We start from the raw sequence: 56,344 nt of genomic DNA, 5'->3' as shown, positions 1-56,344 counted from the left end.
CACCCGTGGACCTTCGGCTGGCAGCCCGACTACATGATCGAGGGCAAGATCGTCGGTCAGTGGGTGAAGGAGAACATGCCCGACGCCCGCGTCGGCCTCTTCCTCCAGGACGACGACTTCGGCCGTGACGGCGCCGCCGGCGCGCACAAGTACCTCGACGACCAGATCGTGGAGACCGTCAAGTACACCCCCGGCAACACCGACGTCGCCCCGCAACTGGCCGCGCTGCAGGCCGCGAAGGTCGACATCGTCCTCGGGTTCAACGTGCCGTCCTACACGGCGCTGAGCCAACTGACGTCGATGAAGCTCAACTTCAAGCCGACCTGGTTCTACAGCAACGTCGGCTCCGACCCCGCCCTCGTCGGTTCCCTGCTGGCGCGGTTCTCCAAGGGAGCGGTGAAGGGCAGCGACAGCCTGCTCGACAACGTGCTGACCACCGAGTACATCCCCGGCACCGACGCCACCGACAGCGAGTGGGTGAAGCTGTGGCAGAAGGTGTGGGACGAGCACGGCGCCAAGGGTGAACTGACCAACTACCGGATCTACGGCATGTCGCAGGCGTACACCTTCGTCCAGGCGCTGCAGGCGGCCGGGAAGAACCCGACCCGCGAGGGCGTCGTCAAGGCGCTCGAGAAGGTCGGCGGCGAGCTGGAGGGTCCCGGCCTGGCGCCGTTCCGCTACTCCGCGGACAGCCACCTCGGCATCTCCGGTATGCAGGTCGTGAAGCTCAAGGGCGGCAAGGGCGAACCGCTGACCCCGGTGCTGGTCACCGACGTCGGCGACGCGCCGATCAAGGAGGACGACTCCGCGGCCAAGGACGCCCCGCCGGCCAGCGGCATCCCGGACGTCGAGCCGGCGTCCTGACCCGGTCACGCGGGGACGCGAGGCCGGCGGCGGGGCCGTCGGCCGCGTCGTCCCGGCCGCGCCTGACCTGACAGACACCGGCCGCCGCCGCCCAGGGGGACCGGCGGCGGCCGGCTTCGCGTCCGCCCGCGGCTCCGGCGGGCGCCGGCTCAGGGAATGTCGGCCCGGACGGCCTCGCGGACGACGGCACGCCCGTCCCGCGGTGTGAGGAACCGGGCGGCGACCAGCTCGCGGACGGAACGGACGACAGCCCGGACGTACGTGCCGTGAGTCGGGTACAGCCCGGCCAGACGCTGGTGACTGAAGGGCACCTCGTGGCCGGAGATGCGGCAGAACGACGCCCCGGTGGAGGTGCCGCTCCAGGTGCTGGTCGGGACGTCCAGATAGGGCGAGCGCAGGCCGCCCCGGACATTGCCGAACTCGTCCAGCACCGGCCGGCCGTCCACCACCTCGATCGGCTCGGCGCGCGGCGGCGCGACCCCGTCGCGCACCCATGCGTCGAGGTTGCGGAGCATGGCGTCGAAGAAGATGTGATTCGGGAAGCGGCTGCGCGGGCCCTGGTCGCACTCCATCGGCGGGACGGCGCGCCCCGCGCGCTCGATGTCCTCCGGCCGTGCCGAGTACAGCAGTTCCTCGGGCGTGGCGTGCCCGGCTCCGGCCATCTCGTAGTAGCGGAAGCGGTCGGCGTGGCGGTCGCTGTCCGCGCGTCGGGCGTCGATGCCGGTCAGGTAGTCCGACTGCGACATGACGTGCATGACCGGCACGCCCACGTCGTGGAACCGCTGGCGCTCGTCGCCCTGCGGGGGAGCCGGGGTGCACTGGTTGATCGGCATCGCGCCGACGAACCTCCCGCCGGAGACCGCGACGAGGTAACCGTCGTAGATCGGGCGGCCGTTGGCGCGGACGTCCAGCGGATGGATCGCGTTGACGTAGGTCTGCAGATAGCCGCCGGTCTGGGAGTAGCCGAAGCCGTAGAGCCGCTCGACCCCGCTGACCGGGCTGCTCGGCGCGCCGCTGCGCAGCAGCGCACCGACCTGGCTGTAGATGTCCCAGACCAGGCCGTTCTCGGTGGCGCGGGAGCTGTCGGCGGGGAAGAGGCTCTGCAGGTCCGTGCAGTTGCGCGGATCATCGAGCGGCAGCGGGTTGGCCATGGACAGCGGGCCGTAGCGCTCGGCGTCGAAGTTCTTGAGCGCCTCGACGGAGACGGGCTTGGCGGTGATGCCGACCCAGGCGTCACCGTTCTCGGTGATCCGGCGGCGCATCGCGCCCCAACCGATGTTGAGGTCGAAGAAGTTGGACGGGTTGAGCATCTCGACCACGACGTTGCCGCTGAAGTGGCGCGGGTTCTTCGGCTGCCGCACCAGGATGCGCGTGGTGTACGGGACGCCGGCCGTGCGCACCACGGCCGGGCCGGGCGCGGGCCAGTCGTAGACGTTGGCCTCGCCGGAGACGAAGTACTCACTCTCGGTGTATCCGGCGCGGTCCAGGTCCTCGGGCACCCGCTGGTGGCCCGCGCCGCCGAAGGCGTGCGACTCCTCGCTCTGCGCGATCGGGCCGGTGACCTCCGGGAGGGGTGTGCGCGGGCCCGTGCGGTCCGCCCCGGCGCCGGAGCGCGGGGACGCGGCGGCGGGCACGGCCGCGCTGCCGAGACACAGTGCGGCGACGAGGGACACCCGCACGGCGAGCCCCAGACGGCTGCGGCGCCGGACACGCACGGCTGGTGCCATGGTGACTCCTTCTCACGAGGGCCGGGGCAGCCGGAACGCTACTGTGCCGCTTCCCGGCCGGCAACGCCGCACAGTGCGATGCGGACAAGAGCCGGGACCACCGGGACACGAGCCACGGCCTACCGTCCGGGCGGGACGAGCGTGTACGTGTGCGTCCCCGCGGCGATCGGCAGCGTCACTCCGCGCGGCCCGGTCCGCGCGTCGACGGGCCTCCCGTCGCGGAACACCCGCGTGCCGTCGCGGAAGCGGCCCGCCAGCAGCACCTCACCGGCACGGTCGGCGTCGGCCCGTACGGTGAGCACCTTGCGCGGGTCCAGTCGGGCACGGGTCAGCGTGATGTCGGCGTGGGCGACATTGGTGAGCCGGAGATCGAGACGGTTCGCCACGGGGATCTCCGGGTACGGCCCCCAGCTCCGGTTGACCTCGGTGTAGGGCAGCGGATGGGTACCCGTGCCGGAACCGCGCGTACCGGTCGCGTCTCCCCGCCCGAAACCGTGGCTGAAGGCGTCCACGACGCCCTTGGCGGGTGCGGTGTCGCTTGCACCGGGGTCTGCCAGTGTCGTCCCCGAGACCCAGTACGCGTGGTCGTGGACCAGCCCGAGACGGCGGTCGTCACTGGCGGGAACGTAGGCGAACGACACATGGTGCGGGTCGCGGTCGACCCGGGCGTCGCCGAGGAAGTCCGTCGCCATCGGCATGTCGTAGCCCAGGGCGGCCAGCGTGGAGTGGGTCGCCGGCTGGTGGACGACATAGCGGAAGCGGTAGCCGAGCTGGTCGAAACCGCGGACCCCGGCTTCCGGCGCCCCCAGGTTCTGCGCGCTCGTCCCGGGCAGGGGCACCAGCTCGTCCTGCCCCGCGACGACGTTGAGATACGGCACGTTGCGGGCGTTCTCCAGCCACGCGTTCGTCAGCGTCCCGGCCCCGCCGGTCGGCGGCGCGGGCGGGACCCAGATGCCCTCACCGGGCGGGGCGACGACGGAGAACGCCTTCCCGAACAGGTCCGGATACAGCATGCCGAGCCGGTACGTGCCGTAGCCGCCCATCGAGTAGCCGCTGATCGCCACCCGGCCGGGATCCAGGGTGAAGTGGCGGGCGAGGTCGTTCCACATCTCGAAGACGTCGTACTCGGCCTCGCTCTGGTACCAGCCGTCCGGGCCGCGTCCGAGCGGCGTGGCGACCAGGTTGTCACGGGCCTCGCCGATCTGCTGGACGCCGACGGTCCCGTTGTACTGCCACTGCCGCTGCCCCAGTGAGTGCAGGGCCAGTGTCAGCCCGGCCGGCCGGCCGCGCTCGTATGCCGTCGGGACATAGAGGCTGTACGGCTGCAACTGACCCTTGTACTGCGGGAACCGGCCTTCGGGATCACGTCCCTCGCCCAGGCCGAGCCGGCTGGGGAAGATGCGCATCGTCGTCCCGTGGGCGGGCACCGAGGACCGCCGCACACCGTGCCGCAGGGCGTCGAAGTCGATCGCATGGGCGAAGCGTGTCGGCGCGTGGTCGGCCAGCGCCGCGGACTGGGCGGAGTCCGGCGGCACGTTCCTCCTCAGTACGGGCTCGTCGAACCGGAACGCCAGGTTGAAGATGCCCGAAGGGTCCGGGTCGAGAGGACCGGCGCCACCCGCGCTGTCCCGGTCCGCGGCGTTCCGCGGTCGCAGCCAGCCTCCGGTGGCGGTGTCGTACAGCCCCGTCGCGACGGTGGCCCGCCATGTCCCCCGCGGGTCGCTGACGGTGCGGGGGACCGTGACGGTCAGCTGGTTGGCCTGCAGATCCGTACGCACCCGCAGCGGTGTGGTCCGCGCCGTACCGTCCTCGGCGAACGACACGTGCTCGGCCCCCGTCCCCCACGTCGTGATCACCTCGTCGGTCCCGGGGAAGGGCGCCCCGGGGTCACGCGGCAGCGTGCTCGCGCCCGTCGCCTCGTCGCCGTCGGTGTCGAACGCGATCGCGGTGATGGTGGAGTCGCGCGCCAGCAGCGTGTTGAGCGTGATGCGGTAGGTCACCCGGGTGCGGTCGGCGGCGATGCGGAACTCCACCAGGTCGGCGGCGTTCCCTCCGTAGCGCCCGCCGTCGGCCGGATGGACGGCGTTCCCGGCGCACTCCGAACGCGAGTCGTGCCCCGCCCCGTCCGTGTCGGAGCCGCAGTCGTCGTGAAGGAAGTCCTGGTAGAGGTACTCGCCGTCGACGTACGCCTCATTGCCGGACACCAGCAGTGGCGCCGCGTCGAAACGCGGATCGCGGTTCTGCAGCTGCGGCGCCGCCGGCGCCGGGGCGTACAGCACGCCGGGCCCGGGACGAGCGCCCGCCGTGACGTACGGCAGCGACTGCGGCCGCTCACCGGCCACGGCCGGCGGAGCGACACCGGTCGACACCGGCACCGCGGCAATCAGGAAGACCATGGCGGCTCGCAGGCATCTCACGCGTGTGTGTCCCATTCCGGTCGGCACCCGAACAACCCCTGCAATGTGCCCTTCCAGGCCGGTCGAGCAGCAGTACCGCGCCGCACAGCGCGAGTTGGTTCCCACGCACAATCAACGGGGGGGCGGGGTGACGGGCCGCGGGCGGCAGCGCAACCAGTCGAGGCCGCCGCCGAGGGCGTCGCTCGAGACGAGTTCCAGCGCGTGGGGGGTGAGGCGCGTCGCTTCTCACTGAGCGCGCACGCGCGCCCTGTACGAATTCCACCAGCTCACCGGTAGCGCCGGCCGCTGCCTGGACGGCGCCGTACGGCTCTTGCGCAAGGCCGGGCTTCACACGCACGCAGATCGTGTGGAGCGCGAGACCCTGGGCCGCAACGTCGTTCCCGGACACTGGACTGTCCAGGTCCTCGAAGACGACAACGCACCCGTTCCGGGCGACGGGCCCCGCGCCCGCAGGGCCCGTCGCGACCGGCCGGGACGGGCGCGCCTCGCCCCGCGTGACCGGTGAGCGGTCAGTCGCGGTAGGACCGCAGCTGCCAGACCGTGACCTGGTCCACGCCGACAAAGCCGCCCTCCGCGAAGAGCTGGACGCCCTCGCTGTCCGGGTCGGGGAAGATCTGGTCCGTGATCACGGCCTGGCCGTCGCCGCCGAACACTTCCACCGACGACCAGTCGACCAGTATCCGGATCCTGACCTTGCCGTCCTCGGCCGCCAGCGGTGCCCGCTGGACGCCGGGGAAGTCATGGTGGAAGTCCACCGCGCCCGACTTCGTGCGGTCGACGTACAGCTCCTGGGTCTTCGCGTCGTACCCGACGACGGTCTCCTGCCCCTCGCCGGTGCGGACCTTGAGCCCGAACCGCTCGGCGTCGCCGAGGGCGAAGGTGGCCTGGAGGTCGAGGGCCTTCCCGTCGGCACGCCCCCCGGCCAGGGGCGTGGTGCCGTTCGTGACCGTGGTGTCGCGGACGCTGACGGCCCGGCCGGTGCGGAGCGACTGCACGGAGGCCACCGGCCGCTGGGTCAGGCGGATCCGGCCGTCCACGGTGCGCAGCGCCATCTCCCGCGGGATGCTCTGCGCGCTGCGCCAGGGGGAGGTGGGGATGCTGTTGCCGTACTGCCAGTTGTTCATCCAGCCGATCATGCGGCGCTTGCCGTCCGGAGCGTCCTCCCAGGAGACGGCGGCGTAGTAGTCCTTGCCGTGGTCGACCCAGTGGGCCCGCTGGACGTTGGAGGTCGCGGGCTGCTCCGCGGCGACGAAGTGGTCGGCCATGATGTGCCCCCAGCCGCCCTTGTTCATGTCGACGAGCTGGACGGCGGCCTGCTTGCCCCGGTGGGAGCGGAGGTCGAACGACGCCCAGTCGAGGCTGCCGCTGTCCGCGCCGGACACGCTCTGGACGACCTTGCCGTCGACGAGCAGGTTGACCGCGGTCTCGGTCGAACGGGGCCGGGCCGGTGTGTCGGAGAGCATGACCTGGTCCAGCAGGATGTGACCCCAGCCGCCGGTGTTCTCGTCGACGACCTCGATGTGCGCCTTGCGGCCGGCGAGGTCGCCGACGTCCCAGGAGGCCCAGTTGAGCGCCTCGGAGTCGGCGCCGGTGGCGCTGCGTACGATCCTGCCGTCGACGACGAGGCGGACGGCCGTGGGCGCTTCGGCACCGGAGGGGTGTCTGCCGCCGCCGACGAGGAAGTTGATGTGCTTCGCCGTGACGGTGAACTCGGGCGAGGTGAGGGTGCCCGTGGCCGAGTCGCCGCCTCGGAAGCTGTTCACCAGCCGGTCGCCGGTGTGCCCGGACACCTGCTGCTGGCCGGGAAGCGTCCCCGCGGCGGGGCCGTCGCCGAAGGCCGTGCCGGTGGCGGTCCAGGACCCGTAGCCGTCCTGTTCGAAGTCGGCGAGGACCGTGCCCTCCGGCGCCGGTGCGTCACCCAGGACCGAGCCCGGGACGTGCGGGTGACGGCCGCCGGCCACCTTGAAGTTGAGATAGGCGCTGTCCACGGTGAAGGGCGGCGAGGTGAGCGTGCCGGTCTCGGCGTCGTCGCCGTGGAAGCTGTCGACGAATCCCTGGCCCTCGACACCGCTCGTGCCGGACGTTCCGGGTGCGGGTGCGGGGACCGGTCCCGCGCCGAAGGCCGTGCCCGTCGTCGTCCAGTCGCCGTAGTCGCCGGCCTCGAAGTCCTGGACGACCAGCCCGGGCGGAGGCGTGTACGAGCCGTCGTCGTCGGGGGTGAAGCGGGTGCCGTCGAAGTCGCCGATGAAGTACTGCGCGGCCGAACCGCCGGCGATCCCGCCGGGATTGAGATTCACGACCAGTACCCACTTGGTGCGTCCGCTGTCCCCGTCGACGGGCAGTGGGAAGAGGTCGGGGCACTCCCACACGCCTCCGACCGCGCCGGCCGGGCCGAAGTCGCTCAGGTGCGTCCAGCTCTTGAGGTCCTTCGAGGAGTAGAAGCGGACCTTGTGCTCGGTGGACAGCGACACCGTCATCAGCCAGCTCTTCGTCGGCGCGTACCACTGCACCTTCGGGTCGCGGAACTCCCTCGAGCCGATGTCGAGGACCGGATTGCCCTCGTACTTGGTCCAGGTGCGGCCGCGGTCCGTGCTGTACGCCAGCGACTGGGCCTGCCTGCCGTCCCTTTTGTACGCGCTGGTGTAGACGGCCACCATGGCGGGGTCGTCCTTCGTCCCGAAGCCGCTGGTGTTCTCGTGGTCGACCACCGCGCTGCCGGAGAAGACCATCTCCTCGTCGTCGTGCGGGATGGCGAGCGGCAGCTCCTTCCAGTGCACCAGGTCCTTGCTCACGGCATGGCCCCAGGACATGTTGCCCCAGGTGTTGCCGCTGGGGTTGTACTGGTAGAAGAGGTGGTACTCGCCCTTGAAGTACACCAGCCCGTTGGGGTCGTTCATCCAGTTCTTCTCCGGGGAGAAGTGGAACTGGGGCCGGTAGGTCTCGGTGTGGGGCGCTGTGCCGGTCGCCGCCGCCTGGGGGACCGCGGCGGTGACGGCGAGGGCGCACGTCGCGGCTGCCGCGGCGACGAGGCGCAGCCGGGCACGTCGGTACACGGGGCCTGGGCTCCTTGTGTCTCCTGCACTGTGGGCGGCGGCGTCGTGTCCGCGTCCGCTGCGGTGGCACGACGCCGAGGGGATCGCGCAGTGCCGGGCGGGTGGGGTCGGCCGGCAGTGTGTGTCAGCGATGACATATGTCAGCGATGACATCGCTTGGGCAGTGATGATGAGCGTGCCCGAGCCGGTCCGTCAATGGTTGCGGCAGAGCCACCGGGACGGGAACCGGTGACGGTCTATGGTCGGACGGCCGTCGCCGGCTGTCTCAGCTCGCGCTCCCACGGCGGGTTCGGCCCGCTGACCGAGCAGGTGAGCGCGGCAACCCTGGCCGCGAACGCGCACGCCTCGGCGACGTCGTCGAGGCCCACATCCGCCAGCCGGCCACCGAGCAGTCCCCGGGCTCCGAGGTGGTGGAGAAGCCCGGCCGTGAAGGAGTCACCGGCCCCGATGGTGTCCACGACGGCGGTCGCCGGCGCCGGCACCGTGACCCGCTCGCCGTCCAGCGAGGCGGTCGCGCCGCGCCCCCCGAGAGTGACGACGACGAGCCGGGCGCCTGCGGCGTGCCAGACGTCGCAGGCCCGGTCGACCGGGCAGCCGGGCAGCAGCAGCTCCAGGTCGTCCTCGCTCAGGCGCAGCACGTCGGCGACGGCGCACCAGCGCGGCAGCCGTTCGCGGTAGACCTCGGGCGCCACGAGCAGTGGCCGGACGTTGGGGTCGAGGCAGATCGTGGCGGTGGCCGAGGTGCGGAGGAGGAACTCCTCCACGACCCGGCCGCCGGGTTCGCGGACGAGGGCCAGGGAGCCCGAGTGCAGGCAGGCGGTGGACGTGAGGTCCGTCGCGGACAGTTCGTCCGCGGTCCACTGCCAGTCGGCGGTGCCCTGGGCGTGGAACGAGTACGCCGCCTGGCCGGTCCCGTCGAGCTCGGCGACGGCCAGGGTGCTCGGCTCCCCGGCGCGGACGGCCTGGGAGAGATCGACGCCGGATGCCTCGAGGCGGCGACGGAAGAGGCGCCCGAACACGTCGTCCGACAGCCGGGCCAGCAGGCGGGCGGGCGTGCCCAGCCGGGCGAGTGCCACGGCCGTGTTCGCCGGGCCGCCGCCCGGCAGCACCCGCAGGGCGAGTTCGTCCGGCGCGGACACGGACTCGGGCGCGGACACGGACTCGGGCGCGGGGACGGTGAAGGCGTCGGCGACGCATTCGCCGAGGACGGTGACCTGAGGCAGGCGCATGGCTGTTTCTCTCCGGGTAGGGCGGCGCGGGGGCGGCGCGCCGCGGAGGGGGTGCCCGAGGGGCGGCGCCGCCGCAGTGCGGCCGCTGTCGCGGCGTTGCGGATTTGTGACGGCCTCAAGGCATTGACGTTGCGGGGAGACGGAGTCCATCATCCTCCGCAAGCGGTGTCAACGATGACATAGGTCAACGATGACACCGGCCCCGGCAACAACCTCCCCGCGCCGCAGTGCCCTTGGACAGCGCGGCCGCTCCGCCCGAGAACAGCAGGAGTCAGTCATGCCCCGTAACAACCGTGCCGTCACCACTCTGGTCAGAGTGGCCGCCTGCACCGCCGCCGCGACGCTCGCACTGACGGCCTGCGGCTCCGGCGCACAGGACTCGGACGACGGGTCGGTGAAGGTCGGCCTGATCACCAAGACGGACACCAACCCCTTCTTCGTGAAGATGAAGGAGGGCGCCGAGCAGGCCGCGAAGAACAGCGGTGTCGAGCTGGTCAGCGCGGCCGGCAAGTTCGACGGGGACAACGCGGGCCAGGTCACCGCCATCGAGAACATGGTGAACTCCGGTGTGAAGGGCATCCTCATCACGCCCAACGACTCGAAGGCGATCGTCCCCGCTCTCGAGAAGGCCCGCGCCAAGGGCGTCATGGTCATCGCCCTGGACAGCCCGACCGAGCCGCAGGATGCCACCGACGCCCTCTTCGCCACCGACAACGTCAAGGCGGGCGAACTCATCGGCGCGTACGCCAAGGCCGCCCTGGCCGGCAGGAAGGCGAAGATCGCGACGCTCGACCTGGCGCCCGGGGTCGCCGTGGGCACGCAGCGGCACGAGGGTTTCCTCAAGGGCTTCGGTGTCCCCGAGAGCGACCCGTCGATCGTGTGCCGCCAGGACACCGGCGGAGACCAGGCCAAGGGACAGACGGCCATGGAGAACTGCCTCCAGAAGGCCCCCGACATCAACGTCGTCTACACGATCAACGAACCGGCCGCGCTGGGCGCCTACACGGCGCTGAAGGCCAAGGGGCTGGAGAAGAAGGTGCTCGTCGTCTCCGTCGACGGCGGCTGCACCGGCACGAAGGCCGTCAAGGACGGCAAGATCGCCGCCACTTCGCAGCAGTACCCGCTCAAGATGGCGGCCCTGGGCGTCAAGGCCGTCGCGGACTTTGCCGAGAGCGGCAAGAAGGCCACCGGCTACACCGACACCGGCGTCACGCTGATCACAGACCGGGCACAGGCGGGGGTCGACGCCAAGGACACAGCGTACGGCCTGGAGAACTGCTGGGGCTGAGCCCCGGCGCCCGTCCGGCCGCTCCGCGGCCGGACGGTCCGACCCGGCCGTGACCTCGGGGCCCCGGCGGCCACCCCGCAGGTCCGGCGCACACCTGCCGCCGGCGACGACCTCCGGTACGCCGCCCGCACGAACGTCCCGTACCGCCACTGGCACGCACATGCAATCCATCACCGGCCAAGGACCACCATGACTGCGACGACCACGCCCTACGCCCAGCTGAAAGGACCGACCGCGGTCCGCCGGCTGATCGCCACACCCACCGCGGGCCCACTGGCGGCGCTCCTGCTCGCCTGCGTCTTCTTCTCGCTGACGACCGAACAGTTCCTGTCCGGCGGCAACTTCTCCCTGATCGTCCAGCAGGTCATGGTCGTGGGCACCCTCGCCATCGGCCAGACCCTGATCATCCTGACCGCCGGCATCGACCTCTCCTGCGGCGCGGTCATGGCGTTCGGCAGCATCGTCATCGCCAAGACGGCAGCTCAGGGAACGCTTCCCCCGCTCGCCGCGATCACCCTCGGGCTGGTGGTCTGCGGCGGCTTCGGCCTCCTCAACGGCCTGCTCGTGCGGATGATCCCGCTGCCGCCCTTCATCGTGACGCTGGGCATGCTCAACGTGGCGTTCGCGCTCACGCACATCTACTCCGCCGAGCAGACGGTGACCGATCTGCCCGCACCGCTCACCGCGCTCGGCGAGACCTTCCCGCTGGGCCGGACCGACATCACCTACGGCTCCCTCGTCACCATCGCCCTGTTCCTGGCCTTCGCCTACGCGCTCAGCAGCACCACATGGGGCCGCCACGTCTACGCGCTGGGCAACAGCCCGGAAAGCGCGCGGCTGAACGGCATCCGCACCTCCCGGCTGACCATCGGCATCTACACGCTCGCGGGGCTCGTGTACGGCGTCGCGGCGCTGCTGCTCATATCCCGTACCGGCGTGGGCGATCCGCAGGCCGGACAGACCGACAACCTCGACAGCATCACCGCCGTCGTCCTCGGCGGGACCAGCCTCTTCGGCGGCCGCGGCGCCGTACTCGGCACCTTCATCGGCGTACTCATCGTCGGCGTCTTCCGCAACGGGCTCCAGCTGATGGGCGTCGCGTCGATCTACCAGACGCTGATCACCGGCATCCTGGTGATCCTCGCCGTGACCGTCGACCAGATCTCACGGAAGAAGACGCGATGAGCACCGACACGGCCACCACACCCGTCCTCCAGGCCCGCGGCCTCGTCAAGAAATACGGCCAGGTGACCGCCATCGACGGGGCCGACTTCGACCTCATGCCCGGCGAGGTGCTCGCCGTCATCGGCGACAACGGAGCCGGCAAGACCAGCCTGATCAAGGCGCTGACCGGCGCGATCGTCCCCGACGAGGGGGAGATCCGACTGGGCGGGAAGCCCATCCGGTTCAGCGGCCCGCAGAGCGCACGCGAGCACGGCATCGAGACCGTCTACCAGGACCTCGCCGTCGCGGCCTCCATGGACATCGCCTCCAACATGTTCCTCGGCCGCGAACTGCGCCGCCCCGGCCTGCTCGGCAGCGCGTTCCGCATGCTCGACAAGAAGCGGATGCGGGAGGAAGCCGCCGCCCACATGGCCGATCTGAAGATCGGGCTGCGCTCCCTCACTCAGGCGGTGGAGACCCTTTCCGGCGGCCAGCGCCAGGCCGTGGCCGTCGCCCGCGCCGTGGCGTGGGCCAGGAGTGTCGTGGTGATGGACGAGCCCACCGCGGCGCTGGGCGTCAGGGAGTCGGGACAGGTGCTCGATCTCATCCGCCGGGTTCGGGACAGGGGCATGCCCGTCGTCCTGATCAGTCACAACATGCCCCATGTGTTCGAGATCGCCGACCGGATCCATGTGCACCGGCTCGGCCGGCGGGAGGCACTGATCAGGCCCTCCGACCACTCCATGGCCGAGGTGGTCGCCATCATGACCGGGGCGCTCACGGTCCAGAGCGACGGAGGTACCGTCGTCACGGACGCCGACGCCGCCAGGGCCGCAGGCGTGTCAGCCCACTGAGCAGGCTCGCAACCGAGCCGGCTCGGAGAAGACAGCGGGCCCGGTCCACACGGGCCGGGCCCCGAGGACGCACAGGAACGGTGGTACATGGCCGCGACCCGCCGCCCCACTCTGGCCGATGTCGCCCGAGAAGTGGGTGTCAGCGCCAAGACGGTCTCCCGGGTGCTCAACGAGGACGGTCCGAGCTCCCCGCAGACTCGGGAGCGCGTCCTCGCCGCGGTGGCGAAACTCGGGTTCCAGCCCAACCTGATGGCCCGGAACATCCGCGTCGGGGGCCCCGACACCACCGTGGGGCTCGTCGTGCCCGACCTGGGCAACCCGTTCTTCGGAACGGTCGCCGGCGGAATGGAGGACGCGATGCGCAGCCGCGGACTGACCCTGCTCATGGGCTCCTCCGCCGAAGACCCCGAGCGGGAGCGGGTGTTGACCCAGACCTTCCTGGCCCGCCGGGTCAGCGTCCTGATGGTGGTCCCCGCGTTCGGCGCCGACCACGGCTATCTCAAGGCGTCGCGCGCGGCCGGGCTGCCGGTGGTGTTCCTCGACCGCCCCGGAGTCGGACTGTCGGCCGACTGCGTCGTCAGTTCCAACCGGACCGGCGTCCACGAGGGCGTCTCGCATCTCATCGCGCAGGGCCACCGGCGCATCGGTTTCATCGGTGACCTCCCCGCGAAGCTCTGGACCCGCCGCGAGCGTCTCGCCGGCTACCGCTCGGCGCTCGAGGACGCGGGGCTGCCCTACGACCGCACCCTGGTGACCGGCGCCCACGGCCAGGAGACCGCCGCTGCCGCGACCACCGAACTGCTGGGCCTCGCCGACCCGCCCACCGCCCTGTTCGCGGGCAACAACATCGTGGCCATGGGGGTGGTCGCCCAACTGGCCCGCGCCGCGCGCAAGGACGTCGCGCTGGTCAGTTTCGACGACCTCCCGCTCGCCGACGTGCTCGAACCGGCTCTGACCGCCGTGGCGCAGGACCCGGCAGCCATCGGCGAGGCCGCGGCCAGGACCGCCCTCGCCCGCCTGGACGGCGACCGCTCCCGTGCCCGTACTGTCACCGTCCCCACGCGCCTGGTCGTCCGCGGCTCCAGCAGGCCGCCACGGCGTGTCCGGGCGTCGGCGGAAGCGGGCAGCTGACCAAGACCGTGGCGGCGGACGGGCAGCGCCCGGTGCGGCCACGCAGGCGGCGAGCCCCCTGCGTGGCCTGGCGCCACCGCGACTGCGCGCCGCCGGGGGAAGCGCCCGGTTGTGTGTACGAGGGCGGTCACGTCCCGCCGCGTACGAGGGCGGTCATGACGTCCGCTCCGGCGCCGGCCGCCGGTCGTGGATGTGGAGACCCCGGAGGTCCCATGCCTCGACCTCGTAGGGGACCGGCGCAGTACCGGACGTCGTTGCCCGCAGGCGCCACGGTGCGCCACCGACCGGATAGAGACGCAGCGTGAGAACCTGCCCCTCGGCCGTGAACACCTCGGCGGCGCAATGGTCGAGCAGGACACGGATGTCCGCCGGCCCGGACGATGGGCTGGTACCAGCGCCCGGCACGCAGGGCCGAGTAGAAGGCGACGAGTTCGCCGCCTGCCTCCACGGCGTTGCCCGTCCACACGCCGTCCGCGTCGTCGCCCTCGGGAGTGGGGGACAGGGCCATGGGCAGCAGTTCCCAGTCGAGCAGGTCCTTGCTGCGGAAGTGACCCCAGTGCATGTCGGCATGGCGGGCGCTGCCCGGGTTGTACTGGAAGTGCCCCGCACCTTGTCCGGTGCGGGGCCGGAGCGGGTCGCGGCGTGTCCGACCACGGACCAGGACCTGCCGACCTGTGCCGGACACCCTCGACGCCGACGGGCACGTCGGTTGACGCGCGGCACCGCATGACCGGCCCCAGCGGCCACGACGTCACAAGGGGCTCTGATCCTCGCCCCCCTGCGGCTTCTCCTCGGCGCTGCGCGGCTCGCCCGACTCGTCGGCCCGTTCCGCGGTGTCCCCGGCCTTCTCGTCGCCGGGCCTGCTCTTCCCCTTCTCGTTCCTCTCCTCATCGAGGCGCTTGCGGACCTCTTCCGGCTTGTCTCCGAGCTGGTTCACAACCCACTCCTTCGCCACTGGCGGCGTGATGTCGCCGACAGCCTCACACGGGCCCGAACCGCCCGCACCCGGGCAGGCGGTGCGGGACCGGCGGCAGGCATCTGGGTCAGTGCGGGATTGACCCCCCGTCAGGCGGGGTACCGGTCGGCCCTGCCTCTGTGTGCGGACGGGAAAGGAGCGACGATGGCTGAGCGACACGGCGATGCGGCCGGCCCCGGGGGACGGGACGCCGGGCCATGGCCGCGAACCGGGCACTGCCTGCGCGGTTCCTCCGGAACGCCGCCCCGCCCGACCGGATCGTGACATGGATGGATTCACCGCCGCGCTCGCGCTGCTCGCGTTCGTGCTGCTCGCCCTGGGCGCCGTCCACGGCGCGGCATGGCTCGTACGAGTGACGTCCGACCCCTTGACCGCCCAGCCGTTCGGCTCCGGTCTCGAGCCGGCCGAGCACGCGGTGAGCCGGTTCCATGTGCGCTGGTATCCGGTGACGATGCTCTTCCTGGCCTTCGACATGGAGATGGTCTTCATGTACCCGTGGACCCGGGTGGTCTCCGCCATGGGACCGAGCGCCGTGATCGAGATGTTCGTCTTCCTCGGGGTGCTGGTCGCCGGGGTGCTCTACGCCTGGCGGGAGGGCGCGCTGCGATGGACCTGACGGCCGTGCTGTCGCGTGCGGCGGCCGTACGCCCGCGCGTGCTGCTCGTGACGATGCCCGTGGCCGGCACGCAAGTACGGCTGGCCGCCGAGCGGGAGTTCGCCGTACGGGACCTTCCCGTCGCACTCACCCCTGCCGACGCCGACCTGCTGCTCGTCGCGGGGCCCCGCTGCCCGGCCCTGGACGAGGCCGTCGACCGGCTGTGGCGGGACATGCCCGCTCCACGGGCCCGGGTGCGTGCGGAGCGGGCCGGAGAAGTGGCCCCGGCTCTCGCGTCCGGCCGCGCGCGGCTCGCCGACGCCGCCGGTCAGCGTGCCGGCCTGCTCGCCGCTGCGAGCGGCGGGGACGACGGGTCCCCGTCCCACGACGCGGCGGACGGTGGTGACGCGCACCAGATGCCGGCCGGACTGCCGATGGCCGAGCAGGGGCCGGACCGTGACGGCCTGGCCCTCGACCGACTGCATGTTCCCCTCGGCCCGCTGCTCGCCGACTGGCCGTCCGGCCTGACGCTCCGTCTGACCCTGCAGGGAGACGTCGTACAGGAGGCTCGCATCGAGACGGCGGCGCCGTTCCCCACGGCAGCCGCCCCGTCGTTCTGGTCCGAGCCGTGGGCCCGGGCGATCGCCGGCGAACGGGTCGAGGCGGGGGAGGCGGCCCGACGCCGGGCCGCCTCCCACCTGGACAGTCTGGCCCGCCTCCTCGCCGTCGCCGGATGGCCCGCGACGGCCACGGCCGCCCGGCGGCTGCGGGACGACCTCCTCGCCGGTGCGGCGGCGGACGCCGTACGGCCAAGGGCGCGGCGGCTGGCCGCGCGGGTCGGCCGGTCGCGCACGCTGTACTGGCTGACCCGGGGCATCGGCCCGCTGACCGCCGGCGAGGCGGCGGCCGCCGGAGTGGGCGGGCCCGCCGCGCGGGCCGACGGGGACGTACCGGCCCGCTACCGGCTGTGGCTCGCCGCCGTACTCGACGACCTGGACCGGCTGGCGGACACCTCGGCGCTCGACCCGGGCCGCGACGAGGGACCGCGCGGCCCTCTGGACGGGCGTCGCAACCCGTCGGCCGCTCTGGCGGAGGTGCTGCCACGGCTGCTGGAGGGCGCGGAACTGGCGGCGGCCCGGCTGATCGTGGCGAGCCTCGACCCGGACCCGGAGGAACTGACGGGCCGTCCGGCGGAGGTGGCCCGTGGTTGAGGTCGCGCCGTGGTGGTCCCTGCTCGTCGCCCCCGCGCTGCTGCTGCTCCTGGCCCTGTGCGCGGTAGCCGGCGACGCCCTGCTGGCCGCCGCCGTGGCCGGACGTCCGGCCACGGCGTCCGCGGCCCTGCGCCCGCTGCTCGACGTGCCCCGGCTGCTGGTCGCCCAGCCCCGCCGGACGCCGGCCGCCGACGTCCTGCTGTGGCGGCTGGGCGTACTCGTCGTCCCGGCGGCGGCCGTACTGTCCGTCCTCGTCGTGCCGTTCGGTCACCGTGTCATCGCCGACCTGGAGGTCGGCGTCGTCTGGTTCAACGCCATGGAGGTGCTGACCTGGGGCGGCCTCTGGCTGGCGGGCTGGGGCCCGAACTCCGCCTTCGCCCTGGTCGGCGGCTACCGCTTCGTCGCCCAGGGTCTGGCCTACGAACTGCCGCTGATGTTCGCGCTCATCTCGGCCGCCACCGGAGCCGAGTCGCTGCGCCTGGGGGACATCGTCGCCGCGCAGCGGGGCCTGTGGTTCGCGGTGTGGATGCCGGTCGCGTTCGTCGTCTATCTGGCGAGCGTGCTGGCGTTCAGCTTCCTGGGGCCGTTCGACCACCCGGCCGGCCGGGACATCGCGGGCGGCGTACTCGGCGAGACCTCGGGAGTCGACCGGCTGCTGCTGCGGGCGGGCCGGTGGCTGCTGCTGGCCGCGGGGTCCGCCATGGCGGTGCCGCTGTTCCTGGGCGGCGGCGCCGGGCCGCTGCTGCCCGCATGGGCCTGGTCCCTGGTGAAGACCCTCGCCGTGCTCGGACTGCTGGTGTGGGCGCGGCGGCGGGTGCCGACCGTGCGGGCCGACCGGTACGTGGAGTTCGCCTGGGTCGTCCTCGTTCCGCTGACCATCCTGCAGACGCTGGTCCCGGCGCTCGTCGTGCTGGGCCGATAGGAGGTGACGGTGTCCGCTGTCCTGTTCGCGGTACTGGCCGTGCTCGCCCTGGTCAGTGCCTTTCTGGTGTTCCGCCTCGATTCCATGGCCCGGGTGACCTTCGCGCTGCTGGCCTCGCTGTGCTTCGCCGGGGGCGAGGTGATCCTGCTCGGGCTGCCGTATCTGGGGGTGGTCGTCGTGCTGATGATGGTCATGGAGATGGTCATCATGGCCGTGTTCATGATCGCGTACATGATGAACCCGGCGGGGCTGATGCCCATGTCGATGGTCCACAACAAGCGCGGCTCCCTGGCCATCAGCATCGTGACGTTCCTGGGCCTGGCCGCCGGCATCCTCCTCGTACCGTGGCCGCGCCGGCGGGGCACGGCCCCGGCGGACACCACCTTCCAGGTGGGGGAGTCGCTGATGGGCCCTCACATGCTGACGATGATCACGCTCGGGTTCGCCCTGCTCGCCACCATCGTGGCGGCGACCGTCCTGGCGACCGACCGGGGCCGCTACGACCGCTTCGGCGACGACCTCGACCGACGCCCGGCCATCGACCCGGCGGGCGGAGGAGTGGGCCGGTGATCCTCGAACTCTTCCTGCTCCTCGCCGCCGGGCTGTTCTCGATCGGTCTGTACGGCGCGCTGTCCCAGCAGTCCATCGTCATGATCATGATGGGCATCGAGCTGATGATCGGCGCCGTCATCCTGGCCGCCGCCGCGTTCTGGTACTTCCTGGCCCCCGACGCGGCGAGCGGACAGGTGATCGTCGTGGCCGCGGTGGTCGCGATGGCCGTGGAGATGGCCATGGGCTTCGCGGTCACCACGGCCATTTTCCGGTCCCGCGAGGTCGACATGGCCGACATGGCGGAGGACCTCAAGGGATGACCGCACTGCTGTGGGCGCTGGTGGCCCTCCCGCTGTTCACCGGCGGCGCGCTGGCCGTGGCCGGCCGGGCGGCCGACCGGTTCGCTCCCGCCGTCGGCGTGGCCGTCGCGCTGGCGGCGCTCGGCCTGGCGGTCGCGACGGGCGTCGGCAGGCCCGCCGTCCGGGCGCCGCTGTTCGCGGGCATGGAGGCCGGGCTGCGGGTGGACGGCCTGTCCGCGGTGATGGTGATCACCGTGGCCGCGGTCACCACCGTCGTACTCGTCTTCGCCGCCGGACAGCCGGACCGATCGGCCGGGTCGCCGGACCGCCCCGCCGGGCAGCCGGACCGCCCCACCGGGTCGGAGCGATCGGCCGGACACTCGGACCGCGCCGCCGGGCAGCCGGGCCGCACCGCGGGCCGCGCCCGGTTCTTCGGGCTGATGCTGCTGTTCGCCGGGGCCATGCTGGTCACCGTCACCGCGACCACGCTGCCCCTGCTGCTCATGGCCTGGGAGATCATGGGCGCCGCCAGCTGGGCGCTCATCGGCTTCCGGTGGCACGAGCAGCACCGCGTCCACGCGGCGGACACCGCCTTCCTCACCACCCGCGCCGCCGACCTGGGCCTGTATCTGGCCGCCGGCGCGGCCGTCGCGGGCGGCGTCGGCTCACTGGAGCTGGCCGCCCTGCGCACCGCCGACTCGCCGTGGCTCCATGTGGTGACCGCCGGCGTGGTCCTGGCGGCGCTGGGCAAGTCGGCCCAACTGCCGTTCTCCTTCTGGCTCTCCCGGGCCATGGAGGGCCCCAGCCCGGTCTCGGCGCTGCTGCACTCGGCGGCCATGGTGGCGGCGGGCGCCTATCTGCTGCTGCGGCTGCACCCGCTGCTGACCGCCACCGCATGGGCCGGACCGCTCGTCGCCTGGACGGGAGCCGCCACCGCCGTGCTGCTGGGCGTCGTGGCGCTCGCGCAGACGGATCTCAAGCAGTTGCTCGCGGCCTCGACCTGCGCGCAGGTCGGGTTCATGGTGCTGGCCGCCGGCGCCGCCGGTGTGGCGGGCGGCACCGCACACCTGGTGGCGCACGCCGCGGTCAAGGCCGGGCTGTTCCTCGCCGCGGGCTTCTGGCTCAGCGCCCTGGGCACCAAGCACCTGCCGGCACTGCGCGGCGCCGCCCGCGCGTACCCGCTCGTGGGCGCCTGCTTCGCCGTCGGCGCCCTGGCACTGGCCGGACTGCCGCCGCTGTCGCTGTGGGCGACCAAGGACGAGGTGCTGGCCGCGGCGTACGAACGCGACACCGCCCTGTACGCGGCCGGCCTGACGGCCGCCGCCGTCTCGGCCCTCTACAGCGTCAAGGCCCTCTGGTTCGTACTGCGTCCGCCGCCGGCTGTCGCCGCGTCCCGCGACCCCGAGCGCACCCGTACCCGCGGCACCGGGTGGGCGGCGGGCGCGCCGCTGGTGGTGCTCGCCCTCGGCGCCGCCACGCTGGGCGTACTGGCGCTGCCGGGCGTCGCCCGCGCGCTGCGCTCGGCGGTGGGCGCCCCCGGCGAACCCGCCCCGCACCTCTGGGAGGTCATCCTCTCCGCGGCCGTCGCCCTCGCCGCCGCGGCTCTCGTCCGGTGGCGCGGCCCGGGCCCGGCCCCGGTACCGGGCGCCGTACGGCGGTGGGCGGCCGGGTGGCTGGGGCTGGAGCGGGCCGCGCACCTCCTCGTCGCCCGCCCGGTCATGGCGCTGGCCCGGACGCTGGCCGCCTTCGACGACCGGGTCGTCGACGGAGCCGTCCGCGGGACGGCACGGGCCGGCCGGGAACTGGCCCGGTCCTCGGCCGCGTTCGACGACCGGGTCGTCGACGGGGCGGTGCGGCAGGCGGCGCGCGGGGGCCTTGCGAGTGCCCGGCTGGCGCGCCGCGCGGACGACGGCGGCATCGACGCGCTGGTGAGCGCCGTCGCCGCCGGCGCGCGCCGGCTCGGCGGCCTGGCGCGCCGCCCACAGACCGGGCTGCTGCACCAGTACTACGCCCAGGCCGCGGTGGGCTTCGCCGTGCTGGTCCTGATCCTGCTGTTGGTGAGGTAATCCATGCTGACCCTCGTCGTCTTCCTGCCGCTGCTGGTCTGCGTCGTGCTGTGGCTCTGGCCGCGAGCCCTGCCCGACCGGGCCTGCACGACGGTGTGGACCGCGACCGCCGCGCTCGACCTGGCCCTGATCGTCGCCCTGTGGGCCGGCTTCGACAACGGCGGCGGCCTCCAGTACGAGCAGCGGACCTCGTGGATCCCCGGGGCCGGGGTGAGCTACCACGTCGGCGTCGACGGACTGTCGCTTCCCCTGGTGGCGCTGACCTGCCTGCTGTTCCTCGCGGTCGCCGTGTACTCGCTGCGCGAGACCCGCCGGGTCCGCAACTACGCGTGCCTCTTCCTCTTCCTGCAGTCGGTCTCCCTGGGACTGTTCGTCGCCCTCGACCTGATTCTGTTCTTCGTCTTCTTCGACCTGTCCATCGTCGGCATGTTCTTCGTCATCGCCGGGTGGGGCCACGGCGAGCAGGGCCGGGCGGCCGCCCTCAAGTTCTTCCTCTACACCTTCATCGGATCCCTCGCGCTGCTGCTCGGCTTCATCGGCCTGTTCCTGGCCGCCGACCCCCACACCTTCGACATGGTGGAACTGGCCGCGGCCGACCCGCTGGCCGGCCGGGGAACCTACGCCGGGCTGGTGCTGCTCGCGATCGGCGTCGGACTGGCCGTCAAAACACCCACCGTGCCCTTCCACACCTGGCTGCCGCCCGCGCACACCGACGCCCCCGCCGCCGGGTCGGCGATCTTGGCGGGCGTGCTGCTGAAGATGGGGACGTACGGCTTCGTCCGTATCGCGATGCCCATCCTGCCCGGCAGCTGGCGCGACCATGCGCTGGTGTTCATCGTCGTCGGCGCGGTCTCCGCCGTCTACGGGGCACTCGTCGCCCTCGGACAGACCGACTTCAAACGGATGATCGCCTACACGTCCGTCAACCACATGGGATACGTCATCCTCGCGGTCGGCGCCGCGGGCGTGCTCGCCGACACCGACACACAGGCCCGCGCCCTGGCCGTCACCGGAGCCGTCGTCCAGATGGTCAGCCACGGGCTGCTCACCGGGGCGCTGTTCCTGCTGTGCGGCGTGCTCCACGACCGCGGCGGGACGTACGCCATCGACGCCTATTCCGGGCTCGCCGGGCCGACCCCGCGGTTCGCCGGCGTCACCGCCGTCGCCGCGTTCGCCAGCCTGGGCATCCCCGGCTTCTCCGGGTTCATCGCCGAGTTCCAGATCTTCACCGGCAGCCTCGCCTCCCAGGCCACCGCCACCGCCGTCGCCGTCACCGGCATCCTGCTGACCGCCGCCCTGTTCCTGCGCGCCCTGCGCCGTATGCTCCTGGGCCCGACACGACTGCCCGGCTCCGTCCGCACCGGCGGCTTCGGCGATCTGGCCCCCATCGAGGCCGTCTCCATCGTGCCGCTGCTGGGCGTCGCCCTGGTCATCGGCGTCCTGCCGCGCCTGCTGCTGGACGTGATCGAGCCCGCCGGCCGCGCCCTGGCCGAACTGGTCGCCCGATGAACGACAACCTCGCCGCCCTGCTGCCAGAGACCGCCCTGCTCGCCGCGGCCGTCGTCGGCCTCCTCGCCGGGTCCTGGCTGCCCCGCCGCCACCAGTGGGCCGTCGCGGTGCTGGCCGCCGCGGCCTGCCTGGCCGGCCTCGCCGCCACCGCCGTCACGATGGCCACCGGCCGAGAACAGACGGTCTTCTCCGCCTCCTTCGCCGTCGACGCGGCCACCGACGCGGGACGCCTGATCGTCCTCGGCGCCCTGCTGCTGATCCTGGCCACCTCGGTGGAGACGGTGCGCGGCCACAAGAGGGAGAGCGAGTACTACGTGCTGCTCCTGCTCTCCGCCGCGGGCACCCTCGCCATGATCGGCGCCAGTGACCTGCTGACGCTCTTCGCCGGCTACCTGCTCGCCAGCGTCCCCGCGTACGCGCTCGCGGGCTTCGCCAAGGACGCCTACGCCACCGAAGCGGCGATGAAGTACTACCTGATGGGCGCCGCCCTCGGCACGACCATGCTCGCCGGCGTCACGCTGCTGTACGGCGCCGGCCGCGCGACCGTCTACGGGCAGTTGCACGAGAACCTGCCCGCGGCGCCGCACGCGGTGGTGGCCCTCGGACTCGTCGCCGTCCTCAGCGGCCTGCTGTTCAAGACCGGCTCGGTGCCGGCGCACTACTGGGTGCCCGACGTCACCGAGGGCACCAGCGCCCCGGTCGCCGCGTACGTCACCACGCTGCCCAAGATCGGCGGGCTGGTCGCCGCGTTCCGGCTCGTCCACCAGGCGCTGCCGGCGCAGACCGTCGACTGGCCCCTGCTGGTGGCCGTGCTCGCCGCCGCCTGCATGACACTGGGCAACCTCGCGGCCTTCTTCCAGACCTCCGTCAAACGGCTCCTGGCGTACTCCACGATCAGCCAGGTCGGCTACCTGCTCATGGCCGTCGCCGTCGCCACCCGCAGCGGCCTCGCCCAACAGGCGCTGCTGTTCTACCTGGCCGCCTACGCCCTGACCAACATCGCCGTCTTCTCCGTGGTCACCGAACTCCCCAACGCCCGGACCCTGGACGACTACCGTGGCCTCGCCCGCCGCCGGCCCGCCCTCGCCGCCGTACTCGTCGTCTGCCTGCTCGGCTTCGTCGGAACCCCGCCCACCGGCGTCTTCCTCGGCAAACTCGAAGTGTTCAGCGCCACCGTCGACGGCGGCTACACCTGGCTGGCCGCCCTCGCCGTCGCCAACACCGTCGCCTCCCTCTTCTACTATCTGCGCTGGCTCGGCCCGCTCTTCCGCCCCGTCCCCGACGATCTGCCCGCCCGTACACACCTCGTCCTCGGCCGCTGGTCCGCGACCGCCGCCTACACCGCCGGCGGCGCGTCCCTCGCCCTCGGCATCGCGGGCGGGGCGGCGATCCCGCTCACTCTCGGCCCCCTTCTGCGCTGACGGCCCGGCCACGGGCCCCGCCACGCAAGGGACCCCCGCCGGACGCGCCCCACGACGCCCACCGCGCGACGATGGTGGATACGGGACGCGTCGGTCGTTCCGGAGAGGCGGCACGGTGATGCGGTACGTGACGGTGACGGCCCTGAGCCACCCGGGGCTGGTCCGCGATCACAACGAGGACAGCGTCGTGGTCGGCCCGTGGACGCTGTGCGGCACCGTGACCGAGAATCCGCAGACGCTCATCTTCCCCCTGGGCACGCCGCTCGTCGTCGCGGTCGCCGACGGCATCGGCGGGCAGCCGGGTGGCGAGGTGGCCAGCGCACTGGTCGTCCGGCATCTGGCGTCGTACGGCCCCTCCCTGGACAGCGAGGAAGCGGTCCGTGACGCGTTGAACGAGTGCAACCACGCGGTGTACGCGGCGGCCGAACGCGATCCCGAGCTACTCACCATGGGCACCACGGTCGCGGGCGCCGTCGTCCTGGAGGAGTCGCTGCTGGTGTTCAACGTGGGCGACAGCAGAGTGCTCGACGCGTCCGGGGACGAGCTCCGCCGGCTCAGCGTGGACGACAGCCCGCCGCTGTCGCCGGGGCGGCGCACCACCTCACTGGTCACCCAGGCGCTCGGCGGCGGCCACCGGTTCAGCGCCGTCACCCCCCACATCACGATGTCGCCGCTCTCCGCGGCCGATCGCATCCTGGTGTGCACGGACGGGCTGACCGACCCCGTGCCCGAGGACGTGCTCCGCGAGCTGCTGCGGACCCACGACGGCGGCAGGGCGGCCTACGAGATGTGGAAGTCCGCCGTCGAGGCGGGCGGCCCCGACAACATCACCCTCGCGCTGATCGGCGTCGGCGGTGACGACGACCAGTAGGGGAGCCGCCGTCGCCGGGTAAGAGACGACCGGCGACCTCGCCCCGTACCGCCCGTCGCGCCCGGGCCCACGTTGTGAAACCTCCGCCGCATGGTTCTAACCTGGGGAAATGGGCAGTGGCCTGGTCACTCTGTTCCTCTGCGGCGATGTCATGCTCGGCCGCGGTGTGGACCAGATCCTGCCGCATCCCGGCGACCCGGCACTCTGCGAGGAGTACATACGCGACGCCCGCGCCTACGTCGAGCTCGCGGAGGCCGCCAACGGCCCCATTCCCCGCCCCGTCGACCCCGCATGGCCCTGGGGCGACGCGCTCCAGGTCCTGGACGCCGCCGCGCCCGCCGCCCGGATCGTCAACCTCGAGACCGGCGTCACCCGGCACGACACGTTCGCGCCCGGCCGGTACGTCCACTACCGGATGAACCCCGACAACCTCCCCTGCCTGGCCGCCGCCCGCCCCGACGTCTGCGCCCTGGCCAACAACCACGTTCTCGACTTCGGCCGCCCCGGACTGGCGGAGACCCTCGACGCCCTGGCGGCCGCGGGTCTGCGGACGGCGGGCGCGGGGCGCAACGCCGACGCGGCGAAGCGTCCCGCGGTCGTCCCCGTGGACGGCGGCCACAGGGTCCTGGTCCTCGCCCTCGGAATGCCCTCCAGCGGCATCCCCGAGCACTGGGCGGCGACGGAACACCGCGGCGGGGTGCGGTTCATGGCCGGAGCATCGCAGGCCGCCGCGTACGAAACACTCGGCCTGGTACGGCAGACGAAGCGGCCCGGCGACATCGTGGTGGCGTCCGTCCACTGGGGCTCCAACTGGGGATACACCGTCCACCGGGACCAGACCGCCTTCGCACACGCGCTGATCGACGGCGGCGTGGACGTCGTGCACGGCCACTCCTCGCACCATCCCCGGCCCCTGGAGACGTACCGGGGGAAGCTCGTCCTCTACGGATGCGGCGACTTCATCGACGACTACGAGGGCATCACCGGCTATGAGGAGTACCGGGACGACCTGCGGCCGCTGTATCTCGTCTCGGTCGAGCCGAACACTGGCCGCCTCGCCGACGTCCGCGTCACCCCCTTGCAGGCCCGGCGGATGCGCCTGCGGCACGCCTCGTACGAGGACTCCCGTTGGCTGCGCGCACTCCTCGACCGGATCGGTCACGGCTTCCGCGCGAGCGCCGACTCCGATCCGGCGGGCACGTTCGTCCTCCGGCCGTCGTGACGGCGGCATCTGTGCCCGTTGCGGTGTCGGTGCACAGCAGACCGTCCCTCCATGGCCAATATGGACTCCGACTGGAGGGTGACATCACCATGAAGACGCCTCAGATCGTCACGCCGCAGGAGTGGGAGGCGGCGCGCGAGCAGCTGCTCGTGAAGGAGAAGGAGCTGACCCGCGCCCGGGACGCGCTGGCCGCGATGCGCCGGCGGATGCCGTGGACGGCCGTCGACAAGGAGTACGAGTTCGAAGGACCCGGCGGCAGGGCGAGCCTGCCCGACCTGTTCGAGGGCCGTCGTCAGCTGATCGTCTACCGCGCCTTCCTCGAGTCCGGAGTGTCCGGCTGGCCGGACCACGCGTGCGTCGGCTGCTCCATGGTGGCCGACCACGTCGCCCACCTCGCGCATCTGAACGCCCGCGACACCACTCTCGTCTTCGCCTCCCGCGCGCCGCAGCCGGACATCGAGCGCGTGAAGGCGCGGATGGGCTGGACGATGCCCTGGTACACGATGCTCGACGACTTCGACGCCGACTTCGGCGTGGACGAATGGCACGGCACGAACGCGTTCATCCGCAACGGCGACAGCGTGTTCCGTACGTACTTCATCAACAACCGCGGTGACGAGGCGCTGGGGACCACTTGGAGCTACCTCGACATGACCGCGCTCGGGCGGCAGGAGGAGTGGGAGGACTCGCCGGAGGGCTACCCGCAGACCCCGCCCTACCAGTGGTGGAACTGGCACGACGCGTACGGCGACACCGAGCCGGCGCGCGGCTAGTCGCCCTTTGCGCCGCGTGGCCGGCCCGCCGGCGTGCACGCGATGACGAGGAAATCGAGCCGTTCCTCCTGGCCCTCCGGGGGGATGCGGCCGCTGTCACCGAGAGAGGAAGCAACCATGCTCACCAACGTCGCGGCCGTGCCGGCCGGACTGATCGGCGCAGGCATCGTCTTCATCGGCGCACGCGCCTTCTGGGCACCGCAGGCCGCGGCCGGCTTCGGCATCCCCGACACACCGACCGGGGAACGCAGCTTCCAGGCCTGGCTGACCGTCTAGGCCGTGCGAGACATAGCCTCGGGGCTCTTCGTCTTCATCCTGCTGGTTGGCGCGACACCCCAGCTGCTGGGCTGGTTCATGCTCGCCGCCACCGGCATTCCCGTCGGTGACGCCCTGATCGTGCTGCGCAACAACGGGCCCCAGGGCGACCGCTTACGGCATCCACGGAGCCACCGCCGCGGTCATGCTCGTGATCAGCGTGCTCCTGCTCGTCGCGTAGCCGTCAGAAACGGCCTTGCGGTCCGGTCGGCGGGGACGTCGTGCCCCAAGTGCCGGCGGAGCAGTGCGAGTTCCTGTGCGGGGAGCGAGTCCGGGAGGCCGAGGGTGAGCGGGAACTCGTATACGTCGGCCACGGCCGCAAGGCATACGAGCCCCGCGCCGGGGCATGCGACGCGGCGACCGTGATGTCAGCGGTGGCCCAGCACATTGATCACCCGGCCGCCGGGGTCGCGGACGAAGAACCGCCGGACGCCCCACTCCTCGTCCTGCAAGGGATGCACGATCTCCGCGCCGCTGTCCCGCACCACCGCGTACGCCGCGTCCACGTCGTCCACCTCGACACTCATGTCGGGCGTGACCGGTGCGGTCTTGTCGGCGGTCATGAAGCTCACCTGTGCCGCCGGAGCGGACGGTGAGGCGAGTGTCGTGATCCAGCCGAGGTTCATGACCTCCTCGAAGCCCAGCAGGCCGTAGAACTCCCGGTTCTCCTGCTCCGCGTCCGACTGGAAGACGGGCATGACACGGCGAACAGACATTGACGACTCCTGATGCGATCGGCGGTGTCCCTGGGACACCTACTCGGTGGACTGTCGGCGCGCGGCGTCCAGTTCGTGGCTCATCCGCTCCGCCGCCTCGGACAGGTCGGCGATCCAGTTCTGCAGCTCGGCGTCCCGGTTGACGGGAACGACCACGCTCAGGCTCGCGGTGACGACGCCCGCGGAGAAGACCGGAACGGCGACGCCGCTGACACCCTCCTGCAACTCGTCGCGGGAGTACGCGTATCCCGCCTTCGTATGGTCGTCGACCGGCACCACACTCGCCGGGCACGCCGTCGTCGGCACCGGGGACGAAGGCCGCAGTCCCACGAACTTGTCCGCGGTCTGGCCGTCGGCCGTGGGCACCTCCACCAGTTCGAGACCGCCCTGCAAACCGCTCAGCAGAAAGCTCTTGCCGGACGAGAACGCCCCCAGAAGCGCCACGTTGAGCAGGGCGGAGGCCGCACGCGTCCGCAGCCGCTTCACCGTGTCGGCGTCCCCGCGCAGTTCCCGCGGCCACTCCGCCGGCGTCTGGGGTGCGCCGGCCGCGGCACGCAGCCACACCTCGCACCGGTCGAGGACGGTGCGCAGCTCATCGCGTGTCCCTTCCACGTCCCAAGGCACAGTCACGGCACAGGTATAGCCCACCGCGATAGCCCACCGCGACCACGCAAGTGGGCGATCGGGCAATATGGTTGGACGGCCGACGGACCGGCCCGCCCGGCACCGGTGCGGCTACGGGGAGTTCACCCCCGCGGGCGTTCCCGGGCCCGTCTGCGGAGGATGACGACGAGGTCGAGGGCCGCGACGATCGTCAGGAGACCGCAGCCACCGGCGAGCAGGCCCAGTTCCCAGCGGCTCGGGGAATCGCCCGGACCGGCCGCCGCCGTCCACACCACGAACAGCGCCGTGAGCGCGGCGAACAGCACCACTCCGGCGCAGGACAGCACCAGACGCAGCCCAAGCGCGCTACGAGCCGTGACAGGTTCCGTCCCGGTCCTTTCGTACCGCCGCCCGATCATCCCCGAACGCGAACGGGGAACGGGATCCGGGCGGCGGCGACGGGGAGACGTCATGGTGCTGTTCCCTTCCTCTCTTCCGGCATCCGGACCACCTCCGTCACCCGGGCCGCGGGCACGCCGGCGCTGTGCGCGGTCCGGCCCGCTCAGTGCCGCGGCTTCGCCTCGTAGCGGGGGCCGAGGTCAGGAGTGTCGGATCCGCCCAGTTCGGTGACGAGCCGGTGGGTGACGACGAGGTCGTGGAGCAGCGGCCGCGTCTCGTCGGGAGTGCGTCCGGCGGCACGGGCGATCTCGTCCAGATGGGCGCCTTCGCCGCCGTGCTCCTGCTGGACGCGGACGAGGCAGCGGAAGAGCTGCTCATGGTCCTCGGTGTAGTCGCGGCCCCGGCCCCGGAACGCCGGTTCCGTCTTCTCGGCGGGGGCGGCACGGGTCGCCGAATCGCCGGTGCGCGAGCCCTGCTTGCCGCGGTGGATCGGGGCGGTCTTCTCCTCGTGAGTGAGGGTGGAACGATGCGGCATGTGCGTGCGCTGTTTCGACGCCCCGGTCGTCGTGCCCTCGGCGCTCGGTGACTGCCCGGCCCGTTCGGCCTCGTGGGCCGCCGCACGGCGCTGCTCCTCGTCGCCTTCCATCTTCTTGCGCACCATGATGTGCTCCTTCGCTGTCGGCACGGCCCGACGGCCGCTGAGAGCTGTACGGCGGGTGGGTCACACACGGCCCTCCCTCGCGGAGTGCGGCAGGGCCCTGTACCGGTACCCGTCGTTCCCCCGGTGACACAGCACACGGCGTGCGCGCTCAGGACGCGGACCCCCGGCCGTGGTTCTGCGCCGGCGAACCGCCGAAGCGGGCCAGCGTGGCGATCACCTCGTCGTCGGAGACCTGGGCGAAGTCCTCGTACCACTCGCCGACGGCCCGGAACGCGCTCGGCTGATGCAGGCACACGATGTCGTCGGTGTCCTGCCGCAGCGCTTCCACGGCCTGCGGGGACCCGACCGGCACCGCGAGGATCAGCCGGCCCGGGTTCTGGGACCGCAGATGCCGCAGGGCGGCACGGGCGGTGACGCCGGTGGCGAGCCCGTCGTCGACCACGATGACGGTCCTGCCCTCGAACTCGGGCGCCGGACGTCCGCCCCGGTACAACTCCTCACGGCGGTGCAACTCCGCCCGCTCGCGGGTCACGTCGCCCGTGAGGTCCGACTCGGTCAGGCCCAGCATCTTGAGGGACCGCGGGTCGTAGACCGGCGGGTCGTCGCCGGCGATCGCCCCGATGCCGGTCTCCGGACGGCCGGGGACGCCGATCTTACGGGCCACCAGCACGTCCAACGGCACCTTGAGGGCGTCGGCGACCTCCGCGGCGACGGGCACGCCGCCCCGCGGCAGGGCCAGGACGAGCGCGTTCGCGAGGTCCCCGGAGGCCGCCCATTCGAGCAGTCTCACGGCGAGTTCCTGACCGGCGTGACGGTGGTCGTGGAAGTACATGGCATTCCTCCGGGCTGGTGCTGCCGCGTCCCGGCCGGTGCTCACACACCGGTCGGCCAGGTCTCCTCCTCCCGTGTGTCGGCCGGGGCGGTGTGAAGCGGGGTGAGGGCGGCGGTGCGGTCGAGGAAGCAGAAGGCGTCGTAGCGTTCGCCCAGGACCGTGGACACGTAGTTGCCCCACTTCTCACGCTCCGGCCGGTAGACGACGCCTATCGCGCGGTGGTCGCGCTCCTCCCGGAACCAGCCGCCCCGCTCCCGCTTCGGGAACACGAACAGCCCCGCCCCGCCCGGCAGCGCCTGATGCATCAGCTCCTCCAGGCTCCCCGGGCGAGCGGGCGGGACGTGGAGGGCGCGGGCGCGCCCTCCCCACCGGTCGGAGGCGATGACGGAGCCCTCGTAGGAGCCGAACCCGACCAGCACGACGCCGTCGTCCGCGTGCCTCTCCCGTACCAGCTGACCGACGTTGACGAGGCCGGCCGCCGCCATGTCCGTGGCCCTGGCGTCCCCGACGTGGGTGTTGTGCTCCCAGACCACCGCTTTGGCCCGCGGCCCGTAGTACTCCATGAGCCGTTGAAGGGTGTCGGCCATGTGATGGTCCCTGATGTTCCACGACTCCGGCCCTCCGTGCAGCATCGCCCGGTAGTACCGCTCGGCGCCGACCAGCACCTCGGCGTTCTGCCGGGCGGCGAACTCGGCCAGGCCGCCGTCGGCACGGGACGCCTGCTCCGCCCTGCGCCGCAGTTGTACGAGCAGGGCGAGGACCTCCGGTTCGCACCCGGACGGCACGAGCTGAGTGGCCATGGCGTAGGACTGCGGGTCCTGCGCGTACGGCTCGAAGCAGCGGAACGCCTCCACGGCGTGCTCCACCGCGCCGGGATCGTGTTCGCCCAGGTACTCGTTGACCGCCTGCAGCGACTCCCACAGGCTGTACACGTCCAGACCGAAGAATCCGACGCGCTGCCCGGCCGGCAGGCCGGTGTTGTGCCGGCGCAGCCAATGACTGAACCGGGCGACGTCCGTGTTGGCCCACATCCAGGTCGGCCAGCGGTCGAAGTCCTCCAGCACCTCGACCGGATCCTCGGGAGCGCCGGGAGCCGCCGTCACGGAGCAGTGCACGGCATGGCAGTCGGGCCAGTCGCCCTCCACGGCCACGAACGAGAAGCCCTTCTCCTCGATCAGCCGACGTGTGAGCAGGTCACGCCACCGGTAGTACTCCGCGGTACCGTGTGACGCCTCGCCGAGCAGTACGTACCGGGCGTCGCCGATCCGTGCCAGCAGAGGGTCCAGCGACTCCGGGCCGGTCAGCGCCAGCGCGTCGGCCCGTATCCCGCCGACCGGCCCGTCGCCGCCCGGTCCCTTGTCGTTCCGCGCCGGTCGGCCGTCGGTGGCTGGGGACTTCATGGCCGCGCCTCCTCGTGTCCGCGACGACGGGACCACGTACGCACCCCACGGCGACCTCCTGAGACGCGCCGGGCACGGGAACCGCCGTCCGTCCTCTCCCGCTGTCCTCCGCAGTGCGGGTAGCCCCCGGCCCGCGCGCTATGCGTCCGGGCCCGCCGGTCTCGGTGGACGGCCCCGGAGCCGCCGCCGGGCCGCACGGGGGCTGTGCGGCGGCGGCCCACGAGTGCGACGCTGGACGGAGGTGCTGACCGTCCAGGTCTGGGAGCGGTACACGGTGGATGCCACACGATCCGGGTCCCGGCTCGTTCTGGCGGGCGTCGACGAAGGCGCCGGCCAGGACGATGTCGTGCGCTTCGCGGCCCAGCACGCCACTCTCCGCGGTGCCCCACTGCATCTCCTGCACGTCCTGCACGGCCCGGCGCCGGTCGGGCCGCTGGAGATCCAGGCGGCACAGCGCGCCTCGCTCGAGCGGCAGACCGCGGCGATGGAGGCGCTCGCGGCGTTGGTGCGGTCGGAGTTCCCCGACCTGCGGGTCACCTCCGAAGCCGTGGAGGGCCACGCCAGCGCCGCGCTGCTGGAACGCTCGGCGGAGGCCGGGTGGCTGGTGGTCGGCCATCGGGGCAGCGGAGGCTTTCCCCGCCTCCCGCTCGGATCGGTGAGCTGGCAGGTCGCCACGCACGCCCGGTGCCCGGTCGTCGTGGTGCGCCCGGGGGAGACGGCCGTCGCGTCGGAGAACCGGGTCGTGGTGGCGGTGGACGTGGGAGACATGCCGTCGGAGGTGCTGGATCTCGCCGCCGCCGAGGCGGAAGTACGCGGCGCCCGGCTGCACATGGTCCACGGCTCCTTCCACGTCAGCGAGGCCACGGGGGGCCCGGCGGCGATCGCGGCACAGTTCGAGGGCCTGGACGACGCCGCCCGCGCGGCCATGGCCCAAGAGGCGTCGCGCCTGCGCGACCGCCACCCCCGGCTGGACATCGACGTGCAGGCGGAACGGGCCCGCCCGGCCTCCCTGCTGGTGGACGCGTCGCACCGTGCTGCCCTGCTGGTGACGGGCTCCCACGGCCGGACGGGCCTGCGCCGCCTGCTCCTCGGGTCTGTCAGCGCCGAAGTCCTCCACACGGCCGCCTGCCCGGTCGCCGTCGTCCCCCGGAGCGCGTACTGAGCTCCCACGGAGCCGCGCGCCCCCGAGGAGCCGGCCCGGCCGCCCGCACGTGGCGGTGACGGCACGGGGCATCGGCGAGTCTGCGCCGTCAGGGCCACGGATGCCGTGACGATCTCCTGACGAGCGGCCGCGGCCGGACCTGCCCTCCACAGGGGCCGCGGCCGGTGACCGTCACCGTCCGGGCCCGTACGCCGCGGCGCCGTCTCGAGCACGAACATCCGGCTGATCCCGGACGACCCGAGTCCGGACAGGGAGGAGGCAGCTGTGTCACCGCAGGCAAGCCGACCGGGAGGCCCACTGTCCGTGGCGGTGCTCATGGAACTGGTCCGGACACCCGACGCCGGAGGGCAGGTCAAGTGCTGGGAACGCTTCGCCGAGGCCGCGGCCGCCGCCGATCCCGCCGCACTGGGCATCGACCTGACGGTGTACGTCCTCGGCCCCCGGCACCGCGTCGAAGCACTGTCCCCTCGAGTGCGTTTCGTCTCGTTGCCTCCCGTGGCCAGTACGGCCCTGATGAGCAGGAAGGGCGGCGTCGACGTGTCCGACCTGGCGCCCCACCACCCCCGGCTGGCCCGGCTGCTGCCCCGCCACGACGTGTGGCACCTGACCCATGTGCTGGCCTTCGGCGCCACCGCCGCCCGCCTCGGCCGCCGTGCGCGGCGACACGCCGGAGTGGCGCACGCCCCCGGACTCGTCGCCTCCGTCCACACCGACGTACCCGCACTTGCCCACGCCCTCGTCCAGGAATCGGTGAACCGGCGCCTCCGCAGCGTTCCCGCACTGCGCTCCGTCGATCCGGCGACCCTGTGCGCGGGGCTCGTGCGCCGCCGCCGCGACCGCGTGCTGACCGCCTGCGACCGGATCATGGTCGCCACACCCTCGCAGGCGCCGGAGATGGCCGCACTCGTCGGAGCCGGCCGCGTCAGCGGGCTGGGCAGGGGAGTGGACCTGGACCGGTTCCGTCCGGACCCGACGGCCCGGGCGGCGCTGGCCTCGTACGGCCTCCCCCCGGATCGCACGCTCGTGCTCTTCGCCGGCCGGGTCGACGCCTCCAAGCGCGTGCTGCTCCTCGCCGAGGCGCTGCGGCGGCTCCGCGCCGAGGGGAGCCCCGTACACCTCGTCGTCGCCGGTACGGGACCCGAGGCGGGACGCGTCTCCCGGCTCCTGGGCCCGGACGTGACGCTCGTGGGCGTCCTGCCCCAGCCGGAGCTGGCGCGGCTGTTCGCCGGGTGCGACATCTTCGCCTTCCCGTCCCGGTCGGAGACGATCGGCAACGTCGTCGGCGAAGCCATGGCCTGCGGGACACCGGTCGTCCTGCCGCGCGGCGCACGCACCGACCACTGGCTCGCCCGGCCGCCGCAGGACGGCGTCCTCGTGGACGGCGACACGCCCGCGGCATGGGCCACGGCCCTGAAGACCCTGATCGACGACCCCGCCGCGCGCGCCGCGATCGGCCGGAACGCGTCGGCCACCGTCCTGACCCGGCACCGCGGCTGGGGACAGGTCCTCATGGAGGACCTCCGCCCGGTGTGGCGCGGCGTCGCGCCCGGAGCGTCCGGCGTGTCCGGCCCGGGCGGGTGATCCGTGCTCGTCGCCGTCCTCGCCGCACTCGCCGCCGGGGCCTGCTTCGCACTGGCCGGAGTGCTCCAGCAACGTGCCGCCGTACGCCTGCCCGACCACGACGCCCTGTCCTTCCGGCTGCTGCGCACGCTGGCGCGCCGGCCCATGTGGCGGGCGGGGATCGCCCTGGCCTTCGCCGCCTACGGCTTCCAGGCCCTCGCCCTCGCCTTCGGCCCGCTCAGCCTCGTCCAGCCACTGATCATCAGCGAGCTCCTCTTCGCCATCCCCCTCTCCGCGCGGCTGCGCCGCAGACCGCTCGGAGCGCGGGAATGGACCGGCACGCTGGCGGTGACCGCCGGCCTGGCGACCGCCCTCGCCGCCGCCCGCCCGCACGGTGGCGACCCGGTGGTTCCCCTCGGCTCCTGGCTGATCACCCTGGCGTCGGTCGGCGCCCTCGTGGCCCTGACGCTGGCCGTCTGCACACGCGTCACCGGACCGGCCAGGGCCTCGCTGCTCGGCCTCGCGGGGGGACTCGTCATGGGCACCCAGTCCATGCTGCTGGCCGCGACCGTCGACACCATGGCGCGCGACGTCGTCGCCCTCTTCGCCGCCTGGCAGACGTACCTGCTCGTCGGCGCGAGCATCGCCGGACTGCTCCTGATCCAGAGCGCCTTCCAGGCCGGCCCCCTGGCCGCGAGCATGCCGGTCATGGACGCCACGGAACCCCTCGTCGCGGTCACCGTCGGCGTCGCCGTCTTCGACGAGACCCTGCGCACCGGCTGGCTGCCCACCTCTCTGTCGGCGCTCGGCGTGGCCGGCCTGGTCTGCGGCATCGTCCTGCTGGACACGTCCCCGCTGCTCAAGCGGCTGGAGCTCCCGGAGCCCAGCCGTCCGCCCCACCGATGACTCCCCGGGCGGGGAGCCGTTCGGCGACTCGTTCAACGCTGCCGCGGCCGGTTACCCGTGGCGTTCTCCCCTCCGAAGGAGCGTCGCATGTCCGAAATCGAGCCGGAAGCGCCCGCCGAGGCCACCATCGCCTGGAACAAGGTGGCGAGTTACGCCTCTTACGAGGAAGCCCAGGCCGCGGTGGACCGGCTCTCCGACGAGCGGTTACCGGTGGAGAAGGGGACATCATCGGCTCGGACCTGCGACTGGTCGAGCATGTGACGGGGCGGCTGACCAGCGGCCGTGCAGCCGCGGCGGGTGCGGCCGGCGGAGCCTGGTTCGGGCTGCTCATCGGCCTGCTGATGGGGCTCTTCGCACCGGGACCGGTCTGGCTGGGCCTGATCCTCGGCGGCGTGTTCCGCGGCGCCCTCTGGGGCGCCGTTCCGGGCTGGACCGGACACGCGGCCACCGGCGGACGCAGGGACTTCTCCTCCACGCGAGCGCTGGCCGCGGCACGCTACGACCTCGGCGCGCGGGGGGACACGCGGAACAGGCGCGGGTCGTCCTCCACCCCGAGGGCCCGGGCGGGACCCCGTAGCGTGACGGCGGCCGGATCAAGGCGCGGCGGACGACCGGATGCATACGCGGCCGGGGCGTGATCGGATCTCCGACATGGACGATAGGCCCGCACCGGGGACGGAGCGCAGCGCCGCCCGGGAGACCGTGGAGAGACACGCCAACGGCGACGCCGACCTGGCACTCCTCCTCGACATGCTCGACCTGCCCCTCTCCCCGGGGAGACGCCACGACACAGGGAAGGGCCGGGGCCGTCCCGAGCCGCGTCAGCCGGACGTCTGACGCGGGACCACCCCGCCGAATGCACCGACGGCCGGCGAGGCGGATCCTGTGATGCAGGAGGGCTTGTGATGGCACAGAGGCACCAGGCGACCTACCGGATGATCACGGGCCTGCTGAACGACAGCCACCTGATGACGCTGGAACAGCTGCCCACCCGCGTGTCGACGTACGCGGGGGCGGCCGGCCTGCACGACATCCTGATCTACCTCTGCGACGTACGGCAGGGCGTGCTCCGGCCGCTCACCGGCCTCGGGCCCGGCGCCGGTGGACGCGCCGGCGCCGGGGAGCGGGAGCTCCGCGTGGACTCCACCCTGGCCGGGCGCGGGTTCCAGCACGGCGAGATCCTGCTCCTTCCCCGGCCCGGGCGGGAGGGGCCCGAGCGGCACCAGTGGTGGGTGCCGCTCCTGGACGGCACAGAGCGTCTGGGGATGATGCGCCTCACCAGCGCGTCCGACGACGCCCACACCCGGCGCGACATCGAGTGCCTCGCCTCGCTGATCGCGCTGATCATCGCCACGAAGTCCGCGCACAGCGACTCGCACGCCCGCCTGGTGCGGACGCGTTCGATGAATGTGGCGGGGGAGGCGCGATGGCCGCTGATGCCGCCCCGCGCGTACGCCGACGACCACGTGGTGATCGGCGCGGCCATGGAACCGGCCTACGAGGTCGCCGGGGACGCCTACGACTACGCCACCACCGACGGACTCGTACACCTGGCGATCTTCGACGCGACGGGCCGCGACACCACCGCCGGACTGACCGCCAACCTGGCGGTGGCCGCCTGCCGCAACCAGCGCCGGCGCGGCGCCGGCCTGATCGAGACCGGGGAAGGCATCGAGCGCGCGCTGCTGGAGCAGTACGACCGCTCGTACGTCACGGCCGTCCTCGCCACCCTCGACACCCGCACCGGGATGCTGACCTGGACCAGCCACGGCCACGACCCGCCGGTCGTGATCCGCGACGGACACTGCACGCGGCTGGACCGCGCACCGGCACACCCCCTGGGCACCGACCTCGGTCTGCCCGCCACCCTGTACCGCGAACAACTGCACCCCGGCGACCGCGTCGTCCTCCACACCGACGGCGTCCGCGAGGTGCGCGACGCCGTCGGCGGGGAGTCCGGGCTCAACGCGTTCCTCGACTTCCTGCTGCGCCACCACGCCGAAGACCTGCCCGTCCCGGAAACCCTCCGACGCCTGGTCAGCAGCATCCTCGACCACCACCACGGCACCCTGCGCGACGACGCCACCGTCCTGCTCCTCGAATGGCACGGCCCCACGCCCTTCGCCCCTGGACAGGCCGAAGCCCTCGTCGGCCTCCCGGGATGAAGGACACGGAAGCCGCGTCCCTGCCGGGCCGCCGCTCGGAGAGGCCCCGTCCCGAGGCACCTCGGTCCGTCGCGTCGTAGGCTGACCGTGCTCGGGGCCGGCTGTCACGGAGGTTCCGCATGCCCCGTCCCATCTGGTCCGGCGCGATCTCGTTCGGCCTGGTCACGATTCCGGTCAAGGTCGTGCCCGCCACGGAGAACCACAACATCTCCTTCCGGCAGGTCCACCTGGAGGACATGGGCCGGGTGCGCTACCGCAAGGTCTGCGAGATCGACGGGAAGCAGCTCTCCGACGACGAGATCACCCGGGGCTACGAGGTCGCCAAGGACACGCTGGTCGCGGTCACGGACGAGGACCTCGAGGGAATGCCGCTGCCGACGGCGAAGGTGATCGAGATCGTGGCGTTCGTGCCGGCGGAGTCGATCGACCCGGTGCGGATCGGCGACTCGTACTACTTGGAGGGCGCCGGCGACGTCGCGGCCAAGCCCTACAAGCTGCTCCGGCAGGCGCTGGAGCGGTCGTCGAAGGTCGCGGTGGCGAAGTTCGCGCTCCGCGGCCGTGAGCGCCTGGGGCTGCTGCGGGTCAAGAAGGACGCCCTGGTGCTGCACTCGATGCACTGGCCGGACGAGATCAGGTCCCCGGCCTCGCTGGCGCCGCCCGCCGTGGAGATCGAGGACTCCGAGGTCGACGGGGCCATGGCGCTCATGGACGCGATGGGGGAGGAGGACATCTCCCACTACACCGACCACTACCGCGAGGCGCTCCAGGAAGTGATCGCCGCCAAGGCCGAGGGCAAGGAGCCGCCGGCCGCCGAGGAGGAGGCGGAGCCGGGCGGTCAGGTCGTCGACCTGATGGCCGCGCTCAACGCCTCCGTGGCGAAGGCCCGCGAGTCGCGCGGCGAGGACGAGCACGCGACGGTGCACGAGATGCCGAAGCCGAAGAAGAAGGCGGCCAGGAAGGCGCCCGCGAAGAAGGCCACGACGAAGACGCAAACGGCCCAGAAGGAAACGGCCCAGAAGGAAACGGCCGGAAAGACCACGGCCAAGAAGACGGCCGCCAAGAAGTCGAGCGCCAAGAAGGCCGCAGAAAAGAAGACCGCGCAGAAGAAGACCGCGGAGAAGAAGACCGCCGCCCGGCGCGATTCCCGCGCCTCCTAGCCGGGAGAGGTCCCGACCGGCACCCGACGCCGTCGACGAGGGGGCGTCAGTGCTGGTGGCCCCGCCGGCCCAGCGTCTCCACGGGGGTCGCGCCGGGGCGGGCCCACTGCGGCACGGGCCGGCGCGGGCGACGTGCTCGTCTACCCCGGCAGCGACGCGGACAGCGTCTACCTCGTACTCGCGGACCGCGGCGGAACCGGAACAGGGGACGCGCTGCTGCGTGCCCAGGCGTCCGACATGGAGGCCTCCCTGAGGGGAGCGAGCGCATCGTCCCTCCGGGGCGGGAGAGCGAGCACCTCGACATGGACGCGCTCGTCGAGCAACTCCTGGGCCAGGACCCGCCGGTCCGACCGGCCGCACGCGCCGGCGGACACGGCACGGCACCCGTCCGGCGCGACCGCCGCTACCTGCGTCCGGGCCGGTCGGCGTCGTCCCGCGCCTGCGGGAGCTGGGAGTGTCCCTCGCTCCAGTGGTTCACCCACCCGCAGTGCGGACAGGCGTAGCGCCCGTCAACGCCGTAGATCTCCGTACCGCACTGCGTGCACTCGGTGCGCGTGATCTCCGAAGCGTGCTCTTGCTTCTGTGGGGGCTGCCGGCTCATGGACGGACCCTATCGCCGCGGCAGGTACGGAACGGCGGACGGTCGCCCGGTGTGACCACGGTCCCGTGTCAGCGCGGTCCCATGTATCCGGGCAGGCGCTCGAGAGCGGCGGCGGCGTCGGTGTGCCGGGCGGTCTCCGTCAGGGCCCGGGCCATGACCGCGTCCGGCTCCCGGGCCGTGACCACCAGCCCGACCGGTACCGTACGGGCAGACGTAGCGGGACTGTGCGGCACGACCGGGGACGAGGTGTCCGATGGCCGTTCGCGCGTGCAGCAGCCGGCTTCTGGTGGCCGCGGTGCTGGCCCGCATCCACGCCCGCCTCGATTCCGGGTGGCCGGCACCACCCTGCTGATCGCCGACCAGCCGGCACGCGGGCAGTGACGCCGGCCGGCTGACGGCTCGTGCGACACACGCGACACATGCGCCAGCGGACTCGGACGTCTCCCCGCGCCCGGCGTCCCACGGGGCGTCAGGCTGTCTGGTCGCCGGGCGATCGTTCAGCAGGCGGAACGCGGCCCAGAGTCGGCAACATAGAAAGCGCTTGCGCGAATCATTGACATGCCCACATCTCGACGCCACTCTGGGTCTCACCATCAGCGGGTCCATCCGGAGAACCGGCTGAACAGGTGCGCGAATTGACCGACCGTCAGTCGCGGCGTGCCATCCTCGTTGTTCTCATATGAGAAAAGCGTCCAACATGTAGACCTCTTGTTGGGCTCGTGAGGACCGCCCGCCCGGCCGAACCACTGTGACGACGAAGGGGGAGAAAGCCCGGCGCTCCGCAGGTCGGCAGTGGGACCTGCGGCCCTGCCGACCTGCCGGCCCCGAGTCCCTGAGGTTCTGCCGGACAGCCGCCGGCGCCCGATCGGCGTCGACGCCCTCCAGGACCCGGGGCCACGGCGAACCACCGAGCCGGACCACAGCGGAAGAGACCACCCGTATCGGCCCAGGAGCCTCCAAGCGGCAACAACCGCATCCCTCATGGGAGTTCGGCAGCCGCCAAGGGCGACCGGAGCGACACGGCAGACAGCAGAACAACCCCGGCATCCGAAGACGAAAGGCGAGACGAGCATGAAGCATCCAGTCGCACTACGACTCTCCGCGGTACTGGCCACAGGGGCCGTCGCGGCCGCGGCCGGTGTGGCCCTGGCGATGCCCGAGGCGTCGGCAGCGGCCGCCGGCGCCAGCGGCTACGCCACCCAGAACGGCGGAACCACCGGCGGTGCGGGCGGCCAGACGGTGCGGGCCACCACGGGGACCGCGATCCACGCGGCCCTGTGCAACCGGGCCAGCAGCAGCACCCCGATCATCATCCAGGTCGAGGGCACCATCAACCACGGCAACACCAGCAAGGTGTCGGGCGCCAGTTGCAACACCGCCGACGGCGTGATCGAGCTCAAGCAGATCAGCAACGTCACCCTCGTCGGTGTCGGCAGCGGGGCCGTCTTCGACCAGGTGGGCATCCATGTTCGCGAGGCCCGCAACATCATCATCCAGAACGTGACCGTGCGGAACGTCAAGAAGTCGGGCTCGCCCACGTCCAACGGCGGCGACGCCATCGGCATGGAGAGCGGCGTCCGCAACGTCTGGGTCGACCACACCACGCTCGAGGCGTCGGGCGGCGAGTCGGAGGGCTACGACGGCCTCTTCGACATGAAGAACAACACCCAGTACGTGACCCTGTCCTACAGCATCCTGCGCAACTCCGGCCGCGGCGGCCTCGTCGGATCCAGCGAGAGCGACCTCTCGAACGGCTACGTCACCTACCACCACAACCTGTACGAGAACATCGACTCCCGCGCGCCCCTGCTGCGCGGCGGCATCGGCCACATGTACAACAACCACTACAAGAGCCTCAACTCGTCCGGCATCAACTCCCGCGCCGGCGCCAAGGCCAAGGTGGACAACAACTACTTCGAGGACTCCAAGGACGTCCTCGGCACCTTCTACACGGACGCGGCCGGTTACTGGCAGGTCAGCGGCAACATCTTCGACAACGTGACCTGGTCCAGCCGCAGCGGCGACAACAACCCCGCCGGCCCGGACCCGAAGTCCAACACCACCGTGAGCATCCCGTACTCCTTCAGCCTCGACGCGGCCGGCTGCGTGCCGGGCGTCGTGAGCCAGACGGCGGGCGCCAACAAGGGGCTGCGAGTCTCCGACGGCAACTGCACCCCGCAGACGCCGGACCCGACAGAGCCCACGCCCGACCCGACGGACCCCACGCCCGACCCCACTGACCCGACCCCGCCCACCGGCACCAACCTGAGCATCGGCGCCGGCTCCGACGGCAGCAGCAAGGCCGACGGGACGAGCTACGGGAACGTGCGCGACGGTGACATGGGCACCTACTGGTCGCCGACCGGCTCGACCGGTTCCGTGTCGATCAAGTGGGGCTCCGACACCACGGTGTCCGCGATCAACATCCGGGAGGCAGCCGGCTCCGTGGGCGCCATCAGGTCCTGGCGGGTCGTCAACCACGACACCGGAGCCGTACTGACCTCCGGCACCGGCGCGGGCGTCATCGACGTCCCCCGGACCTCGCTGCGAAAGATCACCTTCGAGATCACCGGCTCGACGGGCACGCCGCGCATCGCCGAGTTCGAGACCTACGCCGGCTGACCTCGGGCCGCGTGCCCTGATTTCCGGTCAGGTCTCCGGGCAGGTCTCCGGTCAGGAACGGGCCGCCGCGGCGACGCGGCGGCCCTCGTCCCGTACAGCGCACCCGGACCGCCTGCCTGAGCTGCCATAGTGGTCACGATGCGTGTATCAGTGATGACAGCGGGCTCCCGAGGCGACGTCGCGCCGTTCACCGGCCTGGGGCACGAGCTGGCGCGTGCGGGGCACGACGTCACGCTCGTGACCCACGAGTCCTTCGCCGCACTCGTGGGTCGCGCCGGCCTCGGCTTCCACGGGCTGCCCGTCGATCCCCGGGCCGAGTTGCTCACGGAGCACGGGCGACGGCTGCTGCGCAGTAGAAGCGGACCCGCGAAGCTGGCAGTGCTCCTCACCATGGCCCGCCGCGTGATGCGCCGGATGGCGCACGGAATGCTGGAGGCGGCGCGGGAGAGCGACGTCCTGCTGCTCTCTGCGTCCGTGGCTCCGCTGGGCCGGGTCATCGCCGACGGACTGGGCCTGCCGAGCCGCGGCGTATATCTGCAGCCCATCGCGCCCACGGGCGCGTTCCCGCCCTCCGTCCTCGGCGCGCGATCCTGGGGCCCGGCGGGGAACCGGGTGGCCGGACTGCTGGTCGACGCGGCGCTGGACGCCGCGTTCGCCGAGTCCGCCCGGATGCTGCGGTGCGAGCTCGGCGTCGCCGGCGGCCGCCGCCGTGCCCGGGGCCGGCGGGACTGGCCCGTGCACCACGGGTTCAGCCCGTTGGTGGTGCCGCGTCCCCGGGACTGGCATCCGGGACTCACCGTCTGCGGGTACTGGTGGCCGTACGACCCGCCGGCGGAACAACTCCCGCAGCCGCTCCGTGACTTCCTGGACGCCGGACCCGCCCCGGTCTTCGTCGGGCTGGGCAGCCCGACAGTGGAAAACCCGGAGCGGGTCAGCCGGCTGATCGTGCGGGCGCTGCGGACGGCCGGGTTGCGGGGTGTCATGCAGGCCGGATGGAGCGGTCTGCACGCCGACGGCGACGACATGCTGACGATCGGCGAGGTGCCCCACGCGGCGCTGTTTCCCCGCATGGCCGCGGTCGTGCACCACGCCGGCGCGGGGACGACGGCCGCGGCGCTGCGGGCGGGGGTCCCCGCCGTATCCATGCCCGTCTGGTTCGACGGGGCGTTCTGGGCGTCGCGGCTCACGGCGCTGGGGGTGTCGCCCGCAGCGGTGCCGCTGCGGCGGCTCACCGGGCCCCAGGTCCTGGCCGACGCGCTGACCGCGGCCGTCGGCCGCCCCGAGTACCGGCTGCGCGCCGCCGAAGTCGCCGCGGAAATCCGGCAGGAGGACGCGACGACGCCGGTGCTGGCCGCGCTGGAACGATACGAACGAGGCACGGGCGGAACGCCGGGGTAGCCGGGCCGTGCCCCGAGGACGTCCCGGCCGGCCGCTCGCCGGCCGGCCGGGACATCGGGTCAGGCGAGATCGAAGCGGTCGAGGTTCATCACCTTGTCCCACGCCGTCACGAAGTCGCGTACGAACTTCTCTCCCGCGTCCTGGGACGCGTAGACCTCGGACACGGCTCGCAGCTGGGAGTTCGCACCGAAGACCAGGTCGACGGCGGTGGCGGTCCACTTGACGTCGCCCGTGGCGCGATCCCGGCCCTCGAACACGTTCTCGTCCGAGGCCGACGCCTTCCACTCGGTGCCCATGTCGAGCAGGTTGGTGAAGAAGTCGGTGGTCAGCGCCTCCGGACGGGAGGTGAGGACACCGTGCGGAGACTGCCGGAAGCCGGTGTTCAGGGCCCGCATACCGCCGATCAGCACCGTCATCTCGGGGGCGGTCAGCGTCAACAGATTGGCGCGGTCCAGCAGGAGCGTCTCCGGCGACAGCTTCTCGCCCGCCCGCAGGTAGTTGCGGAAGCCGTCCGCCTTCGGTTCGAGGACGGAGAACGTGTCCGCGTCGGTCTGCTCCTGCGAGGCGTCGGTGCGCCCCGGCGCGAACGGGACGGTGATGTCGTGGCCGGCGTTCTTCGCTGCCTGCTCGACGGCCGCGCAGCCGCCCAGGACGATCAGATCGGCGAGCGAGATCTTCTTTCCGCCGGTCTGCGAGCGGTTGAAGTCCTCCCTGACCTGCTCGAGGGTCCGCAGCACCTCGGCCACCTCGGGCTGGTCGTTGACCTCCCAGTCCTTCTGCGGCGCGAGCCGAATCCGTGCCCCGTTGGCCCCGCCGCGCTTGTCGGTGCCGCGGAAGGACGCCGCGGACGCCCAAGCGGTGGCGACCAGCTGGGAGACGGACAGCCCCGAGGCGAGGACCCGCTCCTTGAGGGCCGCGACGTCCGCGTCCCCGACCAGCTCGTGATCGACCTCGGGGACCGGGTCCTGCCACAACTGGGGCTCGGGAATCCACGGGCCGAGATAGCGTGAGACGGGCCCCATGTCGCGGTGCAGCAGTTTGTACCAGGCCTTCGCGAACGCGTCCGCGAGCAGGTCCGGGTTCTCGTGGAACCTCTTCGTGATCGGGCCGTAGACCGGATCCACCTTCAGCGCGAGGTCCGTCGTCAGCATCATCGGAGCATGCGACTTCGAGGGATCATGGGCATCGGGCACCGTGCCCTGGGCCGCCGGATCCGTGGGAGTCCACTGCTGCGCCCCGGCGGGACTCGTCGTCAACTCCCATTCGTACTTGTAGAGGTTGTCCAGGTACTCGTTGTTCCACCTCGTCGGCTCGGACGTCCACGCGCCCTCCAGCCCACTGGTCAGCGCGTCGGAGCCCTTGCCGCCGCCGTACGTGTTCCGCCAGCCGATCCCCTGCTGCTCGACGGGGGCGGCCTCGGGTTCCGGACCGATGTACGAGGGGTCGACGGCGCCGTGGCACTTGCCGAACGTGTGGCCGCCGACGATGAGCGCGGCCGTCTCCTCGTCGTTCATCGCCATACGCGCGAACGTCTCGCGGATGTCCCGGGCGGCGGCCACCGGATCCGGGTTGCCGTTGGGCCCCTCCGGATTGACGTAGATGAGCCCCATCTGCACAGCGCCGAAAGGAGCGGCGAGTTCCCGGTCACCGCTGTAGCGTTCGTCGCCGAGCCAGGTGTCCTCGGGGCCCCAGAAGATTTCCTCGGGCTCCCAGATGTCCTCCCGCCCGAATCCGAATCCGAACGTCTTGAAGCCCATCGATTCCATGGCGCAGTTACCGGTGAACACCAGCAGGTCGGCCCAGGAGATCTTCCGGCCGTACTTCTGCTTGACCGGCCAGAGCAGCCGGCGCGCCTTGTCGAGACTCGCGTTGTCCGGCCAGCTGTTGAGGGGCGCGAATCGCTGGGCGCCTGAGCCGCCACCGCCGCGGCCGTCGGCGATGCGGTACGTGCCCGCGGCGTGCCAGCTCATCCGGATGAAGAGCGGACCGTAATGGCCGTAGTCGGCAGGCCACCATTCCTGCGAGTTCGTCATCACGTCGAAGATGTCCTGCTTCAGCGCCTCGACGTCCAGGTTCGCGAACTCCGCCGCGTAGTCGAAGTCCTCGTCCATCGGATTGGACCGGGGCGAGTGCTGATGGAGAACCTGCAGGTCCAGCTGGTTCGGCCACCAGTCCCGATTCGTCCGCGGCCGGGTCGCCGTGGGAGTCGGAGAGGGGATTACTGGGTTCTCGCTTTCGCTGCCGGACACGTCCGTCCTTCTTTCCTGTCTCGGTGTTCTGCTTCTGCGGGCTGCTTGCTCTTGACGTTGGTTGCTTCTTTTCCGGGTATCGAGCACGGCGACCCGCGCCCGTACGCGCCATGGAGCCCGCCGGCCGGCAATGCCTGCCGGTCACGCGCACTCGACACGGGCCTGCGGCCGGCGAGAACCTTTCCTCATGTACGACGCCGATGATCGAGCCTGGGCCGGCATTCGTATGGTCGCGCACCGCAGACCGCATCGCTGAGAGAACACGCAGAGCGCCCCCGCCTATCAATCCCTCGCAGCTCAGAGTCCTTTGGGCCCGGCTCATCGGCCACGGCTCGGCCGGCCCGGTGCAGACGGGAAACGGTGACCGTCAGCGTCGAGTCCACGTGCACCGCCTCGGCGCCGCAGCCGTCGGCGCCGAGCATCGCCCAGTCGCCGTGCCCGGAAAACGCAGGGGCCTCCCAGGTCCCGGGGGCGTTGCCGCAGCAGTCGCGCCGCTCCGTGTCGACCACCCGCATCCGGCTCACCACGTACACGACGTACCTGTTGACGTGAAACGCGTACACGTCGTCCCCGGCACGGGCACCCGACCAGGCCGGCAGCGAGGAATGCACGCCGCTGAAGGCGACCGGCGACCGCTCGCCCACGCGGCCCGTTCTGCGCAGGGCACGGCAGGTGTCATGGGTCCACAGGACGGTGAAGGCATCAGACATCCCGGGATCATATGAACGGGCACTGACAACACGATGCAGAGGTCGAACCGGCCCCTCACCACGATTCAGTCCCGGCCGCGGGCGTGCTTGAACCGGGCGAGGCCGTCCGCGAGGGCGATCAGCGGCTCGGGGTAGTCCAGCCGAGCCCGCTCGTCCGCGGGCAGCCGCCACGGTTCATGGATCCTCGTGGCAGCGACAGCGCTGAGTTCCGGCACCCATCGGCGTACGTACTCGCCCTGCGGATCGAAGCGCTTGCCCTGGACCACCGGGTTGAGCACGCGATGAGGGCGGGTGTCCGTACCGGTCCCGGCCACCCACTGCCAGTTCAGCTGGTTGTTGACGATGTCTCCGTCCACCAGCAGGTCCAGAAAGTGACGCGCACCGACGCGCCAGTCCACGTACAGCGTCTTGGTGAGGAAGCTCGCCACGAGCAGCCGGGCCCGATTGTGCATCCACCCCTCATGCCTGAGCTGGCGCATCGCCGCGTCGACCACCGGATAGCCGGTGCGGCCTTCCTTCCACGCGGCGATCTCCTCCGCGGCCTCCTCCTCGGAGCGCCAGTCGTCGTCGCGTCCGCGGTAGTCGCGTACCGAGGACTGCGGCCTGGCGGCCATCACCTGGTGGTGAAAGTCGCGCCAGCACAGCTGCCGAACGAACGCCTCCGCCCCCGCGCCACCGCGTTCCCGGGCCCGCCGCACGATGTCGACGGGGGAGAGCGCGCCGAAGTGCAGGTAGGGGGAGAGCCGCGAGGTCGCGTCACCGGCCAGGTCGTCGTGCCGGTCCTCGTAGGCGGCGAGCCCGCCGCGGACCCAGCTGGCCAGGCGCCCGCGCCCCTCGCTCTCACCTCCCGCCGGAATCCCCGGGGAGAGATCGGGTCCGGCGCCCCGGGCGGGGAGCGGATCACTGCGTACGTCGTTCGGCACCGGAACGCGGCGCGGGGCAGCTTCCGGCGCACGCAGGGTCAGCGCGGACCAGCGACGGAAGTACGGCGTGAAGACCGCGAAGTGGTCGGAGCCCGCCGGGACCACGGCACCCGGCGCGACGGCCGTCACCACGGCGTCATGCACGACCAGCCGCACGCCACGCGTGGCCAGCTCCTCGCGCAGCAGTTCTTCACGCCGGTCCGCGAACCGGGTCACGCCCGCGGCCATGTGCACCTCGTGCGCGCCGCACGCGGCGGCGACGGCGCCGGCCTCGCGTGCCACCGGCCCCGTGCGCAGCACCAGTCGGCCGCCGAGCCGGCGCAGCGAGGCATCGAGGTCGGCAAGACAGTCGGCCAGGAACGCACGCCGGTTCGGGGCGTCGAATCCGGCGGCGTGCACGGCCGGGTCGAGCACGAACAGCGGCACCACCTCGTCGGCAGCGTGCAGCGCTGCCCGCATCGGGGGATGGTCGTGCAGACGCAGGTCCGAGGTGAACAGGACGACCGCGACGGTCATGTGCCACCCCTGGTGCCGGGCCGGTGCCACGGGGCTGGGCGGGACCAGCGGGGCCTGTTTCCGGGGGAGGCCGGCTCGCGGGCGCGCTCGTCACGCCGGTTCTTCCCGTGCGCGCTCATCCCCTTGGCGGCGGCCTGTGTGATGTTGCGCGCCATGCCGCCGAACACCACGGTGTGGAACGGCGAGACGCTCCACCAGTAGGCGTGACCGAGGAGACCGCGGGGGTGGAACAGGGCCCGCTGGCGGTAGCGGGTGCGGCCCTCGGCGTCGTGCTCGGCGTACATCTCGAGCCAGGCGAGGCCGGGCAGCCGCATTTCCGCACGCAACCGCAGCAGATGCCCGGCCTCGATCTCCTCCACCCGCCAGAAGTCGAGCGAGTCGCCGACTCTCAGGCGCTCGGCGTCCCGGCGGCCGCGGCGCAGCCCCACACCGCCGACGAAGCGGTCCAGCCAGCCGCGGACCGCCCAGGCGAGCGGAAAGGAGTACCAGCCGTTGTCCCCGCCGATGCCTTCGATCACCCTCCACAGAGCCTCGCGGGACGCCTCGACCGTCAGTTCCCGTTCGTCCTCGTAGAGGCTGCCGCCGGCCCAGTCGGGGTCGGTGGGCAGCGGGTCGCTGGGCGCGCCGGGCAGCGCGGCCGACGACCAGCGGGTGGCGACCTGCGCCTCGCGCACCCGCCGCAGCGCCAGGGCGAGGGCTTCGTCGAACGTCAGGGGCCGGTCGGGGGAATCGGGCACGTAGCGGGCGATGTCGTGCTCCTGGCAGACGACCTCGTGGCGCAGTGATTCCGTCAACGGTCGTGCGATGGACGCCGGCACCGGCGTGACGAGGCCGACCCAGTGACTGGAAAGGCGTGGCGTCAGCACCGGCACGGGCACGATCAGCCGTGGCCGCAGGCCGGCGACGACGGCGTACCTGCGCATCATCTCCCGGTAGGTCAGGACGTCCGGTCCACCGATGTCGAACACCCGGTCGACCTGGTCCGGCATGGTGGCCGAGCCGACGAGATACCGCAGCACGTCGCGCACCGCGACGGGCTGGACGCGGGTGTGCACCCAGCTGGGCGTGACCATGACCGGCAGCCGTTCCGTGAGGTAGCGCAGCATCTCGAAGGACGCGGAGCCGGAGCCGATGACGACCGCGGCCCGCAGCACGGTGGCGGGCACCGCCGCGTCGACGAAGATCTGACCGACCTCGGCGCGTGAGCGCAGATGCGGTGACAGCGACTGCCGCGGAACACCCCGCGGCGTGAGTCCACCGAGGTAGACGATCCGCCGTACACCCGCGGCGTGCGCCTTCTCGGCGAAGGCGCGGGCCGCCCGTCGGTCGGTCTCCTCGAATCCCGGGCCGCCGCCGAGCGCGTGGACCAGGTAGTAGGCGACATCGATGCCGCGCATGGCGTCGGTCAGCGAGTCGGCGTCGGTGACATCGCCCTTGACCACCTCGACGTCGGCCGACCAGGGGTGATCACGCAGCTTGGCCGGTGTGCGGGCCAGGCAGCGTACCCGGTGGCCCGCTTCCAGCAGTTCGGGCACCAGCCGCCCGCCGATGTATCCGGACGCACCGGTGACCAGGCAGTGCAGCCCCTCGGTGTCCGACGTTCGGCCAGTTTCCACGTCCAGCTCCTCCACGGCTCGTGCGTGTCTCCTGCTCCGATCATGGGCGCGGCAGGGCCGCCGTGCCCCCGCGGCGGCCCGGCCACCGCCGGTCGCGATGACGAGCAACCGCGCGCCGGGCGACTCGGCGACCACGTCAACCTGCACTTCGCCCTGGGGCAGGCTCACGGATGCACGGTGCCGGCGCCTTCACCCGGTCGGCGGTCGGTCCGGGGCGGGGCGTGCGAGGGCCGCCCGTCCACCGGCGCCGAGCAGCCCGGTGGTCTCGAAGGACTGGGACGAGGTGAGCCGCGCGAGCTCCCACCGCGCCGGCATCGCGACCACGGGCGGCTCACGGCCCGCACGAGTCGGGTGGCGTGCAGCCAGGCGGGCATGCAGATCGCCCGCCGCCGTTCGATCGCCAAGACCAGTCGCCCGGCGACGTACGCGACCCGACACACCTTGCGGGCGGAAGGCGGCATGTGCCCGCGCAGTTCGCGCAGGACCGGATGCTCGTCGGCGTCGCGGATCATGTCCGTTCTCCGCCCAGTTGGTGTGGGCGGTGCCGACGCCCACGTGCCGGTGCGCCGGTTCCACGCGCAGCGAGGGGGCGAACGACTCCACTCCGGCCTTCGAGGCAGTGGGCGCTCATCATGGGCGCCGCGCCGATGGACGCGAGGGAGGCGGCCTGCAGCGGGTGCCCCCGGTAGGCCGGGCGGCTGCAAACCGCCCGGCCGTACATGCCACTACGCGTGCACAGCACCCTCCGCCGGCGCATGACCGGACTCACGCGTACGGGCGAGGGTGCTCGGCCACCACGCCTTCGGACCGATGTCCACCACCAGGGCGGGTACCAGGAGCGAGCGGACCACGAGGGTGTCCAGCAGGACGCCGAAGGCGACGATGAACGCGATCTGGACCAGGAACGCCAGCGGGATCACCATCAGGGCCGCGAAGGTCGCCGCCAGCACCACGCCCGCCGAGGTGATGACCCCGCCGGTCGTGGTCAGTCCCCGCAGTACGCCCCGGCGGGTGCCGTGCGTGAGCGTCTCCTCCCGCACGCGGGACATGAGGAAGATGTTGTAGTCCACGCCGAGCGCCACGAGGAACACGAACCCGTACAGCGGCACCGACGCGTCCGTGCCGCTGAAGCCGAGGAGCTTCTCGAAGACGAGCGCCGAGACGCCCAGTGTCGCCAGGAAGTTGAGCGCCACCGTGGCCACCAGCAGCACGGGGATCAGCAGCGAGCGCAGCAGCAGGACGAGGATCAGCACGATGATGCCGAGAACGACGGGGACGATGATCGCCCGGTCCCGTTCGGCGGTCCGCTGGGTGTCGTACTGCTGTGCCGTGAAGCCGCCCACCAGGGCGTCGGCGCCCGGCAGGGCGTGCACCTCGTCGCGCAGCCGCCGTACCGTCTCCTTCGCCGTGTCGCTGTCTGCGGGCGCCTCCAGGGTGGCGTCGATACGCACCCGGCCGTCCACGACGAGCGGTTCACCGGCACCCGGCCGGCCCGACGCCGAGACGGCGCCGGCCGACGCCACTCCTTCGGTGCGCTCGGCGGTGGCCGTCACCTCCGAAGCGTTGCCGGCGTCGGCGATGATGACGACCGGGTTGCCCGAGCCGCCCGGGAAGTGCTTGCCGAGCGTCTCCTGCGCGGCGACCGAAGGTGCGTCGTTGACGAAGATCTCGTCGAGGGGCACTCCCTTGGAGGACAGCGTCGTGGAGAAGGCGGCGAATGCCGTGAGGACGAGGGCGGTCGAGATCCACACACGCCGGGGCGCCCGGTCGACGAGCGCGGCGACCCGGCGCCACATGCCGTGCCCCTCCGCCGTGGCGTCCGAGGGCTTCGGGCGGGCCGGCCAGTAGGCGGCGCGGCCGAACAGGGCCAGGACGGCCGGCAGGAACGTCAGCGTGGAGAACACGGCGCACACGATGCCGATGGCTCCCACCGGCCCGAGGGCGCGGTTGTTGGTGAGGTCGCTGGCGAGCAGGGCCAGCAGTCCCAGGGCCACGGTCGCCGCACTGGCCGTCACGGCGCCGAACGAGCGGCGCACCGCTGCCAGCACGGCGGTAGCGCGGTCCTGGCCCCTCGCCAGTTCCTCGCGGAAGCGGGCGGCGAGCAGCAGCGCGTAGTCGGTGGAGGCGCCGATCACCAGGATGGAGAGGATGCCCTGCACCTGGCCGTCCACCCGGACCACGTCCCGCTCGGCGAGCGCGTACACGATCGCGCATGCCAGCCCGAGTGCGAAGACCGCGCTCAGAATGATCACGAACGGCAGCAGCACGCTCCGGTACACGAGCAGCAGGATCAGCAGCACGGCCACGAGTGCCACACCCAGCAGCAGGCCGTCGATACCGGCGAAGGCGTCCGCCAGATCGGCCTGGCTCGCCGCCGGACCGGCGATCTGCGGCACCGTCCCGGGCACGCCCCGCGCTGCCTCGCGCAGCTCGTCGAGAACAGCGGGCAGCTCCTCTCCGAGGTCAGGCTCGAGCTGGACGACGGCTTGCAGGGCCAGGCCGTCCTCGGCCAGGAGCGCGGGCGACGGCTGCCCGGCGAAGCCCGGGCGGCCGGCCAGCGCCCCCACCGTCTGCGTGGCCGCGGCCTGCTGCGCCGCGGTGACCTGTCCGCCGTCCGCCGTCCAGACGACGATCGCCGGCAGCGTTTCCGACTGGTCGAACGCCTCGCGCGCCTCGAGCACCTGGGTGGACTCGGCGCTGCGGGGCAGGAAGGCGGCCTGATCGTTGGTGGCGACCTCGCCCAGCTTGCCCGCGTACGGGCCGAGCGTTCCCCCGATGCCCAGCCAGGCGACCAGCAGAACCAGCGGCACCGCCCACCGGGCCCAGCGTGGTGCGTTCCTCATGCGCATCCCCAAAGTAGTCGTGCAGAAGTATGTCGGCTGTCGAGTATCTCAATCATCGAGAGAATATAGACTGATCAGATGCACCGCACCGAAACCCCCTCGCCGACACTTCCGGCCGAGGTCCCGATCGGGTTGCAGGAGTTCGCCGTACTGCTGCGCCGTATGAACGGCGAGTTCAACCGCATCGCCCAGGAGTTCGCCCGGGCCCAGGGCCTGCATCTCACGGACGTGCAGGCGCTGATCGCCGTTTTGGACAACGACGAGGACGCCGGCCCGATGACGCCCGGCAGGCTGCGCAAGCAGTTGAACCTCACGTCGGGCGCCATGACCGCCTGCCTCGACCGGCTGGAGAAGAACGGCCACGTCCGGCGCGTGAGGGCGGCCGACGACCGCCGTGTCGTCCACCTGCACTACGCCGAGGCGGCCAAGGGGGTGGCCAGGGACTACTTCCGGCCCCTCGCCCGCGGAACCGACGCCGCGCGGGGCCGTTTCACGGAGGAAGAGCTGCGCGTGGTGGCCCGCTTCCTCGCCGAGATGAACGGGGAACTCGCCCGCCTCCGCCGCTGACGGATCCTCGTGTGCCCGTCGCGTCAGCGGCGAGCACCGGTGTGCGCAAGGCGGTCACGTTGACGCGGTGCTTCGCGATCGTGACGGAATGCCTCGCGGGGCGGCGGGTACGCGCGAACCGAGCCCCGACGCGGCAGGGTCGTCCGGGAAGGCGGGGGGTGACAGCGCAGGGCGACCCGGCGCAACGCTGTGCGACTCGACCGGCACGAGCGGCGTCGCCGCGACCGACAGGTCCCGGACACAGGACACCACACGCCCGAGGAGAATCGGTGAGGAAGAACATCTTCGTGATCGGTCTGGACGACGCCAACCTGCGCACCCTGCTCGACGTACCAGGCGCTCACGAGTACCGCTTCCACCCGTTGTTGACCATGGAGGAGTTGCAGGTCGGCGAGGTGTCCGTGCCCGAACTGCTGGACAGGGCCCACGGCGTCCTGGACGCGTTCGAGGGCAGCATCGACGCGATCGTCGGCTACTGGGACTTCCCGGTGAGCACGCTCGTCCCCCTCCTGAGCGAGCGGTACGGCACGCGCAGCACCTCCCTGGAATCGGTCGTCAAGTGCGAGCACAAGTACTGGAGCCGCCTGGAGCAGCAGAAGGTCGTGGAGGAGCACCCCCGCTTCGGCCGGGTCGATCTGGAGGCCCACGACCCGCGCCCGCCCGAGGGCGTCCGCTTCCCGATGTGGCTCAAGCCGGCGCTCTCGTACTCGTCGGAACTGGCCTTCGGCGTGAAGAACGAGGACGAGTTCCAGACGGCGGTGGGGCAGATCCGCCAGGGGGTCGCCCGCGTCGGCCGCCCCTTCGAGTACATCCTCGACCGGCTGGACCTGCCGCCGGAGATGGACGGCGTCGGAGGCCAGGTGTGTCTGGCGGAGGAGGCGCTGTCGGGCATCCAGGTCGCCGTCGAGGGGTACGTCCACAACGGTGAGGTCACCGTCTACGGCGCTCTGGACTCCATCAACTACGTCGACAGCTCGTCCTTTCTGCGCCACCAGTACCCCTCCACGCTGCCCGAGCCCGTGCTGCGGCGCCTGCGCGACGTCTCCGAGCGCGTGATCCGCCGGATCGGGATGGACGCGGCGACGTTCAGCATCGAGTACTTCTACGATCCGCGGACCGACGCGATCAATCTGCTGGAGATCAACCCCCGGCACTCCCAGTCGCACGCCGAGCTGTTCGAGTACGTCGACGGCGTGCCCAACCACCACTGCATGGTCAGCCTCGCTCTCGGCAGGGACCCGAGCCTGCCCGACGGCGCCGGCCGCTACAAGACCGCCGCGAAGTGGTACTACCGCTGGTTCGCGGACGGCGTGGTGCACGACGTGCCCCCGGACGAGGAACTGCGGCGCATCGAACGGGAGATCCCCGGCGTGCGGATCGACATGGTGCCCGAGGAGGGGCAGCGGCTGTCGCAGCTGCACGAGCAGGACAGCTACAGCTTCTAGCTGGCCCACATCTTCACCGGAGGGGACAGCGAGGACGACCTGCGCGAGAAGTACGACCGCTGCGTGGCCGCCCTCGACCTGAGCTTCGACCGGCCGGCGCCCGGCGGCGTCTGAGCCGCGACCGCCCCGGTCCCGGTGTGCCGGACCGGCTCCGGGGCACCCGCCCAGGCGAGCGAAGACAAGGAGTGATCCCGCCGTATGCGCTACGTGAGCAACCTGCCCTGCGCGACAACGGAAGAGGAGCACGTCGCCGTCCCCATGTCCGACGGCGTCTGCCTGTCCGCCAGGATCTGGCGCCCCGTCTCCTCGGACGCGGAGCCCGTGCCGGCCGTGCTGGAGTACATCCCGTACCGCAAACGCGACCTGTCCTCCGTACGGGACTCCGTCCACCACCCCTACATCGCCGGCCACGGCTACGCCTGCGTCCGCGTCGACCTGCGCGGCACCGGCGAGTCGGAGGGCGTGCTCGCGGACGAGTACCTGGAGCAGGAGCAGCGCGACGCGGAGGAAGTCCTCGCCTGGCTGGCCGAGCAGCCCTGGTGCGACGGCAGGACCGGCATGATGGGCATCTCCTGGGGCGCGTTCGCCGCCCTCCAGGTCGCCGCACGGCAGCCGCCGAGTCTGCGGGCCGTCGTCATCGCCTCCTTCACCGACGACCGGTACGCCGACGACATGCACTACATGGGCGGCGCCATGCTGTCGGACAACCTGGCAGAGGCCGGCACCATGTTCGCCTACGCCACCTGCCCGCCGGACCCCGCCGTCGTGGGCGGGCGCTGGCGCGAGATGTGGCACGAACGGCTGGAGAACACCCGCCCGTGGGTGCTGGAGTGGCTGCGGCACCAGCGCCGCGACGGGTACTGGCAGCATGCCTCGGTCTGCGAGAACTACCAGGACGTGCGCTGCCCCGTCCTCGCCTCCAGCGGCTGGGCCGACGGCTACTCCAACGCCGTGATCCGCCTGCTGGAGAACCTGGACGTACCGCGCAGGGGTCTGATCGGCCCGTGGTCGCACAAGTACCCGCACCTCGGCGAACCGGGCCCCGCCATCGGCTATCTGCAAGAGGTGGTCGCCTGGTGGGACCACTGGCTCAAGGGCGTCGACAACGGGGTGATGGACGGGCCGATGCTGCGGACCTGGATGCAGGACAGCGTGCCGCCCTCCACCTCGTACGAGGACCGGCCCGGCCGCTGGGTGGGCGAGCCGTCCTGGCCCTCACCGCATGTGGAGCCGACCGCCCACCCCCTGAGCCGGCACCGCATCGGCAGCCCCGGTGACCCGGCGCCCGGCGGCGAGGTCCTGACCGTGCAGTCGCCCCTGTCCGTCGGGCAGTTCGCCGGCAAGTGGGCCTCGTACAACGCGCCGCCCGACCTTCCCTACGACCAGCGGGAGGAGGACGGCGGCTCGCTGGTCTTCGAGACGGACCGGCTCACCGAGCCCGTCGAGATCCTCGGCCCGCCCAGCGTCGAACTGGACCTGTCGGTCAGCGAACCGATCGCCATGGTCGCCGCCCGGCTGTCCGACGTGGCTCCCGACGGCAGCGCCACCCGCGTCACGTACGGCCTGCTCAATCTCGCCCACCGCGACGAGACGGGGATCCCGGAGCCACTGGAACCGGGCACCCGCTACCGGGCGACCGTCCACCTCAACGGCGTGGCCCAGCGCTTCCCGGCCGGACACCGCATCCGGCTGTCGCTGTCCACCTCGTACTGGCCGCTCGCCTGGCCCCCGCCCCGGCCCGTGCTGCTGAGCGTTCACGAAGGCACCAGCAGCCTGACGCTGCCGCTGCGCCGGACAGCGGAGTCCGACCACCTCTCCGAGCGACCGTTCGGCGAGCCCGAGGGCACGACGCCCCTCGCCACCACCCAGCTCACCTCCCCGGAACAGCGCTGGGAGGTCAAGCGGGACCTGGTCGGCTACGAGTCCGAGCTCGAGATCGTCAAGGACCGCGGCCTGGTGCGCTACGACGACATCGGCCTCGACGTCGGCCTGCGCGCCTACGAGAAGTACAGCGCGGTCGCCGACGACTTCACCTCGGTCGGCGGCGAGTCGTCCTGGACCATGCGGTTCCGCCGGGACGACCGGGACGGCCGGGACTGGGACGTGCGGGTGGAGACACGTACGAGGCTGACCTCCAGCGAGACGGAGTTCTTCGTCGACGCCACGCTGGACGGTTTCGAGAACGACCGGCGGGTCTTCTCCCGTACGTGGAACGAGACGCTGCCCCGCGACCATCTGTGAAGGCTCTGCGGTGGCCCGTAGCCCTCACCGCCGGCCATACCGATCGGTATGCTCGGGTGCCATGCCCTCCGCCAGAGGGCGCCGACATCTGTGAAAGGGGTGTTTCGTGGCGATCGACCCCACGGGCGCCGATCTCAAGCGCCTGCTCGCCGAGAACTCCGGCGAGCCGGTGGTAATGCTCAACCTGCTGCGCTTCGCGCCGGACGGACGCGGCCTGTACCAGCAGTACGCCCGACACCTCGAGCAGACGTTCCTGCCCCGCTACGGCGGGAAAGTGCTGTACGCCGGCTCCGGCGCCACCGCGCTGGTGGCCGAGGACGGGCAGGCGTGGGACGCCGTCATACTCGTGCGCTACCCGAGCGCGGAGGCTTTCAGCCGCATGGTGGCGGACCCCGAGTACCAGGCCGTCACCGAACTGCGGACCCGTGCGCTGACCGAGGCCGTGCTGCAGCCCACGACCCAGTGGGGTCCGGACGGGGCCGGTCTCTGATCGTTGCGGCGTTGGGTTGTTGTGCCGTTGGGGCGTTGTGCTGTTGTGCGCCGGGGCGGGCTCCCGCCCCGGCGTACGCGCGGTCGCAGGGCGGCCCTCAGAG

General features: G+C 72.1%; 50 protein-coding genes and 3 pseudogenes (1 of these 53 only partly in view). 34 read left to right on the top strand and 19 right to left on the bottom strand.

Annotated elements, in window-relative coordinates; genetic code table 11:
- A protein-coding gene (locus ACFYOP_RS22545; protein WP_356893151.1) for an ABC transporter substrate-binding protein crosses the window boundary here: on the top strand, positions 1-864 show its 3' portion. 477 nt of this gene lie to the left of the window's left edge; the window shows 864 of its 1,341 coding nt (coding positions 478-1,341); its start codon lies beyond the left edge, outside the window; its stop codon occupies positions 862-864.
- Positions 865-1,013: 149 nt separating this feature from the next.
- On the opposite strand, the gene ACFYOP_RS22540 is transcribed toward ACFYOP_RS22545, so the two are convergent.
- Both ACFYOP_RS22540 and ACFYOP_RS22535 read right to left on the bottom strand, forming a co-directional pair.
- Positions 1,014-2,591: an alpha/beta hydrolase domain-containing protein gene (locus ACFYOP_RS22540; protein ID WP_356893153.1), complete on the bottom strand. Its 1,578-nt coding sequence runs from the start codon at positions 2,589-2,591 to the stop codon at positions 1,014-1,016.
- A gap of 119 nt (positions 2,592-2,710) precedes the next feature.
- Complete coding sequence (locus ACFYOP_RS22535; RefSeq protein WP_388452523.1) at positions 2,711-5,008, bottom strand: hypothetical protein; 2,298 nt, start codon at positions 5,006-5,008, stop codon at positions 2,711-2,713.
- 227 nt (positions 5,009-5,235) lie between these two features.
- On the opposite strand from ACFYOP_RS22535, the pseudogene ACFYOP_RS22530 reads away from it, so the two are divergent.
- Positions 5,236-5,513, top strand: a pseudogene (locus ACFYOP_RS22530) (hypothetical protein); the annotation flags it as partial.
- A 4-nt stretch (positions 5,514-5,517) separates the two neighbouring features.
- Here the strand turns inward: ACFYOP_RS22530 and ACFYOP_RS22525 are convergent.
- Both ACFYOP_RS22525 and ACFYOP_RS22520 read right to left on the bottom strand, forming a co-directional pair.
- The gene (locus tag ACFYOP_RS22525; protein ID WP_356893157.1) at positions 5,518-8,214 is read right to left on the bottom strand and encodes a GH32 C-terminal domain-containing protein; all 2,697 of its coding nucleotides are present in this window, start codon (positions 8,212-8,214) and stop codon (positions 5,518-5,520) included.
- Between the two features lie 83 nt (positions 8,215-8,297).
- The gene (locus ACFYOP_RS22520) at positions 8,298-9,290 is read right to left on the bottom strand and encodes a carbohydrate kinase (protein WP_356893159.1); all 993 of its coding nucleotides are present in this window, start codon (positions 9,288-9,290) and stop codon (positions 8,298-8,300) included.
- A 277-nt stretch (positions 9,291-9,567) separates the two neighbouring features.
- On the opposite strand from ACFYOP_RS22520, the gene ACFYOP_RS22515 reads away from it, so the two are divergent.
- The 4 genes from ACFYOP_RS22515 (at position 9,568) to ACFYOP_RS22500 (ending at position 13,727) form a co-directional block, all read left to right on the top strand.
- Positions 9,568-10,578, top strand: coding sequence for a sugar ABC transporter substrate-binding protein (locus tag ACFYOP_RS22515; RefSeq protein ID WP_356893161.1), 1,011 nt, complete (start codon positions 9,568-9,570; stop codon positions 10,576-10,578).
- A 189-nt stretch (positions 10,579-10,767) separates the two neighbouring features.
- Positions 10,768-11,763, top strand: coding sequence for an ABC transporter permease (locus ACFYOP_RS22510; protein WP_356893163.1), 996 nt, complete (start codon positions 10,768-10,770; stop codon positions 11,761-11,763).
- The gene (locus ACFYOP_RS22505; protein WP_356893165.1) at positions 11,760-12,596 is read left to right on the top strand and encodes an ATP-binding cassette domain-containing protein; all 837 of its coding nucleotides are present in this window, start codon (positions 11,760-11,762) and stop codon (positions 12,594-12,596) included. The genes ACFYOP_RS22510 and ACFYOP_RS22505 overlap by 4 nt, the downstream gene beginning before the upstream one ends.
- Before the next feature lie 87 nt (positions 12,597-12,683).
- The gene (locus ACFYOP_RS22500) at positions 12,684-13,727 is read left to right on the top strand and encodes a LacI family DNA-binding transcriptional regulator (protein ID WP_356893167.1); all 1,044 of its coding nucleotides are present in this window, start codon (positions 12,684-12,686) and stop codon (positions 13,725-13,727) included.
- A gap of 127 nt (positions 13,728-13,854) precedes the next feature.
- Here the strand turns inward: ACFYOP_RS22500 and ACFYOP_RS22495 are convergent, their stop codons facing one another.
- Together ACFYOP_RS22495 and ACFYOP_RS22490 are read right to left on the bottom strand one after the other, a co-directional pair.
- Complete coding sequence (locus ACFYOP_RS22495; RefSeq protein ID WP_356893169.1) at positions 13,855-14,412, bottom strand: hypothetical protein; 558 nt, start codon at positions 14,410-14,412, stop codon at positions 13,855-13,857.
- A gap of 66 nt (positions 14,413-14,478) precedes the next feature.
- Positions 14,479-14,664 (bottom strand): hypothetical protein, encoded by a 186-nt coding sequence (locus ACFYOP_RS22490; RefSeq protein WP_356893171.1) that lies wholly within the window; start codon positions 14,662-14,664, stop codon positions 14,479-14,481.
- A gap of 304 nt (positions 14,665-14,968) precedes the next feature.
- On the opposite strand from ACFYOP_RS22490, the gene ACFYOP_RS22485 reads away from it, so the two are divergent.
- The 11 genes from ACFYOP_RS22485 to ACFYOP_RS22435 all read left to right on the top strand — a co-directional run bounded on the left by ACFYOP_RS22485 (position 14,969) and on the right by ACFYOP_RS22435 (position 26,144).
- Positions 14,969-15,319, top strand: coding sequence for an NADH-quinone oxidoreductase subunit A (locus ACFYOP_RS22485; protein WP_356893173.1), 351 nt, complete (start codon positions 14,969-14,971; stop codon positions 15,317-15,319).
- Positions 15,310-16,509: a hypothetical protein gene (locus tag ACFYOP_RS22480; protein WP_356893175.1), complete on the top strand. Its 1,200-nt coding sequence runs from the start codon at positions 15,310-15,312 to the stop codon at positions 16,507-16,509. The genes ACFYOP_RS22485 and ACFYOP_RS22480 overlap by 10 nt, the downstream gene beginning before the upstream one ends.
- Positions 16,502-17,431, top strand: a complete 930-nt coding sequence (locus tag ACFYOP_RS22475; RefSeq protein WP_356893177.1) for a complex I subunit 1 family protein — start codon at positions 16,502-16,504, stop codon at positions 17,429-17,431. Before ACFYOP_RS22480 ends, ACFYOP_RS22475 begins: the two co-directional genes overlap by 8 nt.
- A gap of 9 nt (positions 17,432-17,440) precedes the next feature.
- Entirely contained in the window at positions 17,441-18,001 is a 561-nt protein-coding gene (locus ACFYOP_RS22470) for an NADH-quinone oxidoreductase subunit J (protein ID WP_356893179.1), read from the top strand.
- Positions 17,998-18,303 (top strand): NADH-quinone oxidoreductase subunit K, encoded by a 306-nt coding sequence (locus tag ACFYOP_RS22465; RefSeq protein WP_356893181.1) that lies wholly within the window; start codon positions 17,998-18,000, stop codon positions 18,301-18,303. The genes ACFYOP_RS22470 and ACFYOP_RS22465 overlap by 4 nt, the downstream gene beginning before the upstream one ends.
- The gene (locus ACFYOP_RS22460) at positions 18,300-20,348 is read left to right on the top strand and encodes a proton-conducting transporter membrane subunit (protein ID WP_356893183.1); all 2,049 of its coding nucleotides are present in this window, start codon (positions 18,300-18,302) and stop codon (positions 20,346-20,348) included. The genes ACFYOP_RS22465 and ACFYOP_RS22460 overlap by 4 nt, the downstream gene beginning before the upstream one ends.
- 3 nt (positions 20,349-20,351) lie before the next feature.
- Positions 20,352-21,857, top strand: coding sequence for an NADH-quinone oxidoreductase subunit M (locus ACFYOP_RS22455; RefSeq protein ID WP_356893185.1), 1,506 nt, complete (start codon positions 20,352-20,354; stop codon positions 21,855-21,857).
- On the top strand, positions 21,854-23,278 hold the full coding sequence (locus ACFYOP_RS22450; RefSeq protein ID WP_356893187.1) for an NADH-quinone oxidoreductase subunit N: 1,425 nt from the start codon (positions 21,854-21,856) through the stop codon (positions 23,276-23,278). Before ACFYOP_RS22455 ends, ACFYOP_RS22450 begins: the two co-directional genes overlap by 4 nt.
- Before the next feature lie 118 nt (positions 23,279-23,396).
- On the top strand, positions 23,397-24,149 hold the full coding sequence (locus ACFYOP_RS22445) for a protein phosphatase 2C domain-containing protein (RefSeq protein WP_356893189.1): 753 nt from the start codon (positions 23,397-23,399) through the stop codon (positions 24,147-24,149).
- Between the two features lie 109 nt (positions 24,150-24,258).
- Positions 24,259-25,371: a CapA family protein gene (locus ACFYOP_RS22440; protein ID WP_356893191.1), complete on the top strand. Its 1,113-nt coding sequence runs from the start codon at positions 24,259-24,261 to the stop codon at positions 25,369-25,371.
- Positions 25,372-25,460: 89 nt separating this feature from the next.
- Positions 25,461-26,144, top strand: coding sequence for a DUF899 domain-containing protein (locus ACFYOP_RS22435; RefSeq protein WP_356893193.1), 684 nt, complete (start codon positions 25,461-25,463; stop codon positions 26,142-26,144).
- Here the strand turns inward: ACFYOP_RS22435 and ACFYOP_RS22430 are convergent.
- On the bottom strand, positions 26,141-26,263 hold the full coding sequence (locus ACFYOP_RS22430) for a hypothetical protein (protein WP_356893195.1): 123 nt from the start codon (positions 26,261-26,263) through the stop codon (positions 26,141-26,143). The genes ACFYOP_RS22435 and ACFYOP_RS22430 overlap by 4 nt on opposite strands.
- Here ACFYOP_RS22430 and ACFYOP_RS22425 point away from each other — a divergent pair.
- Positions 26,262-26,420: a hypothetical protein gene (locus tag ACFYOP_RS22425; RefSeq protein ID WP_356893197.1), complete on the top strand. Its 159-nt coding sequence runs from the start codon at positions 26,262-26,264 to the stop codon at positions 26,418-26,420. The two genes, ACFYOP_RS22430 and ACFYOP_RS22425, sit on opposite strands and share 2 nt — an antisense overlap.
- A 3-nt stretch (positions 26,421-26,423) precedes the next feature.
- Complete coding sequence (locus ACFYOP_RS22420; RefSeq protein WP_356893199.1) at positions 26,424-26,825, top strand: DUF4267 domain-containing protein; 402 nt, start codon at positions 26,424-26,426, stop codon at positions 26,823-26,825.
- A gap of 2 nt (positions 26,826-26,827) precedes the next feature.
- Here the strand turns inward: ACFYOP_RS22420 and ACFYOP_RS22415 are convergent, their stop codons facing one another.
- The 6 genes from ACFYOP_RS22415 to ACFYOP_RS22390 all read right to left on the bottom strand — a co-directional run bounded on the left by ACFYOP_RS22415 (position 26,828) and on the right by ACFYOP_RS22390 (position 31,070).
- The gene (locus ACFYOP_RS22415; RefSeq protein WP_356893201.1) at positions 26,828-27,175 is read right to left on the bottom strand and encodes a VOC family protein; all 348 of its coding nucleotides are present in this window, start codon (positions 27,173-27,175) and stop codon (positions 26,828-26,830) included.
- Between the two features lie 39 nt (positions 27,176-27,214).
- On the bottom strand, positions 27,215-27,805 hold the full coding sequence (locus ACFYOP_RS22410; RefSeq protein ID WP_356893203.1) for an IclR family transcriptional regulator C-terminal domain-containing protein: 591 nt from the start codon (positions 27,803-27,805) through the stop codon (positions 27,215-27,217).
- Positions 27,806-27,921: 116 nt separating this feature from the next.
- Entirely contained in the window at positions 27,922-28,197 is a 276-nt protein-coding gene (locus tag ACFYOP_RS22405; RefSeq protein ID WP_388452587.1) for a DUF6343 family protein, read from the bottom strand.
- A gap of 143 nt (positions 28,198-28,340) precedes the next feature.
- A complete protein-coding gene (locus ACFYOP_RS22400; protein ID WP_356893207.1) occupies positions 28,341-28,838 on the bottom strand; it encodes a hypothetical protein in 498 nt (165 codons plus the stop codon).
- A 148-nt stretch (positions 28,839-28,986) separates the two neighbouring features.
- Positions 28,987-29,670, bottom strand: a complete 684-nt coding sequence (locus ACFYOP_RS22395; protein WP_356893209.1) for a phosphoribosyltransferase family protein — start codon at positions 29,668-29,670, stop codon at positions 28,987-28,989.
- A gap of 41 nt (positions 29,671-29,711) precedes the next feature.
- The gene (locus ACFYOP_RS22390; RefSeq protein ID WP_356893211.1) at positions 29,712-31,070 is read right to left on the bottom strand and encodes an erythromycin esterase family protein; all 1,359 of its coding nucleotides are present in this window, start codon (positions 31,068-31,070) and stop codon (positions 29,712-29,714) included.
- A 223-nt stretch (positions 31,071-31,293) separates the two neighbouring features.
- Between ACFYOP_RS22390 and ACFYOP_RS22385 the strand changes: the two genes are divergently transcribed.
- The 11 genes from ACFYOP_RS22385 (at position 31,294) to ACFYOP_RS22335 (ending at position 42,641) form a co-directional block, all read left to right on the top strand.
- Positions 31,294-32,232, top strand: a complete 939-nt coding sequence (locus tag ACFYOP_RS22385) for a universal stress protein (RefSeq protein ID WP_356893213.1) — start codon at positions 31,294-31,296, stop codon at positions 32,230-32,232.
- A gap of 303 nt (positions 32,233-32,535) precedes the next feature.
- Complete coding sequence (locus ACFYOP_RS22380; protein WP_356893215.1) at positions 32,536-33,813, top strand: glycosyltransferase; 1,278 nt, start codon at positions 32,536-32,538, stop codon at positions 33,811-33,813.
- A gap of 3 nt (positions 33,814-33,816) precedes the next feature.
- Positions 33,817-34,698: a DMT family transporter gene (locus tag ACFYOP_RS22375; RefSeq protein WP_356893217.1), complete on the top strand. Its 882-nt coding sequence runs from the start codon at positions 33,817-33,819 to the stop codon at positions 34,696-34,698.
- Positions 34,699-34,785: 87 nt separating this feature from the next.
- The gene (locus ACFYOP_RS22370) at positions 34,786-34,959 is read left to right on the top strand and encodes a hypothetical protein (RefSeq protein WP_356893219.1); all 174 of its coding nucleotides are present in this window, start codon (positions 34,786-34,788) and stop codon (positions 34,957-34,959) included.
- A complete protein-coding gene (locus ACFYOP_RS22365; protein ID WP_356893221.1) occupies positions 34,956-35,336 on the top strand; it encodes a hypothetical protein in 381 nt (126 codons plus the stop codon). The genes ACFYOP_RS22370 and ACFYOP_RS22365 overlap by 4 nt, the downstream gene beginning before the upstream one ends.
- 13 nt (positions 35,337-35,349) lie before the next feature.
- The gene (locus ACFYOP_RS22360; protein WP_356893223.1) at positions 35,350-35,535 is read left to right on the top strand and encodes a hypothetical protein; all 186 of its coding nucleotides are present in this window, start codon (positions 35,350-35,352) and stop codon (positions 35,533-35,535) included.
- A gap of 68 nt (positions 35,536-35,603) precedes the next feature.
- On the top strand, positions 35,604-36,863 hold the full coding sequence (locus tag ACFYOP_RS22355; protein WP_356893225.1) for a PP2C family protein-serine/threonine phosphatase: 1,260 nt from the start codon (positions 35,604-35,606) through the stop codon (positions 36,861-36,863).
- 119 nt (positions 36,864-36,982) lie between these two features.
- Positions 36,983-38,020 (top strand): Ku protein, encoded by a 1,038-nt coding sequence (locus ACFYOP_RS22350; protein ID WP_356893227.1) that lies wholly within the window; start codon positions 36,983-36,985, stop codon positions 38,018-38,020.
- A gap of 302 nt (positions 38,021-38,322) precedes the next feature.
- Positions 38,323-38,523 carry a hypothetical protein gene (locus ACFYOP_RS22345; protein ID WP_356893229.1) on the top strand — a complete coding sequence of 67 codons (201 nt, stop codon included), beginning with the start codon at positions 38,323-38,325 and terminating at the stop codon, positions 38,521-38,523.
- A gap of 1,169 nt (positions 38,524-39,692) precedes the next feature.
- Positions 39,693-41,243: a pectate lyase gene (locus tag ACFYOP_RS22340; RefSeq protein WP_356893231.1), complete on the top strand. Its 1,551-nt coding sequence runs from the start codon at positions 39,693-39,695 to the stop codon at positions 41,241-41,243.
- A gap of 138 nt (positions 41,244-41,381) precedes the next feature.
- The gene (locus ACFYOP_RS22335; RefSeq protein WP_356893233.1) at positions 41,382-42,641 is read left to right on the top strand and encodes a glycosyltransferase; all 1,260 of its coding nucleotides are present in this window, start codon (positions 41,382-41,384) and stop codon (positions 42,639-42,641) included.
- 59 nt (positions 42,642-42,700) lie between these two features.
- Here ACFYOP_RS22335 and katG read toward each other — a convergent pair whose 3' ends face one another.
- From katG to ACFYOP_RS22305, 6 genes and pseudogenes are all read right to left on the bottom strand, one after another.
- On the bottom strand, positions 42,701-44,890 hold the full coding sequence (gene katG / locus ACFYOP_RS22330) for a catalase/peroxidase HPI (RefSeq protein ID WP_356893235.1): 2,190 nt from the start codon (positions 44,888-44,890) through the stop codon (positions 42,701-42,703).
- Positions 44,891-45,075: 185 nt separating this feature from the next.
- The gene (locus tag ACFYOP_RS22325; RefSeq protein ID WP_356893237.1) at positions 45,076-45,600 is read right to left on the bottom strand and encodes a hypothetical protein; all 525 of its coding nucleotides are present in this window, start codon (positions 45,598-45,600) and stop codon (positions 45,076-45,078) included.
- Positions 45,601-45,665: 65 nt separating this feature from the next.
- Positions 45,666-47,039, bottom strand: a complete 1,374-nt coding sequence (locus tag ACFYOP_RS22320; RefSeq protein ID WP_356893239.1) for a deoxyribodipyrimidine photo-lyase — start codon at positions 47,037-47,039, stop codon at positions 45,666-45,668.
- On the bottom strand, positions 47,036-48,655 hold the full coding sequence (locus ACFYOP_RS22315; RefSeq protein ID WP_356893241.1) for an SDR family oxidoreductase: 1,620 nt from the start codon (positions 48,653-48,655) through the stop codon (positions 47,036-47,038). Before ACFYOP_RS22315 ends, ACFYOP_RS22320 begins: the two co-directional genes overlap by 4 nt.
- Before the next feature lie 189 nt (positions 48,656-48,844).
- Positions 48,845-49,337 (bottom strand): annotated as a pseudogene (locus ACFYOP_RS22310) (short-chain dehydrogenase); the annotation flags it as partial.
- 43 nt (positions 49,338-49,380) lie between these two features.
- Complete coding sequence (locus tag ACFYOP_RS22305; protein WP_356893243.1) at positions 49,381-51,498, bottom strand: MMPL family transporter; 2,118 nt, start codon at positions 51,496-51,498, stop codon at positions 49,381-49,383.
- Positions 51,499-51,576: 78 nt separating this feature from the next.
- Here ACFYOP_RS22305 and ACFYOP_RS22300 point away from each other — a divergent pair, with 78 nt between their 5' ends.
- From ACFYOP_RS22300 to ACFYOP_RS22285, 4 genes and pseudogenes are all read left to right on the top strand, one after another.
- A complete protein-coding gene (locus tag ACFYOP_RS22300; protein WP_356893245.1) occupies positions 51,577-52,065 on the top strand; it encodes a MarR family transcriptional regulator in 489 nt (162 codons plus the stop codon).
- A 269-nt stretch (positions 52,066-52,334) separates the two neighbouring features.
- Positions 52,335-53,624 (top strand): annotated as a pseudogene (locus ACFYOP_RS22295) (ATP-grasp domain-containing protein).
- An 84-nt stretch (positions 53,625-53,708) separates the two neighbouring features.
- On the top strand, positions 53,709-55,751 hold the full coding sequence (locus tag ACFYOP_RS22290; protein WP_356893246.1) for a CocE/NonD family hydrolase: 2,043 nt from the start codon (positions 53,709-53,711) through the stop codon (positions 55,749-55,751).
- 106 nt (positions 55,752-55,857) lie between these two features.
- Complete coding sequence (locus ACFYOP_RS22285) at positions 55,858-56,241, top strand: DUF1330 domain-containing protein (protein WP_356893248.1); 384 nt, start codon at positions 55,858-55,860, stop codon at positions 56,239-56,241.
- Positions 56,242-56,344: the final 103 nt, after the last annotated feature.

The sequence above is a fragment of the Streptomyces sp. NPDC006294 genome (genome assembly GCF_042870895.1).
Lineage (GTDB): Bacteria > Actinomycetota > Actinomycetes > Streptomycetales > Streptomycetaceae > Streptomyces.
The sequence above is the reverse complement of the archived record's forward strand: the minus strand, read 5'-3'. Positions and strand labels throughout refer to the sequence as shown.

What these genes read in the sequence shown, in the direction of transcription:
- ACFYOP_RS22540 (WP_356893153.1), bottom strand. Translation starts at nt 2,591, where the DNA reads ATGGCACCAGCCGTGCGTGTCCGGCGCCGCAGCCGTCTGGGGCTCGCC.
- ACFYOP_RS22525 (WP_356893157.1), bottom strand. Translation starts at nt 8,214, where the DNA reads ATGTCATCGCTGACATATGTCATCGCTGACACACACTGCCGGCCGACC.
- ACFYOP_RS22520 (WP_356893159.1), bottom strand. Translation starts at nt 9,290, where the DNA reads ATGCGCCTGCCTCAGGTCACCGTCCTCGGCGAATGCGTCGCCGACGCC.
- ACFYOP_RS22515 (WP_356893161.1), top strand. Translation starts at nt 9,568, where the DNA reads ATGCCCCGTAACAACCGTGCCGTCACCACTCTGGTCAGAGTGGCCGCC.
- ACFYOP_RS22510 (WP_356893163.1), top strand. Translation starts at nt 10,768, where the DNA reads ATGACTGCGACGACCACGCCCTACGCCCAGCTGAAAGGACCGACCGCG.
- ACFYOP_RS22505 (WP_356893165.1), top strand. Translation starts at nt 11,760, where the DNA reads ATGAGCACCGACACGGCCACCACACCCGTCCTCCAGGCCCGCGGCCTC.
- ACFYOP_RS22500 (WP_356893167.1), top strand. Translation starts at nt 12,684, where the DNA reads ATGGCCGCGACCCGCCGCCCCACTCTGGCCGATGTCGCCCGAGAAGTG.
- ACFYOP_RS22485 (WP_356893173.1), top strand. Translation starts at nt 14,969, where the DNA reads ATGGATGGATTCACCGCCGCGCTCGCGCTGCTCGCGTTCGTGCTGCTC.
- ACFYOP_RS22480 (WP_356893175.1), top strand. Translation starts at nt 15,310, where the DNA reads ATGGACCTGACGGCCGTGCTGTCGCGTGCGGCGGCCGTACGCCCGCGC.
- ACFYOP_RS22460 (WP_356893183.1), top strand. Translation starts at nt 18,300, where the DNA reads ATGACCGCACTGCTGTGGGCGCTGGTGGCCCTCCCGCTGTTCACCGGC.
- ACFYOP_RS22455 (WP_356893185.1), top strand. Translation starts at nt 20,352, where the DNA reads ATGCTGACCCTCGTCGTCTTCCTGCCGCTGCTGGTCTGCGTCGTGCTG.
- ACFYOP_RS22450 (WP_356893187.1), top strand. Translation starts at nt 21,854, where the DNA reads ATGAACGACAACCTCGCCGCCCTGCTGCCAGAGACCGCCCTGCTCGCC.
- ACFYOP_RS22445 (WP_356893189.1), top strand. Translation starts at nt 23,397, where the DNA reads ATGCGGTACGTGACGGTGACGGCCCTGAGCCACCCGGGGCTGGTCCGC.
- ACFYOP_RS22440 (WP_356893191.1), top strand. Translation starts at nt 24,259, where the DNA reads ATGGGCAGTGGCCTGGTCACTCTGTTCCTCTGCGGCGATGTCATGCTC.
- ACFYOP_RS22435 (WP_356893193.1), top strand. Translation starts at nt 25,461, where the DNA reads ATGAAGACGCCTCAGATCGTCACGCCGCAGGAGTGGGAGGCGGCGCGC.
- ACFYOP_RS22425 (WP_356893197.1), top strand. Translation starts at nt 26,262, where the DNA reads ATGCTCACCAACGTCGCGGCCGTGCCGGCCGGACTGATCGGCGCAGGC.
- ACFYOP_RS22430 (WP_356893195.1), bottom strand. Translation starts at nt 26,263, where the DNA reads ATGGTTGCTTCCTCTCTCGGTGACAGCGGCCGCATCCCCCCGGAGGGC.
- ACFYOP_RS22415 (WP_356893201.1), bottom strand. Translation starts at nt 27,175, where the DNA reads ATGTCTGTTCGCCGTGTCATGCCCGTCTTCCAGTCGGACGCGGAGCAG.
- ACFYOP_RS22405 (WP_388452587.1), bottom strand. Translation starts at nt 28,197, where the DNA reads ATGATCGGGCGGCGGTACGAAAGGACCGGGACGGAACCTGTCACGGCT.
- ACFYOP_RS22400 (WP_356893207.1), bottom strand. Translation starts at nt 28,838, where the DNA reads ATGGTGCGCAAGAAGATGGAAGGCGACGAGGAGCAGCGCCGTGCGGCG.
- ACFYOP_RS22395 (WP_356893209.1), bottom strand. Translation starts at nt 29,670, where the DNA reads ATGTACTTCCACGACCACCGTCACGCCGGTCAGGAACTCGCCGTGAGA.
- ACFYOP_RS22390 (WP_356893211.1), bottom strand. Translation starts at nt 31,070, where the DNA reads ATGAAGTCCCCAGCCACCGACGGCCGACCGGCGCGGAACGACAAGGGA.
- ACFYOP_RS22370 (WP_356893219.1), top strand. Translation starts at nt 34,786, where the DNA reads ATGTCCGAAATCGAGCCGGAAGCGCCCGCCGAGGCCACCATCGCCTGG.
- ACFYOP_RS22360 (WP_356893223.1), top strand. Translation starts at nt 35,350, where the DNA reads ATGGACGATAGGCCCGCACCGGGGACGGAGCGCAGCGCCGCCCGGGAG.
- ACFYOP_RS22355 (WP_356893225.1), top strand. Translation starts at nt 35,604, where the DNA reads ATGGCACAGAGGCACCAGGCGACCTACCGGATGATCACGGGCCTGCTG.
- ACFYOP_RS22350 (WP_356893227.1), top strand. Translation starts at nt 36,983, where the DNA reads ATGCCCCGTCCCATCTGGTCCGGCGCGATCTCGTTCGGCCTGGTCACG.
- ACFYOP_RS22345 (WP_356893229.1), top strand. Translation starts at nt 38,323, where the DNA reads ATGGACGCGCTCGTCGAGCAACTCCTGGGCCAGGACCCGCCGGTCCGA.
- ACFYOP_RS22340 (WP_356893231.1), top strand. Translation starts at nt 39,693, where the DNA reads ATGAAGCATCCAGTCGCACTACGACTCTCCGCGGTACTGGCCACAGGG.
- ACFYOP_RS22335 (WP_356893233.1), top strand. Translation starts at nt 41,382, where the DNA reads ATGCGTGTATCAGTGATGACAGCGGGCTCCCGAGGCGACGTCGCGCCG.
- ACFYOP_RS22325 (WP_356893237.1), bottom strand. Translation starts at nt 45,600, where the DNA reads ATGTCTGATGCCTTCACCGTCCTGTGGACCCATGACACCTGCCGTGCC.
- ACFYOP_RS22320 (WP_356893239.1), bottom strand. Translation starts at nt 47,039, where the DNA reads ATGACCGTCGCGGTCGTCCTGTTCACCTCGGACCTGCGTCTGCACGAC.
- ACFYOP_RS22305 (WP_356893243.1), bottom strand. Translation starts at nt 51,498, where the DNA reads ATGAGGAACGCACCACGCTGGGCCCGGTGGGCGGTGCCGCTGGTTCTG.
- ACFYOP_RS22300 (WP_356893245.1), top strand. Translation starts at nt 51,577, where the DNA reads ATGCACCGCACCGAAACCCCCTCGCCGACACTTCCGGCCGAGGTCCCG.
- ACFYOP_RS22290 (WP_356893246.1), top strand. Translation starts at nt 53,709, where the DNA reads ATGCGCTACGTGAGCAACCTGCCCTGCGCGACAACGGAAGAGGAGCAC.